The sequence below is a fragment of the Mesorhizobium sp. B3-1-9 genome, assembly GCF_006439595.1.
Classification (GTDB): domain Bacteria; phylum Pseudomonadota; class Alphaproteobacteria; order Rhizobiales; family Rhizobiaceae; genus Mesorhizobium.
Window position 1 is genome coordinate 1 of the sequence record NZ_VFTJ01000005.1, and the last position, 55,109, is coordinate 55,109.

52 protein-coding genes, 2 tRNA genes and 2 pseudogenes (1 of these 56 running past the window's edge) are annotated in these 55,109 nt (G+C 64.7%); 33 read left to right on the top strand and 23 right to left on the bottom strand.

The features are described from left to right. The 3 genes and pseudogenes from FJW07_RS10475 to FJW07_RS10485 all read left to right on the top strand — a co-directional run. Positions 1–674: pseudogene (locus FJW07_RS10475) on the top strand (EmrB/QacA family drug resistance transporter); the annotation flags it as partial. Between the two features lie 163 nt (positions 675–837). After that, the gene (locus FJW07_RS10480; RefSeq protein ID WP_140856249.1) at positions 838–1,116 is read left to right on the top strand and encodes a hypothetical protein; all 279 of its coding nucleotides are present in this window, start codon (positions 838–840) and stop codon (positions 1,114–1,116) included. A 225-nt stretch (positions 1,117–1,341) separates the two neighbouring features. Further along, positions 1,342–1,773, top strand: a complete 432-nt coding sequence (locus FJW07_RS10485; RefSeq protein WP_140647696.1) for a cupin domain-containing protein — start codon at positions 1,342–1,344, stop codon at positions 1,771–1,773. A gap of 42 nt (positions 1,774–1,815) precedes the next feature. Here the strand turns inward: FJW07_RS10485 and FJW07_RS10490 are convergent, their stop codons facing one another. Then, a complete protein-coding gene (locus FJW07_RS10490; RefSeq protein ID WP_140856251.1) occupies positions 1,816–2,271 on the bottom strand; it encodes a carboxymuconolactone decarboxylase family protein in 456 nt (151 codons plus the stop codon). A 181-nt stretch (positions 2,272–2,452) separates the two neighbouring features. On the opposite strand from FJW07_RS10490, the gene FJW07_RS10495 reads away from it, so the two are divergent. Both FJW07_RS10495 and FJW07_RS10500 read left to right on the top strand, forming a co-directional pair. Next, positions 2,453–3,208: a copper homeostasis protein CutC gene (locus tag FJW07_RS10495; protein ID WP_140856253.1), complete on the top strand. Its 756-nt coding sequence runs from the start codon at positions 2,453–2,455 to the stop codon at positions 3,206–3,208. Beyond that, positions 3,208–3,717 carry a GNAT family N-acetyltransferase gene (locus tag FJW07_RS10500; RefSeq protein WP_246680733.1) on the top strand — a complete coding sequence of 170 codons (510 nt, stop codon included), beginning with the start codon at positions 3,208–3,210 and terminating at the stop codon, positions 3,715–3,717. Before FJW07_RS10495 ends, FJW07_RS10500 begins: the two co-directional genes overlap by 1 nt. A 147-nt stretch (positions 3,718–3,864) precedes the next feature. Here FJW07_RS10500 and FJW07_RS10505 read toward each other — a convergent pair whose 3' ends face one another. The 4 genes from FJW07_RS10505 to FJW07_RS10520 all read right to left on the bottom strand — a co-directional run bounded on the left by FJW07_RS10505 (position 3,865) and on the right by FJW07_RS10520 (position 8,866). Next, positions 3,865–4,887, bottom strand: a complete 1,023-nt coding sequence (locus tag FJW07_RS10505; RefSeq protein WP_140856254.1) for an acyltransferase — start codon at positions 4,885–4,887, stop codon at positions 3,865–3,867. A 207-nt stretch (positions 4,888–5,094) separates the two neighbouring features. Next, positions 5,095–5,892 carry a xanthine dehydrogenase family protein subunit M gene (locus tag FJW07_RS10510; protein WP_140856256.1) on the bottom strand — a complete coding sequence of 266 codons (798 nt, stop codon included), beginning with the start codon at positions 5,890–5,892 and terminating at the stop codon, positions 5,095–5,097. A 12-nt stretch (positions 5,893–5,904) separates the two neighbouring features. After that, positions 5,905–8,253 carry a xanthine dehydrogenase family protein molybdopterin-binding subunit gene (locus FJW07_RS10515; protein ID WP_140856257.1) on the bottom strand — a complete coding sequence of 783 codons (2,349 nt, stop codon included), beginning with the start codon at positions 8,251–8,253 and terminating at the stop codon, positions 5,905–5,907. Positions 8,254–8,365: 112 nt separating this feature from the next. Further along, positions 8,366–8,866, bottom strand: a complete 501-nt coding sequence (locus FJW07_RS10520; RefSeq protein ID WP_140856259.1) for a (2Fe-2S)-binding protein — start codon at positions 8,864–8,866, stop codon at positions 8,366–8,368. Between the two features lie 260 nt (positions 8,867–9,126). On the opposite strand from FJW07_RS10520, the gene FJW07_RS10525 reads away from it, so the two are divergent. Together FJW07_RS10525 and FJW07_RS10530 are read left to right on the top strand one after the other, a co-directional pair. Continuing rightward, the gene (locus tag FJW07_RS10525; RefSeq protein ID WP_140710684.1) at positions 9,127–10,311 is read left to right on the top strand and encodes an FIST signal transduction protein; all 1,185 of its coding nucleotides are present in this window, start codon (positions 9,127–9,129) and stop codon (positions 10,309–10,311) included. A gap of 4 nt (positions 10,312–10,315) precedes the next feature. Continuing rightward, a complete protein-coding gene (locus FJW07_RS10530) occupies positions 10,316–11,653 on the top strand; it encodes a hybrid sensor histidine kinase/response regulator (protein WP_140856261.1) in 1,338 nt (445 codons plus the stop codon). A 10-nt stretch (positions 11,654–11,663) separates the two neighbouring features. On the opposite strand, the gene FJW07_RS10535 is transcribed toward FJW07_RS10530, so the two are convergent. After that, on the bottom strand, positions 11,664–12,347 hold the full coding sequence (locus FJW07_RS10535) for a response regulator transcription factor (RefSeq protein ID WP_040981753.1): 684 nt from the start codon (positions 12,345–12,347) through the stop codon (positions 11,664–11,666). Between the two features lie 204 nt (positions 12,348–12,551). Here FJW07_RS10535 and FJW07_RS10540 point away from each other — a divergent pair, with 204 nt between their 5' ends. From FJW07_RS10540 to FJW07_RS10550, 3 genes are read left to right on the top strand one after another with little or no spacing between them, the layout of a single operon-like run. Continuing rightward, positions 12,552–13,250, top strand: a complete 699-nt coding sequence (locus FJW07_RS10540; RefSeq protein ID WP_140856262.1) for a fumarylacetoacetate hydrolase family protein — start codon at positions 12,552–12,554, stop codon at positions 13,248–13,250. After that, on the top strand, positions 13,247–13,897 hold the full coding sequence (maiA, locus tag FJW07_RS10545) for a maleylacetoacetate isomerase (protein ID WP_140856264.1): 651 nt from the start codon (positions 13,247–13,249) through the stop codon (positions 13,895–13,897). Before FJW07_RS10540 ends, maiA begins: the two co-directional genes overlap by 4 nt. Next, a complete protein-coding gene (locus FJW07_RS10550; RefSeq protein ID WP_140856266.1) occupies positions 13,887–14,360 on the top strand; it encodes a DUF4262 domain-containing protein in 474 nt (157 codons plus the stop codon). Before maiA ends, FJW07_RS10550 begins: the two co-directional genes overlap by 11 nt. Here FJW07_RS10550 and FJW07_RS10555 read toward each other — a convergent pair. Then, positions 14,361–14,710, bottom strand: a pseudogene (locus FJW07_RS10555) (MFS transporter); the annotation flags it as partial. It abuts the gene before it with no gap. Here FJW07_RS10555 and FJW07_RS10560 point away from each other — a divergent pair. Together FJW07_RS10560 and FJW07_RS10565 are read left to right on the top strand one after the other, a co-directional pair. Further along, positions 14,705–14,896 carry a hypothetical protein gene (locus FJW07_RS10560; protein WP_226891741.1) on the top strand — a complete coding sequence of 64 codons (192 nt, stop codon included), beginning with the start codon at positions 14,705–14,707 and terminating at the stop codon, positions 14,894–14,896. The pseudogene FJW07_RS10555 and the gene FJW07_RS10560 overlap by 6 nt on opposite strands. A 103-nt stretch (positions 14,897–14,999) precedes the next feature. Then, a complete protein-coding gene (locus tag FJW07_RS10565) occupies positions 15,000–16,040 on the top strand; it encodes a zinc-dependent alcohol dehydrogenase family protein (protein WP_140856268.1) in 1,041 nt (346 codons plus the stop codon). 66 nt (positions 16,041–16,106) lie between these two features. On the opposite strand, the gene FJW07_RS10570 is transcribed toward FJW07_RS10565, so the two are convergent. Next, the gene (locus FJW07_RS10570) at positions 16,107–16,970 is read right to left on the bottom strand and encodes a DMT family transporter (protein WP_140647683.1); all 864 of its coding nucleotides are present in this window, start codon (positions 16,968–16,970) and stop codon (positions 16,107–16,109) included. Positions 16,971–17,070: 100 nt separating this feature from the next. On the opposite strand from FJW07_RS10570, the gene FJW07_RS10575 reads away from it, so the two are divergent. From FJW07_RS10575 to FJW07_RS10590, 4 genes are all read left to right on the top strand, one after another. Then, positions 17,071–18,492 (top strand): PLP-dependent aminotransferase family protein, encoded by a 1,422-nt coding sequence (locus FJW07_RS10575; RefSeq protein WP_140856270.1) that lies wholly within the window; start codon positions 17,071–17,073, stop codon positions 18,490–18,492. 302 nt (positions 18,493–18,794) lie between these two features. Continuing rightward, positions 18,795–19,994 (top strand): CmlA/FloR family chloramphenicol efflux MFS transporter, encoded by a 1,200-nt coding sequence (gene cml, locus FJW07_RS10580; RefSeq protein ID WP_140856272.1) that lies wholly within the window; start codon positions 18,795–18,797, stop codon positions 19,992–19,994. A 172-nt stretch (positions 19,995–20,166) separates the two neighbouring features. Further along, on the top strand, positions 20,167–20,748 hold the full coding sequence (locus FJW07_RS10585) for a TetR/AcrR family transcriptional regulator (RefSeq protein ID WP_140856273.1): 582 nt from the start codon (positions 20,167–20,169) through the stop codon (positions 20,746–20,748). Next, positions 20,745–21,581 (top strand): EamA family transporter, encoded by an 837-nt coding sequence (locus FJW07_RS10590; protein WP_140710669.1) that lies wholly within the window; start codon positions 20,745–20,747, stop codon positions 21,579–21,581. Before FJW07_RS10585 ends, FJW07_RS10590 begins: the two co-directional genes overlap by 4 nt. A 16-nt stretch (positions 21,582–21,597) precedes the next feature. Here the strand turns inward: FJW07_RS10590 and FJW07_RS10595 are convergent, their stop codons facing one another. The 3 genes from FJW07_RS10595 to FJW07_RS10605 all read right to left on the bottom strand — a co-directional run bounded on the left by FJW07_RS10595 (position 21,598) and on the right by FJW07_RS10605 (position 24,123). After that, the gene (locus FJW07_RS10595; protein ID WP_140856275.1) at positions 21,598–22,095 is read right to left on the bottom strand and encodes a MaoC family dehydratase; all 498 of its coding nucleotides are present in this window, start codon (positions 22,093–22,095) and stop codon (positions 21,598–21,600) included. Between the two features lie 180 nt (positions 22,096–22,275). Then, on the bottom strand, positions 22,276–22,704 hold the full coding sequence (gene phaP, locus FJW07_RS10600; protein WP_140710667.1) for a TIGR01841 family phasin: 429 nt from the start codon (positions 22,702–22,704) through the stop codon (positions 22,276–22,278). A gap of 123 nt (positions 22,705–22,827) precedes the next feature. Further along, complete coding sequence (locus tag FJW07_RS10605) at positions 22,828–24,123, bottom strand: DUF445 domain-containing protein (protein WP_140856277.1); 1,296 nt, start codon at positions 24,121–24,123, stop codon at positions 22,828–22,830. Positions 24,124–24,332: 209 nt separating this feature from the next. On the opposite strand from FJW07_RS10605, the gene rirA reads away from it, so the two are divergent. Beyond that, positions 24,333–24,794: an iron-responsive transcriptional regulator RirA gene (gene rirA, locus FJW07_RS10610; protein ID WP_140647676.1), complete on the top strand. Its 462-nt coding sequence runs from the start codon at positions 24,333–24,335 to the stop codon at positions 24,792–24,794. A 241-nt stretch (positions 24,795–25,035) separates the two neighbouring features. Here the strand turns inward: rirA and FJW07_RS10615 are convergent, their stop codons facing one another. Genes FJW07_RS10615 through hemP form a run of 5 tightly spaced genes read right to left on the bottom strand, consistent with a single transcriptional unit; the run spans position 25,036 to position 29,162 of the window. Continuing rightward, entirely contained in the window at positions 25,036–25,824 is a 789-nt protein-coding gene (locus FJW07_RS10615) for a heme ABC transporter ATP-binding protein (RefSeq protein WP_140856279.1), read from the bottom strand. 7 nt (positions 25,825–25,831) lie between these two features. Next, positions 25,832–26,929: an iron ABC transporter permease gene (locus tag FJW07_RS10620; RefSeq protein WP_140856281.1), complete on the bottom strand. Its 1,098-nt coding sequence runs from the start codon at positions 26,927–26,929 to the stop codon at positions 25,832–25,834. A 6-nt stretch (positions 26,930–26,935) separates the two neighbouring features. After that, positions 26,936–27,829, bottom strand: coding sequence for a hemin ABC transporter substrate-binding protein (locus FJW07_RS10625; protein ID WP_140856283.1), 894 nt, complete (start codon positions 27,827–27,829; stop codon positions 26,936–26,938). 11 nt (positions 27,830–27,840) lie between these two features. Further along, entirely contained in the window at positions 27,841–28,902 is a 1,062-nt protein-coding gene (locus FJW07_RS10630; RefSeq protein WP_140856285.1) for a hemin-degrading factor, read from the bottom strand. A 53-nt stretch (positions 28,903–28,955) separates the two neighbouring features. After that, positions 28,956–29,162, bottom strand: a complete 207-nt coding sequence (gene hemP, locus FJW07_RS10635; RefSeq protein ID WP_140856287.1) for a hemin uptake protein HemP — start codon at positions 29,160–29,162, stop codon at positions 28,956–28,958. Positions 29,163–29,450: 288 nt separating this feature from the next. Here hemP and FJW07_RS10640 point away from each other — a divergent pair, with 288 nt between their 5' ends. The 3 genes from FJW07_RS10640 to FJW07_RS10650 all read left to right on the top strand — a co-directional run bounded on the left by FJW07_RS10640 (position 29,451) and on the right by FJW07_RS10650 (position 33,134). After that, complete coding sequence (locus FJW07_RS10640; RefSeq protein ID WP_140856704.1) at positions 29,451–31,562, top strand: TonB-dependent hemoglobin/transferrin/lactoferrin family receptor; 2,112 nt, start codon at positions 29,451–29,453, stop codon at positions 31,560–31,562. Positions 31,563–31,813: 251 nt separating this feature from the next. Beyond that, positions 31,814–32,776: a TonB family protein gene (locus FJW07_RS10645; RefSeq protein WP_140856289.1), complete on the top strand. Its 963-nt coding sequence runs from the start codon at positions 31,814–31,816 to the stop codon at positions 32,774–32,776. A 43-nt stretch (positions 32,777–32,819) separates the two neighbouring features. Beyond that, positions 32,820–33,134, top strand: coding sequence for an antibiotic biosynthesis monooxygenase (locus FJW07_RS10650; protein ID WP_140653415.1), 315 nt, complete (start codon positions 32,820–32,822; stop codon positions 33,132–33,134). 36 nt (positions 33,135–33,170) lie between these two features. Here the strand turns inward: FJW07_RS10650 and putA are convergent, their stop codons facing one another. Then, positions 33,171–36,779 carry a bifunctional proline dehydrogenase/L-glutamate gamma-semialdehyde dehydrogenase PutA gene (putA, locus tag FJW07_RS10655; RefSeq protein ID WP_140856291.1) on the bottom strand — a complete coding sequence of 1,203 codons (3,609 nt, stop codon included), beginning with the start codon at positions 36,777–36,779 and terminating at the stop codon, positions 33,171–33,173. A gap of 164 nt (positions 36,780–36,943) precedes the next feature. Between putA and FJW07_RS10660 the strand changes: the two genes are divergently transcribed. Then, complete coding sequence (locus FJW07_RS10660) at positions 36,944–37,396, top strand: Lrp/AsnC ligand binding domain-containing protein (protein WP_140856293.1); 453 nt, start codon at positions 36,944–36,946, stop codon at positions 37,394–37,396. Here FJW07_RS10660 and FJW07_RS10665 read toward each other — a convergent pair. Beyond that, the gene (locus FJW07_RS10665) at positions 37,393–38,601 is read right to left on the bottom strand and encodes a cytochrome c peroxidase (RefSeq protein WP_140856295.1); all 1,209 of its coding nucleotides are present in this window, start codon (positions 38,599–38,601) and stop codon (positions 37,393–37,395) included. The two genes, FJW07_RS10660 and FJW07_RS10665, sit on opposite strands and share 4 nt — an antisense overlap. 7 nt (positions 38,602–38,608) lie before the next feature. After that, entirely contained in the window at positions 38,609–39,052 is a 444-nt protein-coding gene (locus FJW07_RS10670; protein ID WP_140647664.1) for a FixH family protein, read from the bottom strand. Between the two features lie 158 nt (positions 39,053–39,210). Here FJW07_RS10670 and FJW07_RS10675 point away from each other — a divergent pair, with 158 nt between their 5' ends. Further along, on the top strand, positions 39,211–40,128 hold the full coding sequence (locus FJW07_RS10675) for a sugar kinase (protein ID WP_140856297.1): 918 nt from the start codon (positions 39,211–39,213) through the stop codon (positions 40,126–40,128). Positions 40,129–40,173: 45 nt separating this feature from the next. Here the strand turns inward: FJW07_RS10675 and FJW07_RS10680 are convergent, their stop codons facing one another. The 3 genes from FJW07_RS10680 to FJW07_RS10690 form a co-directional block, all read right to left on the bottom strand. Further along, positions 40,174–41,199 (bottom strand): aldose epimerase family protein, encoded by a 1,026-nt coding sequence (locus FJW07_RS10680; protein WP_140856299.1) that lies wholly within the window; start codon positions 41,197–41,199, stop codon positions 40,174–40,176. A 95-nt stretch (positions 41,200–41,294) separates the two neighbouring features. Continuing rightward, positions 41,295–42,752 carry an NAD-dependent succinate-semialdehyde dehydrogenase gene (locus tag FJW07_RS10685; protein ID WP_140647661.1) on the bottom strand — a complete coding sequence of 486 codons (1,458 nt, stop codon included), beginning with the start codon at positions 42,750–42,752 and terminating at the stop codon, positions 41,295–41,297. A gap of 310 nt (positions 42,753–43,062) precedes the next feature. After that, positions 43,063–44,013 (bottom strand): AEC family transporter, encoded by a 951-nt coding sequence (locus FJW07_RS10690; protein ID WP_140856301.1) that lies wholly within the window; start codon positions 44,011–44,013, stop codon positions 43,063–43,065. 163 nt (positions 44,014–44,176) lie between these two features. Between FJW07_RS10690 and FJW07_RS10695 the strand changes: the two genes are divergently transcribed. The 9 genes from FJW07_RS10695 to FJW07_RS10735 all read left to right on the top strand — a co-directional run bounded on the left by FJW07_RS10695 (position 44,177) and on the right by FJW07_RS10735 (position 51,789). After that, positions 44,177–44,725 carry a histidine phosphatase family protein gene (locus FJW07_RS10695; protein ID WP_140856302.1) on the top strand — a complete coding sequence of 183 codons (549 nt, stop codon included), beginning with the start codon at positions 44,177–44,179 and terminating at the stop codon, positions 44,723–44,725. Positions 44,726–44,946: 221 nt separating this feature from the next. Next, positions 44,947–45,020 (top strand) — tRNA-OTHER (locus tag FJW07_RS10700). Continuing rightward, positions 45,021–45,088 (top strand) — tRNA-Ile (locus tag FJW07_RS10705). Between the two features lie 367 nt (positions 45,089–45,455). After that, the gene (locus FJW07_RS10710) at positions 45,456–46,598 is read left to right on the top strand and encodes a slipin family protein (protein WP_140856304.1); all 1,143 of its coding nucleotides are present in this window, start codon (positions 45,456–45,458) and stop codon (positions 46,596–46,598) included. A 235-nt stretch (positions 46,599–46,833) separates the two neighbouring features. Continuing rightward, complete coding sequence (locus FJW07_RS10715) at positions 46,834–47,115, top strand: acyl carrier protein (RefSeq protein WP_027167184.1); 282 nt, start codon at positions 46,834–46,836, stop codon at positions 47,113–47,115. Positions 47,116–47,170: 55 nt separating this feature from the next. After that, positions 47,171–48,358, top strand: a complete 1,188-nt coding sequence (locus tag FJW07_RS10720; RefSeq protein WP_140856306.1) for a beta-ketoacyl-ACP synthase — start codon at positions 47,171–47,173, stop codon at positions 48,356–48,358. A gap of 14 nt (positions 48,359–48,372) precedes the next feature. After that, a complete protein-coding gene (locus FJW07_RS10725; protein ID WP_140647948.1) occupies positions 48,373–49,644 on the top strand; it encodes a beta-ketoacyl-ACP synthase in 1,272 nt (423 codons plus the stop codon). A gap of 117 nt (positions 49,645–49,761) precedes the next feature. Then, a complete protein-coding gene (locus FJW07_RS10730) occupies positions 49,762–50,790 on the top strand; it encodes a zinc-binding dehydrogenase (protein WP_140785849.1) in 1,029 nt (342 codons plus the stop codon). A gap of 6 nt (positions 50,791–50,796) precedes the next feature. After that, the gene (locus FJW07_RS10735) at positions 50,797–51,789 is read left to right on the top strand and encodes a lipid A biosynthesis lauroyl acyltransferase (RefSeq protein WP_140785850.1); all 993 of its coding nucleotides are present in this window, start codon (positions 50,797–50,799) and stop codon (positions 51,787–51,789) included. Positions 51,790–51,812: 23 nt separating this feature from the next. Here FJW07_RS10735 and FJW07_RS10740 read toward each other — a convergent pair whose 3' ends face one another. After that, the gene (locus FJW07_RS10740) at positions 51,813–52,244 is read right to left on the bottom strand and encodes a L,D-transpeptidase (RefSeq protein ID WP_140647951.1); all 432 of its coding nucleotides are present in this window, start codon (positions 52,242–52,244) and stop codon (positions 51,813–51,815) included. Between the two features lie 261 nt (positions 52,245–52,505). Here FJW07_RS10740 and FJW07_RS10745 point away from each other — a divergent pair, with 261 nt between their 5' ends. Both FJW07_RS10745 and FJW07_RS10750 read left to right on the top strand, forming a co-directional pair. Continuing rightward, positions 52,506–53,783, top strand: a complete 1,278-nt coding sequence (locus tag FJW07_RS10745) for an acetylornithine deacetylase/succinyl-diaminopimelate desuccinylase family protein (RefSeq protein WP_140856308.1) — start codon at positions 52,506–52,508, stop codon at positions 53,781–53,783. 126 nt (positions 53,784–53,909) lie between these two features. Then, positions 53,910–55,109, top strand: partial view of an ABC transporter substrate-binding protein gene (locus FJW07_RS10750; protein WP_140785852.1) — the 5' portion only. It continues 282 nt past the right edge of the window; the window shows 1,200 of its 1,482 coding nt (coding positions 1–1,200); its start codon is at positions 53,910–53,912; its stop codon lies beyond the right edge, outside the window.

Here is a 55,109-nt window from a genome sequence, read left to right on the forward strand (position 1 = left end):
CCTTCGACTACACCGCCACCCTTTCCGGTCTGTCGATGATGCCGGGCGGCATCGCCATGCTGATGCTGATGCCGATTTCGGGCCTTGCGGCCGGTGTCGTTCAGCCGCGCTATCTCATCATGATGGGCATGTCGGTGATCGCGGTCGCGCTTTGGCACATGACCTCGCTGACGCCCGACGCCAGCTTCGGTTTCTTCGCCTATGCGCGCATCTACATGATGATCGGCCTGCCGTTCCTGTTCATCCCGATCTCCACCGCCGCCTATGTCGGCCTGCCACCGCAAAAGACCGATCAGGCATCCTCGCTGATCAATGTCGCCCGCAACATCGGCGGCAGCATCGGCGTGTCGCTGTCCAACACTGTCATCGCCCAGAACGCCCAGTTGCATCAGTCGGTGCTGGTCGGCCACACGGCGCAGTCGAGCGAGGCCTATCAGCAGACTCTCCGCCAGGTGATGGACCATTTCGTCGCCGAGGGCTCGCCGCTGATCGAGGCCAGGCAACAGGCCGTCGGCTGGATCGGACAGGAAATCGGTCGCCAGGCTTCACTGCTCGCCTATGTCGACGTCTTCTTCTATTGCGCGATAGCGACGGCGCTGCTCGTGCCGTTCACCTTGCTGCTCCGGGCGCCGAAGCCCGGGCCTGGCAAACAGCAGGACAGCCCCGCTGCGTGACAGAGCCGCTTGGAGTGTTTCACCGCAACGTGATGGCGTGCTCATCAAGCGCCACTCCCGGTAACGACAAAGTGTCCACCCCGCGCTGCGGCTCGGCACGGTGGAGCCTCAGTCCGATGCTAGCCCCCCCCGCTTGGGGGAACTCGAAACAATGGAGATCGCAATGAAAGCCGCAGCACGTCTTCTTGCCTCTTTCGCTCTCGCGGGATTTGTCACCACCGGAGCCATGGCGGCGATGTCGACAACGACAACCACGCCCGCCGCCACCACGACAACGACCACGGCGCCAACCACGAAGAAGCCGAAAACCGCCATGACGCCCGAAAAGACCGCGATCTCGAAGCAATGCTCGACGCTCGCGGATCAAAAAGGCCTCCACGGCAAGGATCGCGAGAAGTTCCGCTCGGACTGCAAGAAGAACGGCGGCAAGGCACCGAGCTGATCCGCCGGATCACCTTCCCGGCACGTCCCTGATTTCCATCGCACAGCGAATCAGCCGGCCGAGCGGCTGAGGCGATGATTACAGTGCTGAGGCCCCGGCATGTCCGGGGCCTTTCACGTCTTCCAGAGCAGCTTAGACCGCAGCGCCCGAAAATTCGGCGCATGCAAAAGGATGCTTGCGCGTCAATTTCCGTCGGGCGATGGTGCGGCAACTTTGGAGGGGACCATGCGCAACATCACGATATCGGCACTGCTGGCGATAGCCACCGTCCATGCGACCGCGGCCAACGCGTTGGACAGCAGCAATACGCCGGTCGTGGTAACGACGTTGGCTTCGAAGACCACGACCGCGTCGGGCCAGCCGATCACGCTGCCGCAGAAGAACGTCGAGGTTCAGGTCTCGTCCTACCAGATCGCTCCGGGGGCGACCTTGCCTGTGCACAAGCACCCCTTCCCGCGCTACGCCTATGTCGAGCAAGGCACGCTCAAGGTGACCAATGTCGAGACCGGCGCTGCCAACACCTACAAAACCGGCGACTTCATCGTCGAGATGATCGGCCAGTGGCACCAGGCCACCAATATCGGCGCCGATCCGGTGAAGCTTCTGGTGATCGACCAGGTCGAGCAAGGCGCCAAGAACACGATCCTGAAACAGTAGCCGGCGAAGGGCCGGCTCCGAAGCGGGCACCCGCCTCTCGCCTCACCCCCAGGCGCCCACCGGTTGCCGCGTGGTGGCGTTCAGCCGGTTGAACGCATTGATCAGCGCGATCTGGATCACCAGGGCGGCGAGCGCCTTGTCGTCATAATGGCGCGCGGCCTCGTCCCATACCTCGTCCGGCACCGCGTCGGAACGATCGGCCAGGCGCGTCGCGGCTTCCGTCAGCGCAAGCGCCGCGCGTTCGGCTTCGTTGAAGTACGGCGTCTCCCGCCATGCCGACACGGCGAAAATCCGCTCGTCCTTCTCGCCGGCCTTCTTCAGCTCACGCGCATGCATGTCGACGCAAACGGCGCAGGCGTTGATCTGGCTGGCGCGCAGATGAACGAGCTTGCGCGTCACATAAGGCACGTCGCCGGCTTCGGTCGATTTGTCGAGCGCCAGAAGCGCCTGCAGTGCGCCGGGAATGAGCATCACCGGGTTCTTCAATCTTGCTTTCATCGTCGGTCTCCTTGGCCAACAGGGCTCGCACCAATCAATAACTTTTCAGTTATGAGTTATCCATAACTTTGCAGTTATGTATTGTCAAGCACCTCCATGGCTGGACCGATCGTTGCGGCTTTCGCGGCGGCCCGCCCGATGCTAGGGCTGCGCATCTCGTCGAAAGCATGGATGGAAACCCGTGGCGGACACGCAAAAACCCCTGATCGAAATCTGCGTCGAAGGCATTGACGGGCTGCTTGCCGCCCAGGCCGCCGGCGCCGACCGGGTCGAGCTCTGCGCCAGCCTCATCGAAGGCGGCATCACGCCGAGCATGGGCACGGTGCGCGCCGCGCTCCAAAGCGCGACCATTCCCTTTCATGTCATCGTGCGTCCGCGCGGCGGCGATTTCCTCTACAGCGAGGCCGAATACCGCTCGATGCTCGCCGATGTCGAAGCGCTTCGCGAGCTCGGCGTGGCCGGCGTCGTCGTCGGCTGCCTCACCGCCGACGGCGCCATCGACGAGGCGCGCATGAGCGCGCTGGTTGAGGCCGCCGGCCCGCTCAACGTCACCTGCCATCGCGCCTTCGACATGACGCGCGATCCGGTCGAGGCGCTCGAAGCCTTGATCCGCTGCAAGGTCGGCCGCGTGCTGACCAGCGGCCAGCGCGATACGGCGGTCGAAGGCGTCGAGCTTCTGGCGGAGCTCGTTCGCCAGGCGGGCGGGCGCATCATCATCCTCGGCTGCGGCGCCCTCGCGCCCGACACGATCGGCGAGGTGCGCAGGCGGACCGGACTGACCGAGATGCATTTCGCAGCACTGGCGGACGTGCCGAGCGCCATGCGCTACCGCAACCCGAATGTCGGCATGGGCGGCGCCGACCTCGACCGCGAATACCGCAACACGGTGACCGACCAAGCCAAGGTGGCGGCGACGATCGCGGCCGCGAGAGCCTGATGGCGAAGACGATGAGCAAGGAATTGCTGCCGATCGAACAGGTCTCGCCCGCCGATGAGGCCGCCATCCTCGCCCTCAACAACGAGCATGCCGCGGAGTTGTCCTGGCTCGAGCCGGAACGGCTCTCATTCCTGCTCGGGCAAGCTTTCTACACCCGCCGCATCGGCGCGCTGGAAGCCTTCATCATGTGCTTCGACCAGGAAGCAAACTACGACAGTCCGAACTTCCTCTGGTTTCGCGAGCGCTATCCGCACTTCGTCTATGTCGATCGCGTCGTCGTGGCCGCGGACGCCCGCGGCCGCGGCCACGCCCGCCGGCTTTATGAGGACCTGTTCGAGCAGGCCCGCCTCGCCGGCCACACCATCGTCACCTGCGAGGTCAATGCCGATCCGCCCAACCCGGCCTCCGATGCCTTCCACGCAGCGCTCGGCTTCGCCGAGGTCGGCGACGCGGTGATCCACGGCGGCAAGAAATCGGTGCGCTATTGGGCGAAGCCCATCGCCGCCTGAACGGCGCTTCCGAACGCTGCTGGCCAGGAAAACAAGCCGCAGCTAATATAGCCGGTCCGCTGGCTGGGGGCGACATCATGGCGAGCAATGTCTTCCGCTTCGACGAAAGCTGGGACATCCCCGAAGGCACGCCGCAGGAACCTGATCTCACCAATTGCGGTTGAGCCAGCCGCGGGCCGGTTTCTCAATCACGTAATAACTGCAAAGCGCGCCGGCGAATACAGCCGCCAGCATCGGGATCGCTGCGCTCCCCTTCTCATCGACGAATTTGTAGAAAGGCTGCTGCCAGAGATAGAGCGAATAGGACCACAGGCCGAGCATCACCATCGGCCGGGACGACAGCGGCCCCGTCAGGTAGCCGCCCGCGAAGTCGAGCGTGTTGACGGCGAGCGCCAGCAGCGGCACGCCGACAAGATAGTGGATCGTGGTCGGCACCGGATCGAGGAACAGCAACAGGCCGCCAACCGCCGCCGCCAGCGCCACATGCTGGCTTTCCAGGAAAGCCGGCAGGCGCCCGTCGGCCTTGAGCAGGCAGATCGCGGCGGACAGCAGGATCGAGGCGATATGCACGTCGGTCCGCCAGTAGGTGGCCTCGTAGCCCATGCCGAGAACCCCGTACGAAATGGCGCCGTTGGCCATTGCCAGCAGCGCCAGCACGACCAGCAGCCGCACGACGTTCGTTCTTCCGGTTACCACCACGCTGATCAGCGCGAGCAGGATATAGGAATGCTCCTCGACGCAGAGCGACCAGATGTGGTCGAGCGCGCCGGCGCGGGTGATCAGGGTGCCGGCGTAATTGTAGGTGAAGGTCAGCGCCGTCAGCGCCGCCTTCCACTTGAAGGCGATGAAGGTTCCGGTCAGGCCGATCATGGCGGCAATCACGAACACCAGCAGCGCTGGATAGATGCGAGAGAAGCGGCGCTTGAAGAATTTCTTCAGCGGAAAGCGTTCGATGAACAGGATTTCGCCCATCAGCCGGCCGCTCAGCACGAAGAAGAACTCGACGCCGAGCACGCCGAGATTGAGTCCCGGGACCGGAAAGAAATGGCCGATCAGCACCATGGCGATCGACAGGCCTCGCCAGCCGTCGAGATAGGCCAGTCTTGTCCTGGCTTCCCTGTCGATTGCGGCCCGCGGCAGGACAACGGACGCTGCGGAGATGTCGGTCATACCGTGCCTTCGCAACTCGAGGTCCGGATGCGAAGCGTTGCCCGCGTCTCGGACCGTCTGGTATTCCCGCCGGGGTCATTTTGCAGTGCGGGATATTATTGTGCAAGTGCGAAACCGCGAATACTCAGGTATTCCCGCCAAGTCGTTGCGAATACGAAAGAAAAAGGGGCCGCGAGGGCCCCTTTCCTTCACCCAGGCTGAGAGCGTTCAGGCGTTGGCGGCGGCCACGGCACGCTTGGCCATCACCGCGATCAGATTGGCGCGATAGTCGGCGGAGGCATGGATATCGCTCATCAGCCCCTTTGCCGACACTTTGAGGCCGCCGAGTGCCGCGACGTCGAAATTCTTCGCCAGCGCCGCCTCGATTTCCTTGGAGCGGAAAACGCCGTCCTCGCCGGCGCCGGTCACCGCCGCCCTCACGCCGTCCTTGCCCTTGGTCACGAACACGCCGACGATGGCGTAGCGCGAAGCCGGGTTGCGGAACTTCTGGTAGGCCGCCTTGGCCGGAGCGGTAAAGCTTACCGCGGTGACGATCTCGCCTTCCTTCAGCGCCGTCTCGAACAGGCCCTTGAAGAATTTGTCCGCCGCGATCTCGCGCTTGTTGGTGACGATCGTCGCGTCCAGAGCCAGCAGCGCGGCCGGATAGTCGGCGGCCGGATCGTTGTTGGCGATCGAGCCGCCGATCGTGCCTTTATAGCGTACCGCCGGATCGCCGATCAGGGATGCCATATGCGCAAGCGCCGGGCAGGCCTTCTTCAGCTTGTCGTCGGTGGAGACGTCGTAATGCGTCGTCGCGGCGCCGATGGTGACCGTCTTGCCGGACACCTTGACGCCTTGCAGGTCCTTCAGCCGCGAGACGTCGACGAGGTCCGAGGGCGCCGCGAGCCGCGTCTTCATGGCGGGGATCAGTGTCATGCCGCCGGAGAGCAGCTTGGCGTCGCCGTTCTTGAGTTGCCTGGCGGCATCGGAGACCGAGGCGGCGCGATGGTAGTTGACGGAATACATGCTCGTTCCTCCTCAGTGCTTCGTCGCGCGGATGGTTGCCCACACCGTCGCGGGCGACGCCGGCATGGCGATGTCGACGACGCCGAGCGCATCGGTGATGGCGTTGATGACCGCCGGCGGCGAACCAATGGCGCCGGCCTCGCCGCAGCCCTTGATGCCGAGCGGATTGCCAGGGCATGGCGTGTTCGAGGTCGAGACCTTGAAGGACGGCAGGTCGCCCGCGCGCGGCATGGTGTAATCCATGTAGCTTGCCGTCAAAAGCTGGCCGCTTGAGTCGTAATGCGCGCCTTCCAGCAACGCCTGGCCCACGCCCTGGGCGATGCCGCCATGCACCTGCCCCTCGACGATCATCGGATTGATGATGTTGCCGAAATCGTCCGCCGCGACGAACTGGACGATCTCTGTCGTGCCGGTTTCGGGGTCGATCTCGACCTCACAGATGTAGCAGCCGGCCGGGAAGGTGAAGTTGGACGGATCGTAGAAGGCCGTCTCCTTCAGCCCGGGCTCCATGCCCGCCGGCAGGTTGTGGGCGGTGTAGGAGGCAAGCGCCACCTGGAACCAGGGCAGGCTCTTGTCGGTGCCGGCAACCTTGACCTCGCCGTTCTCGATGACGATGTCGCCCTCGTCGGCTTCCAGCAGGTGGGCCGCGATCTTCTTGGCCTTGGCCTCGACCTTGTCGAGCGCCTTGGCGATCGCCGACATGCCAACGGCGCCGGAACGCGAGCCGTAGGTGCCCATGCCCATTTGCACCTTGTCGGTGTCGCCATGCACGATCGAGACTGAGTCGATCGGCACGCCGAAGCGCTGGGTGACCAGTTGCGCGAAGGTCGTCTCATGGCCCTGGCCATGACTGTGCGATCCGGTCAGCACCTCGATCGTGCCAACGGCATTGACGCGCACCTCCGCCGATTCCCAGAGGCCGACACCGGCGCCGAGCGAGCCGACCGCCGACGACGGCGCCAGGCCGCAGGCCTCAATGTAGCAGCTCATGCCGATGCCGCGCAGCTTGCCCTGCTTAGTGGCGTCGGCGCGGCGCTTGGTGAAGCCGGCATAGTCGGCGGCTTTCATCGCCGCATCGAGCGAAGCGTTATAATCGCCCGCGTCATAGGCCATGATCACCGGAGTCTGGTGCGGGAAGGACGTGATGAAGTTGCGGCGTCTGAGTTCCGCCGGCAGCACGCCAAGCTCGCGCGCCGCGGTTTCCATCATCCGCTCGAGCACGTAGGTGGCCTCCGGACGCCCTGCCCCGCGATAGGCATCGACGGGAGCGGTGTTGGTATAGACGGTGCGCACATTGGCGTGGATCGCCGGGATGTTGTACTGGCCCGACAGCAGCGTGGCATAGAGATAGGTCGGCACGCAGGACGAGAACAGCGACATGTAGGCGCCGAGATTGGCTATTGTGTCGACCTTCAGACCGGTGATGCGGTTGTCCTTGTCGAAGGCCATCTCCACCGTCGAGACATGGTCGCGGCCATGCGCGTCGGAAAGGAAGCTTTCGGTGCGGTCGGCGACCCATTTGACGGGAACGCCGGTCTTCTTCGATGCCCACAGGCAGACGATCTCTTCCGGATAGATGTAGATCTTGGAGCCGAAGCCGCCGCCGACATCCGGCGCGATGACCCTGAGCTTGTTCTCCGGGGCGACGTTGTAGAAGGCGCTCATCACCAGCCGCGCGACATGCGGGTTCTGCGACGTCGTCCAGCAGGTATAGTGGTCCTCCGCCTTGTCGTAGTGCCCGAGAGCCGCGCGCGGCTCCATCGCATTCGGCACCAGCCGGTTGTTGACGATCTTCATGCGCGTGACATGGGCCGCCGACCTGATCGCCGCGTCGGTGGCCTTTGCGTCGCCGAGCTCCCAGTCGAAGATCAGGTTGTTCTCTGCCTCGGCATGGACCTGCGGCGCTCCGGGTTGGATGGCCTTGGTGGCGTCGACGACGGCCTTCAATTCCTTGTAGGTGATCTCGACCGCTTCCGCCGCGTCGCGCGCCTGGCCCTTGGTATCGGCGATCACGATGACGACCGCGTCGCCGACATAGCGCACCTTGTCGACGGCCAGAGGCGACCACGCGCCCATCTTCATCGGCGTTCCGTCCTTGGAGTGGATCATCCAACCGCAGATCAGGTTGCCGATGCCGTCGGCCTTGAGCTCCTTGCCGGTGAGCACGCCGACGACGCCGGGCATCGCTTGCGCCTTTTTCACATCGATCTTCTTGATCTGTGCATGCGCGTGCGGACTGCGCACGAACACGGCATGTTTCATGCCGGGGACCACCATGTCGTCGACATAGCGGCCGCCTCCGGTGATGAACCTCTTGTCTTCCTTGCGCGCCACGCGGGCGCCGACGCCTTCGATACCCATTTGCGGAAATTCCTCCGGAATTAAGGGAATAGGCAGTAGGGGTTAGGCAGTAGTGAGGGGCTCGCGGTCGTATCGCCGTTTGCCTTATTCCCTATTGCCTACTGCCTACTCCCTAAGCTGCCTGTCTCGCCCTGCCCTTGGCGCCCTTCGCCATCGTCTCCGATGCGGCGAGGATCGCCTTGACGATGTTGTGGTAGCCCGTGCAGCGGCAGATATTGCCTTCGAGCTCGGCGCGCACCGTCGCCTCGTCGAGGCCCTCGGGATGGCGCGCGATCATGTCGGTCGCCGCCATGATCATGCCCGGCGTGCAGAAGCCGCATTGTAGCCCGTGATGCTCCTTGAACGCGGCCTGCACCGGATGCAGCTCGGCCCCGTCGGCGAGCCCCTCGATGGTGACGATGGTCGAGCCCGAGGCCTGCGCGGCCAGCATGGTACAGGACTTCACCGCCCGGCCGTCGACATGCACGACGCAGGCGCCGCATTGCGATGTATCGCAACCGACATGCGTTCCGGTGAGTCCGAGATGTTCCCTAAGGAAATGCACCAGAAGCGTTCGGTCCTCGGCGTTCCCGCTGACCCGCCTCCCGTTCACAGTCAACGACACGTCCGACATGCAACCTCCCTGGGTATCAACCTTGGTCATTGCCGAATGCCGCGCTTGTGCTTCGGCAGTGCGTTATTCGGGTAGCGTACAACGGGCAAAACAGTGCTGCCAGCGCCGGTTCCATTGTACTTTCGATCATGGCGAAAGCTATGTGCAGCGCAGCAACCGGCCCCATTGCCAAAACCGGGATTGAAGGCAAAGATGCCTTCGACGCGAAGCGTGCCTGACACGCATAAGAAAAGACACGCACAAAACAGCGTTGGAGGAAATTGCGGAGACGGCAGCTGGCCAGTTCGAGCACACGCTATGCATCGGGCCTTTCGGCGCTCACCACGGATGAGCCCGACCCGAATGCCTTTGCGCGGGCCATCGCGGCCGAAGCGGCGGCTGTCGACGCCGGCTTTGCGCTTCTGTTCTTCTCCCAAAGCCTGGTCGACGCGGCGGGGCTCGCGCAAGCGCTGAAGGTCCATGCGCCGTCGCTCGCCTATGCCGGCTGCTCGACCGCCGGCGAAATCACGCCGCAGGGACTGGAGGAAGGGCATGCCCTTGCCCTGCTTTTGCCGTCGGCGTCGTTTTCGACCGTCAGCACCATGGTCGAGAACCTCTCCTCCTCCGGCATGGACGGGATCACCGGCGAGGTCGTGGAGCTGCGGCGCCTGCTGCGCTGCCGCGCCGGCCAGGAGCGGGCGAAGAGCGTCTTCGCCCTCTGCTTCATCGACGGGCTTTCCTATGCCGAGGAAGCGGTGACCTCGGCCATCCACTGGGGGTTGGACGACATTCCGCTGATCGGCGGCTCCGCGGGCGACGATCTGAAATTCGAGACGACCAGCCTGATTTCGAACGGCAAAGTCACGTCCGACAGCGCCATCATCGTGCTGGTCGCGACCGAGATCCCCTTCCACGTCTTCAAGACCGACAATTTCATTCCGACCGACGAGAAGCTGGTGGTGACGTCGTCCGACCCGGACCATCGCATCGTGCGCGAATTCAACGCCACCAACGCGGCGGAGGAATACGCGGCCTCGGTCGGCACTGTGGCGCAGGCGCTGACGCCGCTAAGCTTCGCCTCCCATCCCGTCGTGGTGAAAGTGGCCGGCGAATATTACTGCCGCTCCATCCAGCGCATGCATGTCGACGGCTCGCTGTCGTTCTTCTGCGCCATCGACGATGGCGTCGTTCTGTCCATCGCCCAGCCGAAGAACATGGTGGAAGCGACGCGCGCCGCGTTGCAGGACGCCGAACGCAAGCTCGGCGGCATCGACATGATTCTCGGCTTCGACTGCGTTCTGCGCCGGCTCGATGCGCGCAACCGCCAGGTTTACCGGGACATTTCGGAGCTCTACCGGACCAACAAGGTCATCGGCTTCGGCACCTATGGCGAGCAGTACCGCTCGATGCACCTCAACCAGACCTTTACCGGCATCGCCTTCGGCGAGCCCCAGGCAGCCGAGTAGCGAGATGCCGCTTCGCGACATCAACGACCTCGAAAGGCTGAAGAAGATCAACGCGGCCCTCGTCAGCCGCGTCGAGCGTTCGATGGACCAGCAGGGCAATGCCTTCTCGCTGTTCCAGACCGCCATCTCGCTGGAAAACCGGGTGCGCAACCGCACCGAGGAACTGCACGCGACGCTGCGCCGGCTCGAACAGTCGAACATCGACCTCAGCGAGGCGAAGGAGAACGCCGAACTGGCGAACCTCTCCAAGACCAGGTTCCTCGCCGCCGCCAGCCACGACGTGCTGCAGCCGCTCAACGCCGCGCACCTGTCGGTCTCGGCGCTGGCCGAGGTCCAGGCCAGCGAGGAAGGCAGGAAGCTTGTCCGGCAAGTCGAGCGCTCGCTGGAGACGATGGAAGACCTCTTGCGCACGCTGCTCGACATCTCGAAGCTCGACGCCGGGGTGGTGCAACCGGAAGTCGTTGACGTCAGCCTGGAGGCGCTGTTTTCCTCGCTGCGCTCGGATTTCCTGCCCGAAGCGGAAAAGAAAAGCCTGTCGCTGAAATTCAGGCCGGTGAACGTGGTGGTGCGCTCCGACCGCACGCTGCTCAGGCGCATCCTGCAGAACATTCTCTCCAATGCGCTGCGCTACACCCGCTCGGGCGGCGTGCTGGTCGGCACCAGGCATCGCGGCGACATCATCCGCATCGACGTCGCCGACACCGGCTGCGGCATTCCCGAGGACCAGCGTGAGGCGGTGTTCGAGGAATTCCACCGCGGCACCTCGACGCTTAACAATGCGGAACTCGCCGGCGGGCTTGGCCTCGGCCTCGCGATCGTGCGCCGCATGGCGGCGGCACTCGGCCACCCCATCACCTTTTCCTCGAAGGTCGGGCGCGGCACCATCTTCCATATCGACGTGCCGGTCGGCATGGCCACGGCCGAGCCGGCGATGGCCGCCGCCGACATGGAGCGGCCGCGCGGTTACGGCCTGTTCGGCACCAGGGTGCTGCTGGTCGAGAACGACATGGACGTGCTCGCGGCCATGACCTCGCTGCTCGAGCGCTGGCAATGCCTGGTGCGCGCCGCCACCTCGACCGACGATGCGCTCGACCTGCTCGGCGACACCGCCTGGGTGCCCGACATCATCATCGCCGACCAGCATCTCGACGGCGGCGACCTCGGCACCTCAACGATAGCCGAAGTGCGCGACTATCTAGGCCGCCCGGTGCCCGCGCTGATCGTCACCGCCGACGGCTCCGAGCTCGTTGCCAAGGCGGCGCGAGCAGCCGGCATCGAACTGATGCGCAAGCCGCTAAAGCCTGCGCAACTGCGCGCGCTGCTGGCGCATCTGCTGGCTTAGAAATGCCGCTTCAAAACCCGGCCTGGTCCCGAAACAGCTCCGCATTGTCGAGCTTCGACACCTCGATCACCGCTTGCGTGCGGCTGTAGACATTGAGCTTGCGCAGGATTTCCGAGACATGCGCCTTGACGGTGGTCTCGCCCACCTGCAGCTCGTAGGCGATCTGCTTGTTGAGCATGCCCTGGCGCAACATCTGCAGCACCCTCAGCTGCTGCGGCGTCAGCCTGGCCAGGCGCTGCACCATGTCGGCGCGGTCGGTGCTGTCGGGATCGGGCGGCTGGCCCTCGTAATTTTCCGGCACATAGACCGCTCCATCCATCACCGAGCGGATGGCGGCGGCGAGATCGCTCTTGCGGGCCGATTTCGGGATGAAGCCGGCGGCGCCATAGGACAGCGCCTCGGAGATGATCTTCGGCTCCTCGTAGCCCGACACGATCACCACAGGCAGCCGCGGATAACGGGTCCTCAGCTGCAACAGTCCCTCGAAGCCATGCACGTCGGGCATGCTCAAATCGAGCAGCGCGAGGTCGAACGGCTTGGCGTCGGCAAGAAGCTCGATCGCTTCCGCGATCGAGCGCGCCTCCACCGTATCGACATCCGGATAGGCCATCTGCACGGCGCTATGCAGCGCCTCGCGAAACAGCGGGTGGTCGTCGATGATCAGGAAGCGGGCGCGATCGCTGACGGAGGTCATTGCACGGGTTCAGGCTTCGGTTCGGTTTCAGCCGGCACAGGATAGTCCCGTGATCATGGCCAGATTATTGGCAAATAGTACACGCCCAATGGTACGGCGCATTGTCACTGAAACGACAGGCCGATGTGCAGGGACGTCGAGTCTTGCCCGCGGGTCGAAATCGGCCGAAGGTGCTAACGATTCATGCCAGCACAGAGAAAAATCATGCCAGAATTCGTCCTTCCGCCACCGGCGATTGCTTCGGTTGCCGTCGCGGGCGCGGCGGAGCGGTTTGCCGTGCGCCGCATCTTCTGCGTCGGCCGCAATTACGCCGCGCATGCGCGTGAGCTCGGCAATGACGAGCGCGATCCACCCTTCTTCTTCACCAAACCGGCCGACGCGGTGGTCGACAGCGGCGCCGAGATCCCCTACCCGCCGCTGACCTCGAACCTGCACCACGAGATCGAGCTGGTCGTCGCCATCGGCGAGGCCGGTTTCCGCATTCCGCGCGCCGAGGCGCTCGCTCATGTCTGGGGCTATGGCGTCGGCGTCGACCTCACCCGCCGCGACCTGCAGGATCAGGCAAAGAAAGCAGCCCGTCCCTGGGACTGGTCGAAAGCTTTCGACCAGTCGGCGCCTTGCGGCCCGCTGGTTCCAGCCGCGAAATCAGGACATCCGGAAAAAGGCCGTATCTGGCTTGCCGTCAACGGCGCGGTGAAACAGGACGGCGACCTTGCCGAGCTGATATGGCCGATTGCCGATATCGTCTCGATTTGCAGCGAAGCGGTCGAGCTTCGGCCCGGCGACCTGATCTTCACCGGTACGCCGGCCGGCGTCGGAGCGGTCCAGGCGGGCGACAGGATCACCGGCGGCGTCGACGGCATCGGCGAGATCACGGTGGCCATCGGGCAGCCGAGGCGATGAGCGACCTCGTCCTTCACAACTACTACCGCTCCTCCACCTCCTACCGGGTGCGGATTGCGCTGGAGATGAAAGGACTGGACTACACTTATGTGCCGCATCATCTGCGCCACGGCGAACATCTCGAGCCCGCCTATCTCGCGGTGAACCCGCAAGGCCTGGTGCCGGCGCTGGTTCTGGACGGCGGCACGCTTTTGACCCAGTCGCTGGCGATCATCGAATATCTCGACGAGATCCAGCCCGAACCGCAACTGCTGCCGAAGGATGCGCTGGGCCGGGCGCGAGTGCGGATGCTGGCGCAGATGATCGCCTGCGACATCCACCCCGTGAACAATCTGCGCGTGCTGACCTCGCTGCGCACCTTGTTCGGCGCCGGCGACGAGGACGTCGTCAACTGGTTCCGGCATTGGGTGAATGAAGGTTTCCAGCCGCTTGAGAAGATTCTGGCTTCGTCGCCCGAGACCGGCGCGTTCTGCCATGGCGACACGCCGGGCCTGGCCGACATCTGCCTCGCCGCCCAGGTGACCAACAATGCCCGCTTCGGCATCGATATGGCCCCCTATCCGGTGATCGCGCGCATCAACGCCGCCTGCATGGCGCTGCCGGCGTTCCAGAAGGCTGCGCCGCAGAACCAGATCGATGCCGAGTAGGGAAGCCAAAGACGCCGAGGAGGCCAAGGCATTCGCCGACATCGAAGAGTACGGCTGCCACATTCTCTATGTGCTGGAGGAGGACGAGCATCCGCCATTCGCATACTCGGTCGGGATAGAGCACAATTTTGGCGTCCCTGAATTGGTCGTTATCGGGCTCAAGCCGGACCTTTCGCTAACCATCATCAACGAGTACTGCAGACGCGTGCGCGGCGGCGAGAGGTTCAGCGTCGGTGCGCGGGCGTCGGGTTTCCTGGGAGGAGGCTTCGATTGTCAGTTCGGTGCGGTCCATCCCGATCACTACCCGGAATATTTCGGTTGGGACATATGGTTCTACGACGGGCCGGATTTCCGGATCGTGCAGCTTATCTTTCCGACAACTTCCGGGATTTGGCCGTGGGATGTCGAGGCTGATGAATGGTTTCGCGAACGGCAGCCACTGCTCGATACTCCGCCGCCATAACTAGCGCCCTACCCTCACCGTCGCGGCCCAGAACGCCAGCGCCGCCAGACCGATACCGGTCCCAAGCAGGCAGACGCCGGTCCAGCCCCAGGCGCCATAGGTGCTGGTCGAGGCAATCGAGCCCAGCGCGCTGCCCAGCGAGTAGAAGATCATATAGCCGCCGACCAGCGGCTGCGGGCATCCGGCCGTCGGGCGAAGATCAGGCTTTGATTGGTGACGTGCACCGCCTGGATGGCGAGGTCGAGCATGACGATGCCCAGCACCAGCAGCCAGAGCGAGGACCCCATGAGGGCGATCGGCAGCCAGGCAGCAGCCATCAGCGAGAGGCTGAGGCCGGTCACCAATTGGCCCTCTACGACCTGATGGCGCTGCGCCAATGGGGCGAGACCTATTTCTCCGGGCCGGGCGAGCCCTACACCTTCATGGTCGACACCCGGACCGGCAGGCCGATCCGGCGGCTGGAGCATGCGGAGGACGGACGCCAGCTTGCGCCCGGCGAAACGCGGCTGGCCGACTTCCGCCAGAAAGCGGAGTAATGATCCGTCTGCCAGTCCCGGCCCTGGCAGAATCGATTTCCGGTCGACCAGCGGTGGAATCGGCTATCGTCAACTCAAAACGCACCAATGGTGGGAGTTGCCGATGAAAGCCGTCGTCTTCGAGAAATTCGGCGAGGCGCCGACGATCCAGACCGTTCCCGACCCGAAGCCGGCCGCCGACGGGGTGGTCATCAAGGTCGAGGCAACCGGTCTTTGCCGCAGCGACTGGCATGGCTGGATGGGCCATGACGACGGCATCACGCTGCCGCACGTTCCCGGACACGAGTTGGCGGGCGTCGTCGTCGCCGCCGGCAAGCAGGTCAGCCGCTGGAAGGCCGGCGACCGCGTCACGGTGCCCTTCGCGGTCGGCTGCGGCCGTTGCTTCGAATGCACGTCGGGCAACCATCAGGTCTGCGAGCACCAGTCCCAGCCGGGTTTCAACGCCTGGGGCTCGTTCGCCGAATATGTCGGCATCGAGCATGCCGACACCAATCTGGTGCGCCTGCCCGAAGAGATGGAATTCGCCACCGCCGCCAGCCTCGGCTGCCGCTTCGTCACTTCGTTCCGGGCCATTGTCGACCAGGGCCGGGTGACGCCGGGCGAATGGGTGGCGGTGCATGGCTGCGGCGGCGTCGGCCTGTCGGCGATCATGATCGCCAGCGCCATGGGCGCCAATGTGATCGCCATCGACCTCACCGACGAGAAGCTGGAATTTGCGAAGGAGATCGGCGCGGTGGCGACGATCAACGCCGCGACGACGCCGAACGTGGTCAAGGCGGTCAAGCAGATCACCAATGGCGGCGCGCATATGTCGATGGACGCGCTGGGGCATCCGACCACATCCTTCAACTCGATCGCCAATCTGCGCCGGCGCGGCCGCCATGTTCAGGTCGGGCTGATGCTGGGTGAGCATGCCCGGCCGCAGGTGCCGATGGACAAGGTGATCGCCTTCGAGCTCGAAATCCTCGGCAGCCACGGCATGCAGGCCTACCGCTACTCCGCGATGATGGAGATGATCCGCACCGGCAAGCTGAGACCCGAACTGCTGGTCGGCAAGAAGATCAGCCTCGAGGAAGCGCCCGCGGCCCTGATGGCGATGGGCGGCTTCGAGGGCATCGGCATCGGCGTGGTGACGAAGTTCTGAGCAATTCCAGGAAAAGTGTGAAACGGTTTTCCGTCCGGAATTGCGTCAAAACAAATCAGTAGGCGCCTACCGCGCGAACTTCTTCGCCCCGAACACGCAGGCCACGACGCCGAGCGTGACGACCACCATCATCGGGCTGACCTTTTCGTGCAGCAGGCTCGCCGCCAGCGCCAAGCCGAAGAAGGGCTGCAGCAATTGCAACTGCCCGACGGCGGCGATGCCGCCTTGCGCGAGGCCGCGATACCAGAACACGAAGCCGATCAACATGCTGAACAGCGAGACATAGGCGAGGCCGATCCAGGCGCCGGAGCCGATGCCGGCGAAGGACGGCGGCAGCGTCAAAAAGCTCAGCGCCAGCATGATTGGCAGCGACAGCGCCAGCGCCCAGCATATCACCTGCCAGCCGCCGAGCTTGCGCGACAGCTTGGCCCCTTCGGCGTAGCCCAGCCCGCAGACGATGATCGCGCCGAGCATCAGGCCGTCGCCGACCGGCGAGGCAGTCAAGCCTTGCGACAGGGCAAAACCCGCGACCAAAGCGCTGCCCAGGCACGAGAACAGCCAGAAAGCCGGGCGCGGACGGTCGCCGCCGCGAAGCACGCCGAAGATCGCGGTCGCCAGCGGCAGCAGGCCGACAAAGATGATGGAATGCGCCGAGGTGACGTGTTTCAGCGCCAGCGCCGTCAGCAACGGGAAGCCGACCACGACACCCAGCGCGACGACGACGAGCGAGATCAGGTCGCTTCGCTCCGGACGCCTCTCGCGGAACAGCAGCAGCATCGCAATCCCGAGCAGACCAGCGATTGCCGCCCTGGCCGCCGTCAGGAAGGTCGGGTCGAAATCCATCACCGCCACCCGCGTCGCCGGCAGCGACCCGCTGAAGATCAGCACCCCGATGAAGCCGCTGAGCCAGCCGTCAAAACTCTTTTCCATCATCTGCTCCGTTGCGCTTCCGTACGAGGCAGGTCATGGCGTTACCAGAGACAATGGGGTACAATTCCACAAAACTGTAATGGTAATTCGGGCAGTACGGATGACGGACCTCGCTCTTGAAAATGACGGCTCGCGCACGCTCGTCGAAAGCGTGATGGCGACGATCCGTCATCGCATCGCGGCACGCACGCTGACGCCCGGCGCGCGCCTGCCGTCGATCCGGGCTCTCGCCAAATCCTTGCAGGTGTCGAAATCAACGGTGGTCGAAGCCTATGAACGGCTTGCGGCGGAAGGCGCGATCCGTTCGCGGCCGGGCTCGGGTTTCTACGCCGCCGGCCAGCTCGCGCCGCTGTCACTTGCCGAGATCGGTCCCAAGCTTGACCGGGCCGTCGATCCGCTCTGGGTGTCCAGGCAATCGCTCGAAGCGGGCGAGGAGATGCTGAAGCCCGGCTGCGGCTGGCTGCCCGCGTCCTGGATGCCGCAGGCCGCCTTGCGCCGGGCACTGAGGACCGCGGCCCGTGCGGACGACGTGGCGCTTGCGGACTATGGCACGCCGCTTGGCCTGCCGCCGCTTCGCCAGCTGCTGGCGCGGCGCATGGCCGAGCACGGCGTCGAAGCCTCGCCCGACCAGATCATGCTGACCGATTGCGGCACCCAGTCGATCGACCTTTTGTGCCGTTTCCTGCTCGAGCCCGGCGACGCGGTGCTGGTCGACGATCCCTGCTATTTCAACTTCCACGCCCTGTTGCGCGCCCACCAGGCCAAGGTGATCGGCGTGCCGTACACGCCTTCGGGTCCGGATATCGAACTCTTCGCGCAGGCGATCGCCGAGCACCGGCCGCGCCTCTACATCACCAATTCCGGCATCCACAATCCGACCGGCGCGATCCTGTCGCCGGTCACCGCGCATCGGCTCCTGAAACTCGCCGACCAGGCGGACCTCACCATTGTCGAGGACGATATCTTCGCCGACTTCGAGCACAGCCCTGCCCCAAGGCTCGCGGCCTTCGACGGGCTGCAGCGTGTCGTCCAGATCGGCTCCTTCTCCAAGACGCTGTCGGCCTCGGTGCGCTGTGGCTTCATCGCCGCGCCACCCGACTGGATGGAAGGCCTGACCGATCTCAAGATCGCCACGACATTCGGCGGTGCGCGGCTGTCCTCGGAACTGGTGCTGAGCCTGTTGAAGGACGGCAGCTACCGCAAACATGTCGAGCAATTGCGCACGCGCCTGTCGCGCGCCATGGCCGAGACCGCCGGCAGACTGAAAATGATGGGCATCACGCCCTGGATCGACCAGCCTGCCGGCATGTTCCTGTGGTGCCGCCTGCCCGACGGCATCGACGCCGCCGACGTTGCCCGCCATGCGCTCTCGGACAATGTCGTGCTGGCGCCAGGCAACGCCTTCAGCCTGTCGCACACCGCCGGCCGCTTCATGCGCTTCAACGTGGCCCAGTGCGCCGACGAGCGTATTTTCACCGCCCTGGAAAGAGCGGTCGCCGCATCCCGCCGCAAGGCGGCATAAGCGCGACCGTCGGTTGCCCGAGCGGCCTTCGTCTGGTAGTGAAACCGTGAGCACGCATGCCAGCCGGCATGCGCATCGTCACCGGGACCGACGGCCATGGGATCCAGCAAGTCAGCAGACAAATAAGCCGCAACAGCGCTTCGTTGTTGCGGCAGTCTGTCCCGTCATTCCCGTGAGCAATTCCAGGAAAAGTGTAAAGCGGTTAGGCTCGGCCCTTCGCCGTAGCCTTCCGTCCGGAATTGCGTCAGAAAAGACTCAGGCAGATCGCCGCCGAATGTCACCATTTGAGCGGAACTCTCCTCATGTCTTCTTCGAACCAGCCGACATGGACCTTGTCCATGCCAGCAGCCTTGCTGCTTTTGTCCCCCTTCGACGTCCTGGCCTCCCTCGCCATGGATATTTACTTGCCCGTAGTGCCGATCATGCCGGGCGCGCTCGGCACCTCGACGGCCGTGGTGCAGCTGACGCTCAGCCTCTACATGATCTGTCTGGGGCTCGGCCAACTTGCTTTCGGACCGATCTCCGACAGGATCGGTCGGCGCCCGGTGCTGATCGGCGGCGCCCTGTCGTTCGCGGCCGCCTCCTTCCTGCTCGCCGTTACGTCGCTTGCACCGGTCTTCCTTGCCCTTCGCATCGCGCAGGCCCTGAGCGCCTCGGCCATGCTGGTCGCTGTCTTCGCCACCGTCCGCGACATCTATGCGCAAAAGTCGGAAGGCGCCGTCATCTACGGCACGCTCGGCTCGCTGCTGTCCTTCGTGCCGGCGCTGGGACCGATCGCCGGGGCTTTGATCGCCAACAGTTTCGGCTGGCGGGCGATCTTCGTCGCGCTCGGCATTCTTGCCGTGGCCGCCACGCTCAACGCCTGGCCAAGATGGCGAGAAACGCGCCCGCTGACCCATGGCCCTGCCCGCGCGGGTTTCGGGCCGATCCTGCGCAGCTTCGGCTTCTGGACCTACACGCTGGCCTTCGCCGCCGCCATGGGCTCGTTCTTCGTGTTCTTTTCGACGGCGCCCAGGGTGCTCATCGGCAAGGCCGGCTTTTCCCAGATCGGCTTCAGCCTGGCCTTCGCCAGCGCGGCGCTGGTGATGATCGTCGCCACCCGCTTCGCCAAAAGCTTCGTCGCGCGCTGGGGCATCGAAGGCAGCGTCAGGCGCGGCATGGCGATGCTGCTCCTGGGTGCTGCCCTGCTGGCTGCAGGACAGTTGTTCGCCGAGCCATCCTTCGCGAGCTTCGTCATGCCGATGTGGGTCATCGCCATCGGCATCGTCCTCACCGCGTCGGTCACGGCCAACGGCGCGCTGGCGCCGTTCGGCGAGACCGCCGGCACGGCCGTCGCGCTCTATTTCTGCCTGCAGAGCTTGATCGTTTCCGCGGCGGGCACGCTGTTCATCATCTTCCTGGATGGCGACACGGCATGGCCGCTGGCCGGTTATTGCTCGCTGATGGCGGCGATCACGCTCGCCGCGCTCGGCGTATCGCTCAAACGAGCGGAAGCAGCCTGATCCAAGGCCACACAGGCGGAGAGGCCTCGCATGCCAAGGCGTCTCCGCTTACCGCCGCTGCGCGTATTTCCCGCCCTTGCTTGCCGGACCTTCCGACGAGTAGCCGGCAATTGACACGTATTTGTCTTCCGCATAGAAAGAGACAGACCTGTCTCATCACCAATCACTTGTCATGACCGAACCGACCAGGACCGACAAGCGCCGGCACATCGTTGAAACCGCCTACGGGCTGTTCAAGCGCGTCGGCTTTCACGCCACCGGCATCGACCGCATCATCGCCGAAGCCGGCGTGGCCAAGATGACCATGTATCGTCACTTCCCCAGCAAGGACGATTTGATGGTCGAGGTCCTGGCCTACCGTGCAGGGCGGTTCAATCGCCAGCTCGACCGCCTCGCCGAACAGGCGGCCACGCCCGAGCAGAAGATCGGCACAATCTTCGACTGTTACGGGCGCTGGTTCCGCAGCGCCGATTTCCACGGTTGCCTGTTCGCGCATGCCCTGGCCGAGTTCGGCGATCCGGCGCACCCGGTGTTCCAGGCCGCCGTCAGACAAAAGAACGGCCTGAAGCGGCGCATGCGCCTGATCCTCGAAGAAACGATGCCCGCCGATGCGGCGGAAAGCGTTTCGGCCGCCCTGCTGATGCTGCTTGAAGGCGCGACGCTGATGGCCCGGATGGGCCGGCCCGACGCCGCCATTCGCGATGCCCGCAGTGCGGCAATGGCCATTCTCGCCACGCGGGAGAGACCGCAATGAGCGCGACAGTCATCAGCCTGGCATTGTTCGCCGCGATCCTGCACGCCGGCTGGAACGCGTTTCTGCGAACCGGCAGCGACAGGCTTTGGACCGTCACGGTCATGAGCTTCTCGGCAACGATCGCCGCCATTCCGTTGGCGATCTTCAATCCCCTTCCGGCGGCGTCGGCCTGGCCCTATGTCATGCTCTCGGCCTGCCTTCAGGTCGGCTACAGTCTCTTTCTGGTGGCGGCCTACCGTTATGGCGAATTGGGACAGGTCTACCCGATCGTTCGCGGCTCGGTGCCGCTTCTGGTGACGCTAGGCGGTTTCGTTCTGGCGGGCGAGCGTCTGAGCTGGCATCAGTCGCTTGGCGTCGTTCTCGCCGCGCTCGGCATCATGAGCCTTTCGCTTGGCAAAGGGCGCGCGGCAACGACATCAATCCTATATGCCCTGGCGACCGGCACGATCATCGCCGCCTATGCGACGGTCGATGCTATCGGTGTCCGATCGGCGGGAAGTTCAGGCGCCTACACGGCTTGGGTGCTGTTGGTCTACGGCGTGCTGCTGCCGGTCACCTTCATCATCTGCCGCGGCAAGCTCACCGTTGACTTTCGTTCGCCCGATGCGCTGAAGGCGCTCGGCGGCGGGATTTTCGCCTTGGTAGCCTATGGCGCCGTGGTCGCAGCCTTCGCGCTCGGGCCGGCCGGTCCGATCACCGCCATACGCGAGACGAGCGTGGTTTTCGCGGCGCTGATCGGCCGGCTCTTCCTGGGAGAGACCCTGACGCCGAGGCGGATTGCGGCTTGCGGCGTTGTCGCTCTAGGCGCGATCTGCCTCGGCTATCAAGGGTAATGCCGTTCCCGCCGCACTAAGCCCCTGCCCGCTTGCGGCGCTCGTATATCATCACCAGCGTTTCGGCTGTCAGTGCCGGCTTCTGCTCGCCCTCGATCTCGACGGTGTTGGCCGCCTTCATAAGATACTGGCCGGGACCGCGGTCCTCCATGGAAAGCAGCGTGGTGCGCAGCCTGATGCGCGCGCCGGCTTTGACCGGCGCCAGGAAGCGCACCTTGTCGAAGCCGTAGTTGAAGGCGGCCTGGGTGTTCTCCGGCACGATGCCCATCTCCAGCGCCAGCGCGCCGATGATCGACAAAGTCAGGTAACCATGCGCGATCGTGGTGCGGAACGGGCTCTGCCGTTTCGCCCTTTCGGGGTCGACATGGATCCACTGATGGTCGCCCGTGCATTCGGCGAACTGGTCGATGCGCTGCTGGTCGACCGTCGTCCAGTCGGACACGCCGAGTTCCTGCCCGGACATCGTGCGCAACTGTTCGAAGGTCGGCGGCGTTCTCGGCCGTGCTTCGGTCATCCCGGGTTTCCCATCAGTCTTGCCTGTCTCCCGACCATGAAGCGGCGGCCTCTGTCAATTCGGCGCCCCGCGATTTTCGCCGGTAGAGTTGATGCTTTTGGGGCAAGCCGAGAACGCTCGGGCGACAGGGCCGGTTGCATCGCATATCGGTCGATGGTGGGTCCGAAACCGCCGGATAGGCTATTTCTTTTCGTAACCGGCGCGGATCTCCGCCATCGCATCCCTGATCCGCTCGCGCAGTATCTCGACCGATTCGGTGCTGGATTTCCGCACAAGGCCAGCCACTTCGCTGGCATTCTTCAGCGTCGTCTCGAACGACCTGCGGGCAAATTCAGCCTGCTTGGTCATGAGGTCCTGCGGATTGCCGGGCGTCTGGTAATTCTGCGCCATCCGCGTGATCTCGTGCATGGCATTCTGTACCATCTCATGCTGCCTCGCCAACACCGAGGATGCCCCTGCCGCACCCGCCCTTGCCGATTTTTCCAGGGCTTCGAGATTCTTGCGATGATGATCCAGGATCGCCTGGACATCGACATTCGGCAGCTTGAGGTCGCGACCGAACCTGCTGAACATGTCGAGGAACGAATAGGATTCCGGTTGTTTTGCCATGCTCTGCCTCCCGTTTTGCCACGTTCGCGGCGCCCTCAAAAGCAATTCCAGGAAAAGTGTGTAACGGTTTGCCGCCCGGAATTGCTTAAGACCCAAGGCAGAATAGTGCGTGCCGGGCCGGCGTCAATTGACGAGAAACAGCCGCTCCGCCGTATAGAGCGCCAGCCCGGCAAGCCCGCCGATGATCATGCCGTTGAAGCGGATATATTGCAGGTCTTTGCCGATGTTCGTCTCGATCAGCCGCGTCAGCTGCGCCAGGTCCCAGCGCTTGACCTGGTCGGCGATGAATTTCGACACGCCGCTCTTCTGGCTTTCCACGAACGAAGCCAGCGCCACGACAAAACCCTGGTTCATGTCGGCCCTGATCTGGGCGTCGTCGGCCAGATGCCTGCCGACCTCGACGAACATGTTGGCGAGATGCGCGCGGATCGTCGAATTCGGCGCATTGATGTCCTGCTCGATGAACAGGCGCAGGCTTGTCCACGCATCGCCGGCCAGCGCCCTCACCTCCGGACGGCCGAGAAAATCGCGCTTCAGCTTCTCCGCGCGCCTTGCATATTGCTTCGAGGTCCTGAGCCGCTCGATGAAGCCGAGCGCGAAGCGGTCGAATTCGGCGCGCATCGGGTGATCTGGATCGGCCCGCACCTCATCGAGCAGAGAGCCCGCCGAAGCGACGATCTTCTTCAAGAGATAGGCATCGGCGCGAAACAGGTTGAACAGCGACGGCAACTCCTCGCGGATCTTTTCGCGCATCGTCTCGAGCGCCTGCTCGTCGTTGAGGAAACGCCCGATCACCCTGGTGAACTCGTCGAACAGCTTCTGGTGCCGGCGATCGTCGGTCAGCGCCGACAAAAGATCGGCCGCGAGCGGTGCCAGCGGCACCTTTTCGATCTGCTCCAGCATGCGGCTGGTGACGAAGTCGCGCAGGCCGGATTGCTCCACCGCCGTCAATGTCTGCGGCACCAGCCGGGCGACGAATCGCGACAGGCCGGCTGCACGCTCGGCATCGGCCAGCCAGTCGGCGACCAGGGCGGCGAAGTCGACCTCGGCGAGCTTTTCGCGCACCGGCTCCGGCGCCAGGAAATTGGCCTCGATGAAGCGGCCGAGATTGTCGGCGATCCGGTGCTGGTTCTCCGGAATGATGGCCGTATGCGGGATCGGCAGCCCGAGCGGCCGTCTGAACAGCGCCACCACGGCATACCAGTCGGCGAGCCCGCCGATCGTCGCCGCCTCGGCGAAGGCCGCGACGAAGCCGAGCCACGGATGGCTGCCCTCGAAGGACTTGGCGAGCGCAAAGACGAGGATGCACAGCGCGAGCGCTGCGGCGGCGATGAACTTGGTCCGCCGCAACGCCGATAGCTTCGCCTTGGCATCGGCGTCGAATCGAACCGGCGCGAAAGCCGGAGCTGACTGTGACATGGAAAGGCCGTTTCCTGTTTGCACCCGCATCTATCTAGTGGCTGCGCTGCCAAAACGCTCGCTCGAAGCGCAGGAGCGATATCCGGCGACTGTCCGCGCCGGCACGCACAAAAAGTTGACACGATTATTCAGCTATGTACCGGTCCAGTCTGGAATTGTTCCAAACTATGGGCCATATTCGGCCCAAGCTAATATTTCGCGAGGATACCATGCGGCTCACGCGCCAGACCAACTATGCGATGCGCATCCTGATGTATTGCGCCGCAAACACCGACAGGCTGAGCCGCATCCCCGAGATCGCCGCCGCCTATTCGGTGTCGGAACTGTTCCTGTTCAAGATCCTGCAGCCGCTGGTCGAGGCCCGCTTGGTTGAAACCGTGCGCGGCCGCAACGGCGGCGTGCGGCTCGGCCGTCCGGCCGAACAGATCAACCTGTTCGATGTCGTACGCGTCACCGAAGAGAGCTTTGCCATGGCCGAGTGCTTCGAGAACGACGCCGCCGAATGCCCGCTGGTCGACAGCTGCGCCCTGAATTCGGCGCTGCGCGAGGCGCTCAACGCCTTCTTCGCCGTGCTTTCACGCTACACGATCGCAGATCTCGTCGCGGCGCGCCCGAATGTGCGCAGCCTGCTCGGCATCGACCTTCTGGAGCAGCGCGCGCCTGCTGCGTGATCAAGACCTGGCGACCTGTTTCTCGAAGGCGACCGCCCACGGCTTCCCAGGTGTGGCGCCACCCTCGACTTCGTCATTCTAGGGCGGAGCAAGGAGCGCAGCGACGCAGAACTGGCGGCGTCGGCGCCAGCGTTCCTTCTGGACCGCTGCTTTCTTCGGTTGATGTCACGGAATGGATCCTCGGTCTCCGCGTCCGCTTCGCTCCCGATCCGCCCGTGGATGACGAAGTTCGCCGCCAAGCCTACGCCGCCGATTGCGGCAACACGAACGGCATGTTCGCGGCCGGCAGCGCGCCGACCTTGAGCCGGCAGTCGAACACCTTCTCGATCAGCTCGTCATTGAGCACGCCCGTCGGTGCCCCGGCGGCGGCCAGCTGGCCGCGAGAGAGCACAAAAATGCGGTCGGCGTACATCGCGGTCAAATTGAGGTCGTGCAGAATCGCCACCACGCCGCCGCCGCGCCGGGCGAAATCGCGCGCGATGTTCATGATGATGAGCTGGTGCTTGACGTCGAGGCTGGAGACAGGCTCGTCGAGGAAGAGATAGCGCGGCCTGCCCTCGAGCACCGGCGCCCAGACCTGGCAGAGCACACGGGCAAGCTGCACGCGCTGTTGCTCGCCGCCGGAAAGCTCCTGGTAGAAGCGGCCGGCAAAACCATCGAGGTCGACACGCGCCAGCGCCCGCTCGGGCAAACGCGCATCCTCGCCAGGCAGCACGCCGGAGCGCCCGCCGATGAGGCCAAGGCGAACGATCTCGCGCACGGTGAACGGGAAGGACAGCGTCGTGGCCTGTGGCAGCACGGCGCGCAGCGTAGCTGCCTCGACCGGCTTCATGGCGGACAGGCCGCGGCCGTTGAGCGTGACGGTACCGGTATAGGCGAGCTCGCCGGTCAGCGCCTTGAGCAAGGTCGTCTTGCCCGACCCGTTCGGTCCGACGATGGCCGAGACCTCGCCGGGCCGTGCGGCGAAATCGACATGCGAGACGATGCGCTTGCCGCCGATCGCCACCGAGATGTCGCGCGCTTCGATCATGGCAAGCTCACAAATCGATGACGCTGCGCTTGCGCAGCAGAATCCACAGGAAGAACGGCGCGCCGGCAACCGCCGTGACGATGCCGATCGGCAACTCGGCCGGCGCGACGATGGTGCGCGCGACCGCATCGGCGATGAGAAGCAGCGAGGCGCCGAGCAGGGCGGAAGCCGGCAGCAAATAGCGGTTATCCGGACCGATCGCCAGCCGCAGGACATGCGGCACGACGATGCCGATGAAGCCGATGCCGCCGCTGACCGCGACCGAAGCGCCGACCGCCGCTGACACCGCGACAATGGCCGTGTATTTCAGCCGCTGCACCGGAATGCCGAGATGACCCGCGGTCGCTTCACCCAGCGCCAGCGCGTTGAGGCCGCGCGACAGGAACGGCATAGCGGCCATCGCCAGCACGATCACTGGCCCCACGGTGCCAATCTTCGGCCATGTCGAGCCGGCAAGCGAGCCGAGCTGCCAGAAGGTCAGGTCGCGCAGCTGCCGGTCGTCGGCCATGAAGATGAGGATGCCGGTGAGCGCCATGGCAAGGGCGCTGATGGCGATGCCGGCAAGCAGCATCGTGGCGACCGACGTCCGCCCCTGGCGCGTGGCGATGGCATAGAGCAGCAACGTCACCGCTAGCCCGCCGAAGAAGGCCGCGAGCGGCAGCGCGAGCGTGCCGAATGCAAGCGTGACGGGCGCAAGCCACGTGGTGCCGAGCACGATGATCGCCACCGCGCCGAGGCTGGAGCCGGCGGAAACCCCGATCAGGCCGGGATCGGCAAGCGGATTGCGGAACAGCCCCTGCATCACCGCGCCGCAGACGGCGAGCGCGGCGCCGATCAGGATGCCGAGCAGCACGCGCGGCATGCGGATGTCATAGACGATCAACTGGTCGCGCGCGGCCAGCGCCGCGTCGGCGGGCATGGCGCCCGTAAACCAGTCGTGGATGACGCGGACGGCGGAGGCGTCGGAGGCGCCTGACGTCAGCGACAGGAACACGCAGAGCGCGAGCGCCAGGCACAAGAGCAGGATGACAAGCCTTGCCCGGGCCGAGCGGTCGCCATCGGCCGCCATCACCCTGACCGCGCCGGCAATGGACTGTCCGGCCATCGCCGCTCAGTCCGTGACCTGGTTGCCATAGAGCGAGACGGCAAGATCATGGATGGCTTCGGCCGTGCGCGGGCCGAAGCCGAGCAGGTAGCCGCCCCACATGCTGATCATCTTGCGGCTCGTGCCCGCCGGTGTCGAAGCGACGGCCGGGTTGGCGAACAGCTCCTCTTCCGAGATCGGCGGTCCGCCGCCCTTCATCGTCAGGATGACATCCGGCCTGGCGCTGACGATCGCCTCGTCGGTCATCCCTTTGTAGCCGGAAAAGCCCTCGACCGCGTTGACCGCGCCGGCAAGCTTGATGATGCCGTCGGCCGCCGTGTCGCTGCCCGCGGCAAGGATCTTGCCGCCTTGCGTCGACAGCACGAACAGCACGCGCTTGCGATCCTTGATCGCAGCCGTCTGCTTTTCCGCCGCCCTCAGCTTCGCGTCCGTCTCCGCGGCGAGCTTCTCCGCCTTCGCCTCGACCCCCAGCGCCTTGCCGACGATGTGGATCTTTTCGAGAATGCCCTCATGATTGTAGTGGTCCGGCACCTCGATGAAGGGCACGCTCGACTTCTTCAGCACGTCGACCGCTTCTTTCGGACCGCTGCCGTGCAGCGCCAGGATTCCGGTCGGATTGACCGACAGGACACCCTCGGGCGAGAGCGCGCGCATGTAACCGACATCCGGCAGCTTCACCGCCGCCTCGGGATAGTTGCTGGTCGAATCGCGAGCCACGAGACGGCCTTCCTCGCCGAGCGCGTAGACGATCTCGGTGATCGAGCCGCCTATGGAGGCGATCCGCGAGGTGTCCGAAAAGACGGCCACCCCCTCGTTAGCGCCAGCCGGCGGCGCGGTGAACGCAAGCAGCACACCGAGCATCGGCGCAAGCGCCGCGCGGAAACTGAGAACAAAGCGCATTGGGTGCTACCTCATGCAGCGGTCGGATTGGGGATGCGGGGCAGGTTCTCGGCCAGGAGGCGCCAGTCTTCCCGCTCGCCTTCGCCTTCATGACGCTTGCCGAAGAACTGGATGATCATGTCGCCATTGGCGTCATAGGCCTCCACCGACGTGACATGACCGTCCTTGGTGGGCTTGCGCACCGCCCAGACCTCGTGGATGTGGTCGGTCCTCAGGTGCAGATGGAAGGTTTCGTCGAGCACGTTGATCCACGGCCCCATCGGCTTGACCGACTTGATCGGACCGGAATGAATCTGGATGCAGCCGCGGTTGCCCACGAAGCACATGATGGGCATCTCGCCTGCCGCCGCGTGATGGAACATGGCGCTCACCGCGTCGTTGTCGAGCAGCCAGGCATAGTCCTGGCCCACCATGCGCACCGCCTCGCGGCGGCTGAGCTTCAGCGTCTTCAGCATGCCGAAGAACTGATGCACGTCGGTGAGCCGGCTCCAGCGGTCGCGCAGATCGTCGATCGAGGCGACCGAACCCTGCCCCTCACCCTCTCCTTCCGCCGCGCTTGGGTGGATCGCGACGGTCGGCTCCTGGTTCGACGATTCGAGGCTCGCCACCAATTTCTGGTAGGCATCGAGATTGGATGCGGGCTTCAGATGCACCTTGTGCACCGCCTCGCCCGCCGCATCGAAGAACTGCAGGCTCCGGCGGATTTCGCCGCCGTCGCGTTTCTCCATGGCAAAACCATGCGCCCAGACCTTCGGGAAGATGCGCAGGTCGATGTTTTCGCCGAGCACCATGGCGTTGTGGTTGCCGGTAACGACCTTGTCGTAGACGCCGATCTTTTCATGCACGGCGCTTTCGTTGCGGGTCAGCGCCATCACCTCGCCGACCGCCTCGAGGCCGGTCAAAAGATCGTTGACGTGAGGCTCGACGCGGACTGCGCCAAAACCGCAATGCGCGGCGACCAGTTCCGCTTCCGAAATACCCAATTGCGCCGAGAGATCGCGCTCCCGCATCTTGATATTGTCCTGCCTCGCCCGCCGGATTTCTGCCGGCGACGGCTTCACGCGCTGGTCCATGTCTTCCACCTGTGTTGCCTGATGTCTGCTCGTCTGGCGCCCGCCGGCGCCGATCACTTGTTGAGGATCAGCTTGCCCTGGCGGGTGATCTTCAGGCGGTAAAGCGCGCCGTGATGCTCGATGCCGATTTCGTGCTCACCCTGGAACAGCGTGTTGCTGGACAGCGTCCTCACCGCCAACGGCACCCTTTCGTAACGCATCTGCGTGTCCTCCGAACGGCGGACGCGATAGCGGAAATCGTTGGGATTGTGCGTGTTCATCGGGTCGGTCCTTTCCTCTGACGGCCATCTTGGCCGCAGCCTCGTAAAATGCCGATTAAATTCTTGACTCGAATAATCATGTTTACTAGTCAGTGCATTACCGGACTAAATGAGTCAACATTTAAGACGCCGGACGTGATCAAAAATGCGAGCGAGCCACTGGCCAGCCAGCTGTGAGCCTGAATCTGGAGTTGGGGCATGGGGTTGGTGACTTGGGGACGGACGGGCCTGGCGGGCGACAGCGCGGGCCCGGGCTTCCGATCGTTGGCGCGGGCGGTGGCGATATTGATGGCCGGTTCGGCGGTGATCGCGCTTGGCGCGCCCGCCGCCAAAGCGCAGCAGGCCGCGCAGCCGGCGGCCGACCAGCAGCAGGCCGATCAGAAAAAGAAGGCTGATGAAACCCTGCTCGACAAGATCCTCGTCATCAGCCGCACGGGCGAAACGGCGATCCAGTCGCTGGCCTCGGCCAGCCATGTCGACCAGGAGCAGCTCGACCGCCGCATGGCGACCACGCCGAACGAAATGCTGCTCGGCGTGCCCGGCGTCGCCGTGCAGGCCGACGCGCGCCGCGTCAGCTCCAGCATCAACATCCGCGGCCTGCAGGATTTCGGCCGCGTCGCAGTCATCGTCGACGGCGCCCGGCAGGACTTCCAGCGCTCGGACCACGGCACGCAGTCGACCTTCTATGTCGATCCCGAGCTCATCAAGTCGGTCGACCTCATCCGCGGTCCGGTCGCCAATACCTACGGTTCCGGCGCCATCGGCGGCGTCGTCTTCTTCGACACCAAAGACGCCGAGGATTTCCTCAAGCCTGAGGAGACATGGGCCGGGTCGCTGACCGGGCGCTATGAAAGCAACGGCAAGGGCCGGACCACCAGCGCCACCGGCGCCTACCGGATCAACGAGAACTGGGACGTTCTGGGCAACATCGTCTACCGCGACTACGACGACTACAAGAATGGCGGCGGCGGTACCGTTGCCGGCACCGGTTTCGACGTGTTGAGCGGCCTGCTCAAGACCTCGATCCGCCCGACCGAGAACAGCGAACTGAAGCTCGGCTGGGTCGGCTCGAGCGACGGGTGGACGGAAACCAGCGGCGGCGTGCCGGCCAATGACGTCGATCTGAAGTCGAACACCTTCACGGCCCGCTACAACATCACCGACGATGCCAGGAGCTGGCTCGACCTCCACATCAACGCTTCCTACAACAAGACAGTTCTCGACCTGACCACGCTCACCGCGCAGAACCGCTTCGACCCGACCACCGGCCTGCCCGTGGTGCTGCCGGCCGGCTCGCTGTCCACTTTCGACGTCGGCACGACCGGCATCGACATCTGGAACACGTCGCGCTTCGAGACGGCGAGCGTCGCCCACGAATTGACCTATGGCGGCGACTGGGTCGGCGACGATGTCGAGACCGGCGGCACAGCCGGCGGCGACAGCTTCTACACGCCGTCGGGCAAGCGCAACGTCTCCGGCGCCTATGTCCAGGACAAGCTGACCTGGGAGTGGCTCGAGGTCATTGGCGGCCTGCGCTACGACAATTACAGCCTGAAGGACGACACGAATGAGACCTCCGGCGACCGGGTATCGCCGCGCATCACCATCGGCGTCTCGCCCTTTGAAAGCGCCGGCCTGGCCGGCCTGCAATTCTACGGCACCTACGCGGAAGGCTATCGCTCGCCCTCGCTGACCGAGACGCTGATCAGCGGCAACCATCCGGCCGGCGTCAGCTTCCCGTTCCTGCCCAACCCGAACCTGAAACCTGAGACCGGCAAAACCGTCGAGTTCGGCGTCAACTACAAGCAGAACGACATCATCGAGGGCGGCGACGCGCTGCGGCTCAAGGCTGCCTATTTCAACAACAATGTCGACGACTACATCGACGGCGTGACGCTCTCGCCCTTCGATCCGACCAGCGGCTGCCCGTTCGGCCCGGGCATTCCGATCTGCTTCCAGTACCAGAACTTCGCCAAGGCCAAGATCGACGGCTTCGAGCTGGAAAGCGTCTACGACGCCGGCTGGGGCTATGCCGGCCTGTCCGCCTCCATAATCAATGGCCACACCATCTCCTATGAAGGCGAGCGCGCCGACCTGGCCACCGTCCCCTCTTCCCAGGTGACGGCCCAGCTCGGCCTGCGCTTCCTCGAGGACAAGCTGACCGTCGGCGGCGAAGTGCAGTACAACGGCAAGCCCAAGGGCAATCCGGTGGCTAAGGATTATACGCTGGTCAACGCCTTCGCGAGCTACCAGGCGACCGACAATCTCAAGCTCGACTTCCGCGCCGACAATCTGTTCGACGTCAAATACACCAACCCGCTCAACGGAAGCACGACCGCCGTCCTCTATGAGCCCGGCGTCACGCTGAAGCTGGCGGCAACCATGCGCTTTGGCGGCTGAGGAATGGAAAGCTTGACGGCATCGCCTCGCCTGCTGACCTTGGCGCTGGCGATGTCGCTCGGCCTGGCGCCGGCGTGGGCCCAGTCCGCGCCGACTCCGGCCCGAGGCGCTTTCGGCGTATAGAGATCGGATTGCATCCGGCCATTCCGCATGGCGCCGTGGCGTGGCCTGCCTGCGGGCCACCGCCATGGGCGGCAACCGATCTTGATTTGACAATTCCTTGTCGCGTGCGGCAGGTCTCGGCGCGAGACATGCAGGATATCGATCACCCTTCCGATGCAGGCGGTGAACTGGCGATCAAGCCGGACGAGCCGCTCATTCGGACGCGGCAATCCGCCGGAGACCGCAGATGGACGGTGGCGATCATCGCCTCCGGCCTGCTCCATGGCGCCGCCGCGGCGGCGTTTCTGATCGCACCCGCGGGGACATTCGACTCTGCGGACGCGATCAGGGCCGAGGGCACCGACCAGTCCGGCGCCAACGTCATCGGCAGCGCCTTGGATGACCAGGCGTCCGGCGCGGTGGATGTTACCCTGGTGCCGGATCCGCAACCGGCAAAACGCCAGGCTGTCCAGCCCGCTCCGCCGGCCGACTCGCCGCAGCCGGTAAGTGAACAGGTGACGCCTCAGCCTCCGCCGGAAGCCGTCAAGGAGCCGGCCCCCACGCCGGATATCCTGGCGGCCGCCACGCCGCGCCAGGATGATCGGAGTGTCCCCACGGACAGCAAGCCGACGCCTGCGATCGAGCCGCAAAGCACACAAGCGCCCCCTGCCGAGCCTGAGCAATCACCGGTCCCGAGCACGACATCGAGCGCACCAGCCGGATCGGCGGGGCCAAGTGAAACCGTTGAACCGCGCGGCACGGCGGATGGCGATACGCGCGATGCGCCGGTCATCGCCAGCAAGGGGAAGAAACAGGCCGCCGGCAATGCGCTCGAATCCCGCTACAGCGGTGAAATCCAGAAGAAGCTTGCCCGCGCCAACCGTCGCGTTTCGAAATCGATCCAGGCCAAGGCTCGCAACAATGCCAGGGTGGTTTTCGTCGTCGCGGCCGACGGCAGCGTCAGCGACCTGCAGCTCGCTGAGAGTTCAGGGTCCGCCGAGCTCGATCAGTTCGCTTTGACGCTGGTGCGCAAGCAGGCACCATTCCCTCCCATTCCACCCGAGACCGGAAAATCAAGTTGGGTGTTCAAGGCGCGGATCGGCCCTTTTTAAACCTTCGCCACCCTAAGAATTCGTCCATTTCGAAAGGAACCAGATGTATATCGCCATGAACCGCTTCAAGGTCCAGAACGGCTCGGAAGAAGCTTTCGAGGACGTCTGGAAGAACCGCGATTCAAGCCTCTCCGAAATGCAGGGTTTCAGGGAGTTCCACCTGCTGCGCGGCCCGGTCAACGACACCGAGGGCTATACGCTGTTTGCCTCGCACACCGTCTGGGCAAGCCAGGAGGATTTCGTCGCCTGGACGAAATCGGAGAACTTCCGCGCCGCCCATCGCAATGCCGGCGGCTCGAAGGTGCACTATCTGGGCCACCCGCAGTTCGAAGGCTTTTCGGTGGTCGAAGGCGCCTGAAACGCGCCTCCGCCAAAAGGGCTGGTCTCAAGCTGACTATGCAGCCGCCAGCAGGCTGGCGTTACCGCCTGCGGCCGTCGTGTCGACGCAGACCGCGCGCTCATGCGCGTAAGCCGCCGGGTTGAGCACCTCGCTGACCAGCGGCACGATCGGCCCGGCGCGCTCGGCGATCACCTTGCGCACGATCCGCGCCGCCTCCGGCGTGCCGGAGAAGGCGACGACATCGACCCGCAGCGAGCGCGCCTCGACCGGATCGGGCCGGCCGTCGATAGCCGCCAGCGGCAGGCCCTTGCCGGTCAGCGCCGACAGCGCCGCCGGAGCGCCCGGCGCCACCGCCAGCACGGCATTGCCGGCCGCGAGCGCCTGGATCGTCTGCGAGAGCAGCGTCTCGGCATCCGGGCCGAGGCACAGCACCCTCCCGCGCGGCGACAGCGACAGCGTGTTGGCTTCGCCGGTCGGCCCCGGCAGGTCGACCTGGCCGAAATCGAGGCTTGCTGCGGCGGCGATCGCCGCCGCGCCCTTGCCACGCAGATGCTTCCTCAGGATCGCCACGCGATCCGGCCGCGTCGACCAGCCGCCGAGCGTCGGATCCGGCAGATTGTCGGCAAGCTCCGTCGCGGTCACCTTATGACCCTCGCCAACCTCGGTGCCCGCCTCCGGCCCCTTGCGGAAGCGGCGCAGGTAATGCGGTCCGCCGGCCTTCGGGCCGGTGCCCGAAAGCCCCTCGCCGCCAAAGGGCTGCGAGCCGACGACGGCGCCGATCTGGTTGCGGTTGACATAGATGTTGCCGGCATGGATGCCGTCGACGAAATGCTGCACGCGGCCCTCGATGCGGGTGTGCAGGCCGAAGGTCAGGCCGTAGCCCTTGCGGTTGATGGCGGCGATCACCGCGTCGATCTCGTCGGCATCGAAGGTCGCGACATGCAGCACCGGGCCGAACACCTCGCGCTCCATTTCCTCTATGCCTTTGACGCGGAAGACATGCGGCGCGACGAAACGGCCGGTTGCCGGCGCTTCCAATTTCGCGATCAGCCGGCCCTCCAGACCTTTCTTCTTGCAATAGTCGCTGATCGAAGCTTGCGCCTCGTCGTCGATGACCGGGCCGACATCGGTCGAGATGGCCCAGGGATTGCCGATAGTGAGCGCTTCCATCGCGCCTTTCAGCATCTCCAGCATCTTCTTCTCGACGTCCTTCTGAACGTAGAGCACGCGCAGCGCCGAGCAGCGTTGGCCGGCGCTCTGGAAGGCCGAGGCGAGAATGTCGCGCACCGCTTGCTCCGGCAGCGCGGTGGAATCGACGATCATCGCATTCAAGCCGCCGGTCTCGGCGATCAGCATGGCATCGGGCGCCGCGGTTTCGGCCAGCTGCTTTTCGATCAGCTTGGCAACCTCGGTCGAGCCGGTGAAGCAGACACCGGCGATGCGCGGATCGGCGGTGAGCGGCGCGCCGACCGACGGGCCATCGCCCGGCAGAAGCTGGATGACGTCCTCCGGCACACCGGCCTCGCGCAGCATCTCGACGGCGCGGAAGGCGATCAGCGGCGTCTGCTCGGCCGGCTTGGCGACGACCGAATTGCCGGTGACCAAAGCCGCGGCGATCTGGCCGGTGAAGATCGCCAGCGGGAAGTTCCACGGCGAGATACAGACGATCGCGCCCCGCGCTTGCGTGCCCGCTTCGGCATTCGCCGCCTCGGTCGCGTAGTAGAGCAGGAAGTCGACCGCCTCGCGCACCTCGGCGACCCCGTCGGCCAGCGACTTGCCGGCCTCGCGGGTGGCGAGAGCGAAGAATTCGGCGGCATTGGCTTCGTAGAGGTCGGCGGCGCGGTTGAGGATCGCGGCGCGCTCGGCAACCGGGCGCTTCCCCCAGGCGGGTTGCGCGTCGACGGCGATGCGCACGGCGGTCGCCACCTGTTTGGCCGCCGCCTCGTGCACCGTGCCGACGACCTCGTCGGGCTTTGCCGGATTGACGATCTGGCGCGGCTTGCCGTAGCCGGCGGCGCGCGTGACCGGCTTGGCGTGCCAGCGGTCCGTTCCGGCGAATTCCGCCCTCGCCTTGTCGATGGCCGCAAGCGTCACCGGATCGGTGATGTCGAAGCCCCTGGAATTGCGGCGTCCGGCGCCGAAAATCGCGGCGGGGCGCGCAATCGCCGGATTGGCGGCCGGCCCCTGCGTCTCGACGGCCTCGAGCGGATCGCGCGCGATCTCCTCGGGCTCGACTTCCTCGTCGGTCAACTGGTGGACGAAGGAGGAATTGGCGCCGTTTTCCAGCAGACGCCGCACCAGATAGGCGAGCAGGTCGGAATGCGCGCCGACCGGCGCGTAGATGCGGCAGCGCGTGCCTTCGGCCTGGCGCACCGTCTCGTGCAGCGCTTCGCCCATGCCGTGCAGACGCTGGAACTCGAAGCTGTCGCGGTCCTTCGCCATCGACAGGATGGCGGCAACCGTGTGCGCGTTGTGGGTGGCGAACTGCGGGTAGATGCGGTCGGTCATCGACAAAAGCTTCTTCGCGCAGGCCAGATACGAAACGTCGGTGTTGGCCTTGCGGGTGAAGACCGGATAGCCGGACAGGCCGAGCGTCTGCGCCCGCTTGATCTCGGTGTCCCAATAGGCGCCCTTCACCAGCCGCACCATGATCCGGCGGTCGTATTTTTTCGCGAGCGCATAGAGCCAGTCGATGGCGAAGGCCGCGCGCGGCCCATAGGCCTGGACGACGACGCCGAACCCGTCCCATCCGGCGAGTTCCGGCTCGGCCAGCACGCGTTCGATGACGTCGAGCGACAGGTCGAGCCGGTCTGCTTCCTCGGCGTCGATGTTGAGGCCCATGCGCGAATGCCGCGCCGCTAGCGCCAGCGACAGAAGCCGCTCGGCCATCACCGGCAGCATCTTTTCCTTCTGCGCCTCTTCGTAGCGCGGGTGCAGGGCCGAGAGCTTCACCGATATGCCGTGGTTGTAGCGGATGTCGGGCCCGTTGGAGCCGGAATCGAGCGAGGAGATCGCGTCGGCATAGGCGCGGTGGTAGCGCAGCGCATCGGCTTCCGTGCGGGCCGCCTCGCCCAGCATGTCGAAGGAATAGAGATAGCCCTTCTGCGTCATCGGCCGGCCACGCTTGATCGCCTCGGCGATGGTGCGTCCGAGCACGAACTGCTCGCCCATCTCGCGCATGGCGGCGGCCACCGCCTTGCGGATCACCGGCTCGCCCAGCCTGCGCACCATGGCGCGCAGCGTGCCTTCGATGCCGCCCTCGCCTTCGTCGAGCACGCGGCCGGTCAGCATCAGCGCCCAGGTCGAGGCGTTGACGAAGATCGAGCTCGAGCCGCCCGAATGCGCCGACCAGTCATGCGGCGCGATCTTATCGGCGATGAGGTCGTCCATCGTCTCGGTGTCGGGCACGCGCAGCAACGCTTCGGCCAGGCACATCAGCGCCACGCCTTCCTTGGTCGATAGGCCGTAGGCCGAGAGGAAGACCTCCATCAGCCTGGGGTCGGTCGAGCCGCGCACCGCCCGCACCAGATCGGCCGCGCGGGCCGAGATCGCCTTGCGCTCCGGCGCCGAAAGCCCCGCCGTCGCCGACAGGCGCTTCACCGCCTCGTCTTCGTCGGGCAAATAATTGGCGCGGATCTGCTGGCGGATGGCGTCGAGCGGCATGTCGGGTCCATGAAAGCGAGCGTGAGCGAGCGGTCTGGCGGTCGCCGGACCGAATGGCGCAAGCTAGCACAGCTGCGAATTTCAGTCGGTCCAAAGAAATCGACAAAGCAGTCCGTTCGATCTATCATATAGGTATCCTTTCAATCGTATTGACTGCAATATCGATGATTGAAGACCAATTGGACCGCATCGATCGCAACATCCTGGCCGCGCTCGGGCGCGACGGCCGGCTTTCCATGTCGGAACTCGCAAGCAAGGTCGGCCTGTCGAAGACACCGGTGCAGGCGCGCGTTAAGCGGCTGGAGAAGGACGGCTACATCAGAGGCTACCGCGCAGTCATCGACCGCGAGCGCTTGGGCGAAGGCCATGTCGCCTTCGTCCAGGTGAAGCTGTCGGACACACGCTCGGCGGCATTGGACGCGTTCAATCGCGCGGTGCAGGGCGTGGCGGAGATCGAGCAATGCCACATGATGGCGTCGAGCTTCGATTATCTCTTGAAGGTCCGCACCACCGACATCGCCGCCTATCGGCGGGTGCTCGGCGAGCGCATCTCGGCCCTGCCGCATGTCGCCCAGACGTCGACCTTCGTGGCGATGGAGACGGTGAAGGATCGCTAATCCGACAGCGTTTTCAGGAAAGCCACCAGCGCCGCCCGCTCGCGCTCGGAAAGGTCGAGCGAGTGCACTTCGGAAACGCCTTCGACGGCAAGCGGCGCCTTCGAATAATGCGCCACCACCTCGTCGAGTGTCGCGAACTGTCCGGCATGCATGTAGGGCGGCCGGCTTGCGGCGCCCCTGAGCGACGGCGTCTTGTAGGCGCGCATGATCTGCGGACCGTCCTTGACCATGAAGCGCAGCTCGCGGCAGGCGCTTTCGTCGCCGTCGCGGAATTTGCCGAGGCAGTTGAACGGGTCGGCCTCGACCTGCGCCACCGCATCGACGCGCCCGCGGTCCGGCGGCAGCCCTTCGACCGGCGGCACGCCGGTGTTGTGGAAGGAATTGTCGGTGAAGCGCGGGCCATTGTGGCAGGTCACGCAGTTGGCCTTGCCGATGAACAGCTTCAGCCCGAGAATCTCCTCCGGCGAGAACGCGGCGTCGCCTTGCGGCGCTGCCCCGGTGGCCAGATCGATGGCGAAGCGGTCGAAGCGCGTTTGCCGAGGCTCGATCGAGCGTTCGAAGGCGGCGATCGCCTTGCCGATATTGGCATAGACGCGGTTGACGTCGTCTTGCTGGCCGGCGGGCATGGCGTTCCACGCCGCCTTCTCGGCATCCGTGCCGAGCGGGCTGGCGTTGGCCGGCACGGTGGAAAGGTCCGGCAGCGGCCCGAAGATGCGTTCATAGCGCTCGCCGAACCGCTTCTTGATGTAATGCGCGAAGGCGGCGCGGTTGCCTGCCTGCTCCAGCGGATTTTCCAGCGGCGTCAGCGCCTGCGCCCACAGGCTGTCGCGCCTTCCGTCCCAGAAGAACCAGGGATCGCGCGCCACGCCTGCCAGCGGCATGGTGCGGCGGTTGGTGCGGCTGACGCCGACCGCCTGCGGCAGGTCGTCCTGGAACTGGCGGTCGATCTTGTGGCAGGTCGAGCAGGACACCGTCCCGTCGCGGCTCATGTCGACATCGAAGAACAGCGTCGAGCCAAGCGCGGCGGCCGCCGGCACATCCGCATACTGGTTCGTGGTGTCGGGTTTGAGCGAGGGCAAGGTGTTCAACGCCAGTGAGGCGATGGTCTTCTTCTCCGCATCGCTGAACTGCGGCTTGCCGCAACCGCCGAGGAGCAAAAGCGTCGCCAATGCGAGCAGACCTGCAACGCTGGCCAGCCGTCTCATCGCCCCCTCACAACACGACGTTGAAGACGACGGAATCGGACCCGGCCGCCGCCGAAATACCAAAATGCAGCTGCCACCAGCCGCTCATCGTGAACTTCACGCCGTCGATGCGGTAGCGTCCGTCGCCGAGGTAATCGGTCGCCTGCGGACTGGTCGGCAGGCCGTGGTCGTGCTGCGGCATCCCGCCGGAGACGGTGATGGCTGCCCCCTCCACCGGCGCGCCGGCGGCGGTCTTCAGCGTCAGCAGCCAGGACTGCAGCTCGCCCTGCCGGATCACGCCGCGCTCCGGCTCGAAGCTCGCGACGAACAGGCCGTTCGCCGTCTTCTTGGAGCGTGAAATGTCCGGGCCGGACGCCGATTGCGGCAGCATCAGATAGACCGCGGCCACGATGCCGACCAGCAGAGCGGCCAGGCCGAGACCCGCAAGAATGTAACGCCATATCGATGCCAAGCCCGTTCCTCTTCGGCTGTTAACGTCGCGGTTCGCTTGTCGCGTCCCGCCCTGCCTGTGGGAAATCGCTTCTGGCGCAAAATTCGCCGCTAGCCAAGCATGGCGCTGCCGACCGCAAAAAGCTACAGCAACAATATCTTAGGAAGGGACAAGCCCGCATGGCCAAGGGTATCGCGTCGATCGGCGAATGCATGCTGGAACTGTCGGGCCAGACCGGCCCGAACTGGCGCATGGGTTTTGCCGGCGATACCTTCAACACGCTCTGGGCGTTGCACGCCTTGAGCCCGGATCGGCCCGCGACCTACGTGTCGGCCTTCGGCGACGACCCCTTCTCGCGCGACCAGATTGCCTTCCTTGCCGAGAACGGCATAGGCGTGGGCAACAGTCCGGTCATTGCTGGCGCGCGCCCCGGCCTTTACGCCATAACGCTCACCGGGGCCGAGCGCGCCTTCACCTACTGGCGAAGCGACGCGGCCGCGCGCCAGCTTGCCTCCGATCCGGCAGCACTTGCGAAAAGCCTTGAAAACCAGGCGCTTGTCTATCTTTCCGGAATCACCCTGGCAATTCTGGACGAGGCCGCGCGGAAAACTTTGCTGACGGCCATAGTTGCGGCCCGGGCCGCCGGTTCGCTCGTCGCCTTCGACCCGAACTACCGGCCGCGTCTGTGGCCAAGCCGTGAGATAGCCCAAGCCGCGATCATCAATGCGCTTGCGGTCTGCGACATCGCGTTGCCAACCTTCCCGGACGAGCAGATGCTGTTCGGGGATCCGACGCCACAGGCAACGGCGGAGCGCCTTGGCAAGCTGACCGGCGAGGTCGTGGTCAAGAATGGCGAGCAGCCGGCCCTGATTGCGCTGAACGGCGTTTTACAAACTGTCGACGCGGTGCATGTGGCCGCCCCCGTCGACACCACCGGCGCTGGTGATTCCTTCAACGGCGGCTATCTCGCTGCGCGGCTTGCCGGCCATGCGCCCGCCGACGCGGTCCGCCGCGCCCATAAAGTCGCCGCCGCGGTCGTGCAGGTTCGCGGCGCGCTTGCCCCGTTCGATACGTTGAGGGCAGCCTTCGACAGTTAAGCTCCGTCGAAGCTTAAGCAGGCATCACTTCAATATCGTAGAACTTTAAGGCAGCCGGAACCGGTATTCCGTCACCTGATGATAGATCTGCCCCGGCCACAGCGTCGCCTGCGGGAAATAGGGCCGGTTCGGCGCGTCAGGCCAGGTCTGCGCTTCGAGGCAGAGGCCCGAAAACGCCCTGTAGCGGCGGCCGTCAAGCCCCGGCGATGTCGGCGCGACGAACTGACCGCTATAGAGCTGCAGTCCCGGTTCGGTGGTCCACACTTCCATCTCGACGCCGGAATTGGCGCCTTGCACCCAGGCAGCCTGGTGTAGCGGCCCGCGGCTGGAGGCCAGGCAGTAATTCAGGTCATAGCGAAGCTGCTCGCCTTCCATTTCCATGCGCAGCGCCCGCGCCTGCCGGAAATCGAAAGGCGTGCCGTCGACCGGCTTCACCACGCCGGTCGGGATCATCTCGTCATCGACGGGCGTGTAGGCGCCGGCGTTGAGCATCAACCGATGGTCGAGGATGTCGCCCGCTCCGCCATCGTCGAGATTGAAATAGGAGTGCTGCGCGAGGTTGCAGATCGTCGGCTCCTCGCAGGTCGCGGTCAGTTCCATGCTGAGCGTGCCGGGGATCTTCAACCGGTAGGTGCAGGTGACGTCGAGCGCGCCCGGGAATCCCATGGCGCCGTCCGGATCGTGCAATGTCAGCGTCACGAAATCGCGGCCGTGCAGCGAGACGGTCCATGGCCGGTGGAAAAAGCCTTCCGAGCCGCCATGCAGCGTGTGCTTGCCGAGAAAATTCTGCTCGGTCTGGTAGCGGTTGCCGGCGATGGTGAAGCGGCCGCCGCCGATGCGGTTGGCGAAGCGTCCGACCACCGCCCCGAAGAAGGCGCGGTCGGTCTCGTAGGGTTCGAAACGGTCGTAGCCGAGCACCAGCGGCGCATCGTGCCCGCTCAGCCTGAGGTCCTGGACGATGGCGCCAAGCCCGATGATGTTGGCGGTGATGCCGCCGCCGCGAATGGTGAAGCGGCGCACAGCCTCGCCCGCCTGCGTCGTGCCGAAGACCTCGCCGTCTTTCATCGCCATGCCCGAAATGTCATTTCCTGATCCGTGGATTTAGGCCGATGGCGCATCATCCGGCAAGGGCAGGCCAAACGCCTGCCCTGTCCCAAGGATCGATATCAGAGTCCGAGGCCCCCGAAACAGGCATATTTGGTATCGAGATAGTCCTCGATGCCCTGATGCCCGCCTTCGCGGCCCAGACCGGATTCCTTGACGCCGCCGAACGGCGCCTCGGGCGTGGTGATCAGGCCCTCATTGACGCCGACCATGCCGTATTTCAGGCCTTCCATCACCCGGAAAGCGCGGCCGAGATCGCCGGTGTAGAAATAGGCGGCGAGGCCGAACTCGGTGTCGTTGGCCAAGGCGACCGCCTCTTCCTCGGTCTCGAACTTGAACACGGGCGCGATCGGCCCGAAGATCTCTTCCTTCATGAAGCGCATCTTCGGCGTGGCGTCGGCAATGACAGTCGGCTGGAAGAACGAGCCGCCCAGCGCATGGCGCTTGCCGCCGGCGACGACCTTGCCGCCCTTCGAGGTTGCGTCGGCGATGAACTCCTCGACCTTCTCGACCGCCTTCTCGTCGATCAGCGGCCCCTGCTGCACGCCTTCCTCGAGGCCCGAGCCGACCTTGAGGTTGTTGCTGGCGGCGGCGAGCTTCTCGACGAACTTGTCGTAGATGCCGGCCTGCACCAGGAAGCGGTTGGTGCACACGCAGGTCTGGCCGGAGTTGCGGTACTTGGCAGTGATGGCGCCGGCCACCGCGCGGTCGACATCGGCGTCGTCGAAGACCAGGAACGGCGCATTGCCGCCGAGCTCCATCGACACTTTCTTGACCGTCGTTGCCGACTTCTGGATGAGGATCTTGCCGACCTCGGTCGAGCCGGTGAAGGTGATCTTCTTGACCAGCGGATTGGCGCAGATTTCGTCGCCGATCTCGCCGGCCGAACCTGTCACGACATTGACGACGCCTTTCGGGAAGCCGACTTCCTCGACCAGCGCGCCCCAGGCGAGGCCCGAATAAGGCGTCTGCGAGGCCGGCTTGACCACCGCCGTGCAGCCGGCGGCCAAAGCCGGGCCGATCTTGCGGGCGAGCATCGAGGACGGGAAGTTCCACGGCGTGATGGCGGCGATGACGCCGACCGGCTCCTTGGTCACCAGGATGCGGCGGTCGCCCCATGGCGACGGCACGATGTCGCCATAGACCCGGCGGCCTTCCTCGGCGAACCACAGGATGTAGGCCGCGGCCGAGCCGATCTCGCCCTTGGATTCGGCGAGCGACTTGCCCTGCTCGATCGTCAGCAGTTCGGCCAGCACGTCCTGATTGTCCATCATCGCGTCATGCAGCTTGCGCAGGAGCTTCGAGCGCTCGAGCGCAGTGGTCTTGCGCCAGCTCTTGAAGGCTTCCTCGGCGGCCTCGATGGCGCGGCGGGTCTCGGCCTTGCCGGCCTTCGGCACGGTGCCGATCTTGAGGCCCGTCGCCGGATTGTTGACGTCGATGGTCTGGCCGCTGTCGGCCTGCACCCATTCACCATTGATGAGATTGGCCTGGCGCATGAAATGACTGGTTTTCTGAAGCATGGTCTGGCCTCCGTTCGGCGCGCTGATCGGCCGTTTTTCTGGATATCCGTTGAAGCGTGCTCAAGAGCCGCACGCCGGCGCATTGCTCTTACCTAGGGAAAGGCGGGCAAGCAATCACAAGATGGCATATAGGGGTTGGGCCAGCAAAAGCGAGCGCCTCAATTGCTGGCAGGGATCTTGAGATTCAGGTCAGGCCGAGCCGAAAATAGCGATTTCCGAGAACCGGAGCGGAGTGCACCTGAAGTACGTGAGCACCGGAAGCGCGGGAAATCGGTGTTTGCAGGCCGGCATCACCTGAATATCGACGTCCCTAACCGAAGACGTGGATGACCACCGTCAACCAGAACGACGTGGTCACCACCGCGCTTGCGGTGGCAAGCGTCATCTGGTTCGAGGCCAGCGCCTGGCCGGTGTTGAACTGGACGGCGATCAGGTAGGAATTGATGCCCGAAGGGAGTGCTGCAACCACCACCGCGACCTTGGCAGTCAGCGGCGGCAGGCCGAGCAGCCACACGAACGCCAGCACCAGCGCCGGCATCAGGAACAGTTTCAGTCCAGACAATGCCAGCGCCGGCCGGATATTGCCGGAGATGCCGAAGCGGCGCAGGCTGAGCCCCATGGCGAACAGCGCCACCGGACCGGCCGTGTCGGCGAGCGTGTCGACTAGCCGTTCGATAAGGTCCGGCAGCGCCGCGCCGGTGAGGCGCCAGGCGAGCCCCGCCAGGATGCCGATGATCAGCGGATTGATGAACAGCCGCCTGAGGAAGCTTTTGACGACGCGCAGCGGATGGATCGTCTCGCCGCTGCCGCGCCCGAACATCTCGAACAGCACGATCGAGGCCATCATCATGATCGGCAGGTGGACCGAGACCAGCAGCGACAGCACCTCGAAGCCGCTCGCGCCGAAGATGCCGAGGATGAAGGGCGCGCCGAGCAGCACGACATTGGAATAGGCCGACGACACGCCGCCGACGATGCCCGCGCGCGCATCTCGCCTGAACAGCCGCGTCATCACCAGATGGCCCGCGGCCCAGGTGATGGCCACGGCCGCGAAATAGGCGCCCCACAGCGACCAAGGCGTGACGCCGTGGAAATCCGATTTGACCATGGTCTGGAACAGCAGCAACGGCATCGCCACGTTGACGGCGAATTCGGAAATGCCCTCCCCGCTCGCCGGCTTCAGATAGAAAGTGAGCCCGGCCAGATAGCCGAGCGCCACAAGGCTGAAGACGAAGAGGACGGTTTCCGTGAGCGGAGTCATTTTCTGGGCGGAGACATTTTTCCCGTGATAGGCGAGCCCTGTTCGCCATGCAATTGGCGCCGCGCGCCGTTCCCCGGCGCCGCTGCTTGTTTTCCGGCCGGCTTTGCGATCCCTATATGCCGATCACGGTCTTGGCCCCCGCCGGGCCGCCAAAGGACTTCCGATGCTGCGAATTGTTCTGGCGCTTTTTCTCCTGGCCGCTCCGAGCCTTGCCCACGCGACGGACGCCGGCTGGGCGTTGCTGCGCGACGGCGGCCATGTCGTGCTGCTTCGCCATGCCTTCGTCACAGGAGCTGCCGACCCGGCCAATTTCGACATCGGCAATTGCGCCACGCAGCTCAACCTGTCGGAGCGCGGCAAGCAGCAGGCAAGCCGCATCGGCGCGCTGTTCGCGGCGCGCTCGGCGCCGATCGATCACGTGCTCTCCAGCCGCTACTGCCGCTGCCTCGACACTGCCCGCATCGCTTTCGAATCGGAGCCGCAGCCTTTCGCGCCACTCGACCTGCTCAAAACCGACCCGGCCGAAAAGGCCGCGCAAATGGCCGCGATCATGAAGGAAATAAGCGGCTATTCCGGCTCCGACAATCTGGTCCTGGTCACGCATGTGGAAAACATCGAGGCGCTCACCGGCGTAGCGCCGCGCGAGGGCGAGGCCGTGGTGGTGGAGCCGGAGGGTGATGGTCTCAAGGTGCTCGGACGGGTCACCTTCTGAGGGCGTCGGCCCGCGCGGCTCGCTACCGTGGCCGAAATGCCACATCCGGAAGAAGCCGCAAATCCGCCGCGACAATGCCGCTTGCGACAACCCGTCGCAGGGTCTATAGGCGCGCTCCCGGTCACGAAAACCGAAGCGAGCACAACGGTTGGAGCTTTCGCCTCCGCCCGCGCAGCCGGCTTTGCCGCGCTGTGTACGGCGCCGTTTCGGGTGTTGGGATCGCCGATGTAGCTCAGAGGGAGAGCGCCGGATTTGGGTCCGGAGGTCGGGGGTTCGAGTCCCTTCATCAGCACCACGGATAGCTCAATTGGTTAGAGCATCAGACTCATAATCTGACTGTCGAAGGTTCGAATCCTTCTCCAACGGCCTGATAAGCCGACACCATCAGGTGGTGTTATCCAAAACGGTCCGGGGACCGGAATGCGAGGACTTCACGGACGGCAGGGGCTTCGGCCTCGCCGGTCGGCGAAGTTCTGCGCCATCGGCTCGCGGCCAGGCCCGCGGTGACGGTCAAGGCGCGGTGCGGCCGGCAAGGGAAGCTTCGGCTTCCGGCGCCCGCTTCGCCGCCCCGCGATCCGCTCCCGAGGGCCCGCCGCGGATCGATGCCACCGGTCCCTGGATCATTCGTGCCCGGGACATGAAGTACGACGACGTGAAACGAGAAAACGAAGGGATGATCGACGCATGACGTGACGCCTCGCATGGGGCCATGCCCGACAGGAGTAAGACAATGAAGACCATTCTCGAAAAGCTTCTTGGACGCCAGCGCGTCCTCGTGAAGGAAAATGAACGTGCCGTCGCCCTCTACAAGGGCGAGATCCAGGCGATCCTGATGCCGGGCGAACATTGGCTCGCCAACCGGCGCGGAAACCTGGAAATCTCCAGGCACGACCTGAAGAACCCGGAATTCGTTTCGGCATACGAGAAGGCGTTGTTCGACAAGCTCCCGGACGTGGCCGCGCGTCATTTCACCGTCGCCCGCACCGGGCGCACGGACGTCGCCGTCATCGAGCGCGACGGCGCCCTCCATGCCGTGCTGTCGCCGGACCGCAAGCTCGTGCTGTGGACGGATGCCGGACCGTGGAAGGTGACGTCTGTCGATACGGCAGCCGATCTCGCCGTCGATCCGGACTTGATGCGCCGGATCGGCCAGGCCCGCAAGACGGAGCACATCTTCGTCAATCCGGTCGTGGACGGTCAGGTCGGGCTGCTCTTCGTGGACGGCGTCTTTTCCCGCACGCTTGAAGCGGGCGTGCACGCCTTCTGGAATGTCGGGCGCATGGTCCAGGTGAAGGTCGTCGACATCAAGCGTCAGTCGCTCGATGTCGCCGGGCAGGAAATGCTGACCAGGGATCGCGTAACGATCCGCGTCAACATCGCCGCCGAATACCGAGTCGTCGATCCGGTCAAGGCGGTGAGCACGGTGAAGGACTTCTCGGAAGCCCTCTACCGCGCTCTGCAGTATGCCTTCCGCAAGACGCTTGGCGCGCTCACGCTCGACCAGATCCTCGACAAGAGGGTGACGGTCGACGAGGACGCGGCGGCCAAGGTGCGCGACGACATGGCCGCGATCGGCGTCGAGGTCAGCGATATCGCCCTCAAGGATGTGATCCTGCCGGGCGATATGCGCGAGATCCTCAACCAGGTGGTCGCGGCCGAGAAGCAGGCCGAGGCCAACGTCATCCGCCGCCGCGAGGAGACGAACGCCACGCGTTCGCTGCTCAACACGGCCAAGGTGATGGCCGAGAACCCGGTGATGCTGCGGCTGAAGGAGCTCGAGGCTCTCGAAACCATCGCCGGCAAGGTCGAGCGACTCACCGTCCACAACGGGACGGGCGGGCTGCTCAACGACCTGGTCAAGCTCCGCGACTGACGCATGTCGCCCAAAAGTGGTTCCGGTTTTGGAACAACGACATGCATCGGAATGGAAAGCTGACGCCGCGTAAAATGGGAAGGGCCGCCGGATAGACCGGCGGCCCTTCTTGCGTTCCCAAAGCCGGCATCCCATCTGCCCCGGCGCATCAGGCCTTTTCCTGCCGGGAAAAACCGATTAGACAGCGCCCAAACAAGATGCGGACAGATTCCGCCCGCAACCGAAGGAAGAGCCCTTGTCCACCACGTTCGAGAAAGTCGCCAAGATCATTGCCGACACCAGCGAGATCGATATCGACACCATCACGCCCGAGAGCCACACCATCGACGATCTCGGCATCGACAGCCTCGATTTCCTCGACATCGTCTTTGCCATCGACAAGGAATTCGGCATCAAGGTGCCGCTCGAGAAGTGGACGCAGGAGGTCAATGACGGCAAGGCTTCGACCGACGACTACTTCGTCATGAAGAACCTGTGCGCCAAGATCGACGCGCTGGTCGCGGCCAAGGCCGCCTGAGCCGGCTCGGGCGCGGTCTTGACGCGCCCTGCCAGCTGACCCACAACGGCCGCCCATGAGTTCTCACGACGTCGTCATCACCGGCATCGGCCTTGTCTCTTCGCTTGGAGAGGGTCCGGATGCGCATTGGCAGAAGCTCACCCGACCGGGCCGTGAGCCGGTGCTCGAGGCAGAGCGCTTTGCGCCTTACACCATCCATCCCCTGCCCGAAATCGACTGGAACCTGCAGATCGCCAAGCGCGGCGACCAGCGCCAGATGGAAACCTGGCAGCGCCTTGGCACCTATGTCGCCGGCCTGGCGCTGGATGACGCCGGCATCAAGGGCGACGACGAGCTTTGCGCGACCATGGACATGGTGGTGGCGGCCGGTGGCGGCGAGCGCGACGAAGCCGTCGATGCCGCGATCCTTGCGGCCTCCGAAAGCCGCAACGACCGCGACGTGCTGCTCAACGAGAAGCTGACCACCGAACTGCGGCCGACCCTGTTCCTGGCCCAGCTCTCTAACCTGCTCGCCGGCAACATCTCGATCGTCCACAAGGTCACCGGTTCGTCGCGCACCTTCATGGGCGAGGAAGGCGCCGGCGTCTCGGCCGTCGAGACGGCGGCGGCGCGCATCCGCTCGGGACAGTCGACCCATGTTCTGGTCGGCGGCGCCTTCCAGACCGAGCATTCCGACATGCTGCTCGGCTATGAGCTCGCCGGTTACCTGCATCGCGGACCATGGAAGCCGGTCTGGCAACGCAAGGGCGCCGAAGGCGGCGGTGTGGTGACGGGCTCCGGCGGCGCCTTCCTGGTGCTGGAACAGCGCGAGCATGCAAAAAACCGCGGCCGCAAGATCTACGCCGAGCTTGGCCCCGTCATCTCCGGCCGCGCCAGGCGCCGGCGCGGCGAACTGAATGCCGAAATCGCCGCATTGCTGAAGCAGGCAGCCCTTCCCGACGGCGATCTGCTGACGATTTCCGCCGCCTCCGGCGCCCACGCTGCCACGGCGGCCGAAAAGGCGGTGCTCGACGCCAACCCGGCCTTGGCCGTGCGCGCCTTCTCGACATTGACCGGCCATATGAAGGAGGCTCAATTCCCCTTTGCGGTTGCGCTCGCGGCAATGGCCGTCGACCGCAAGGCCGCCTACCCTGTCTTCGATGCCACAGTGGAACGGCAATTCGAGGGCGCGCCCAATAGCGTCCTTGCAACGGCGATCGGCTATCACCAATTCGAGGGCCTGGGGCTGATCAAGGCCGCCTAGAAAGAGACGCAAACATGGCCAATCTCCGAGACCATATGGGCAGGCCTATCGTCGCCGTGACCGGCATCGGCGTGGTGACCTCGCTCGGCGTCGGCAAGAAGGACAACTGGGCGGCGCTGACCTCGGGCAAATCCGGCATCCATCCGATCACCCGCTTTCCGGTCGATCAGCTCAACACCCGCATTTCCGGCATGGTCGACTTCCTGCCGTCGAGCTCCAAGGGCGCCAGCCATCTCACCTACGAGCTGGCCGAGACCGCGGCCCAGGAGGCCGTCTCGGAAGCTGGGTTGGAGTCCGGCGATTTCGGTGGCCCGCTGTTCCTGGCCTCGCCGCCGGTCGAGCTCGACTGGACCGACCGCTTCTCGCTCTATAATTCCGACAAGCAGGACGCTGGCGCCGAAAGGTTGCTGCGCGTGGCGCGCGGGTTGAAGGAATTGGATGTCTTCGAGACCACGCAGTTCGGCTCGATCGCCGATCGCCTGGCCGACCGCTTCGGCACGCGCGGCCTGCCGATCACGCTGTCGACCGCCTGCGCCTCGGGCGCCACCGCCATCCAGCTCGGGGTCGAGGCGATCCGTCGCGGCGAATGCGACAAGGCGCTGTCGATCGGCGCCGACGGCTCGGCAACCGCCGAAGCGCTGATCCGCTTCTCGCTGCTCTCGGCGCTTTCCACCCACAACGATATCCCCGAGAAAGCCTCAAAGCCCTTCTCCAAGGACCGCGACGGCTTCGTGCTGGCGGAAGGCTCCGGCGCGCTCGTGCTGGAATCGCTGGAAGCCGCCCTTGCGCGCGGCGCGACGATCCTCGGCATCATGCGCGGCTGCGGCGAAAAGGCCGACGATTTCCACCGCACCCGCTCCAAGCCCGATGGCTCGCCGGCTATCGCCGCCGTGCGCGCCGCCCTGGCCGATGCGGGCCTCGGCGAAGACGAGATCGACTACGTCAACGCGCACGGCACCTCGACGCCTGAAAACGACAAGATGGAGCACCTGTCGCTGTCCACCGTCTTCGGCGAACGCATCGGCTCGATGCCGATCTCGTCCAACAAGTCGATGATCGGCCACACGCTGTCGGCCGCCGGCGCGGTTGAGGCCGCCTTTTCGCTGCTGACCATGCGCGAAAGCGTCATCCCGCCGACCATCAACTACGACAATCCCGATCCGGCGATCGTGCTCGATGTCGTGCCGAACAAGAAGCGCAACGCCGAGGTCGGCACGGTTTTGTCGAATTCCTTCGGCTTCGGCGGCCAGAACACCTGCCTTGTCATGGCGCGGGAACCGGTCTAATCGGACTTTTTCCGCTAATGCATGTCGCGCAAAAGTGAAATCGGTTTTGCTACAACGACATGCATAAACAAAGAAACTAAAGCGCATCGCGCTTTAGAGCAGAACCTGACAGGCCACATGCGCGCATTGCAACTTATCGAGGACCGCCGCCTTGAAACGGTGGACCTGCCGCCTCCCCCGCCGCCTTCGCTGGGCGAAGTGACGCTCCGCATCAAGGCGGTGGCGCTCAACCATATCGACGTCTGGGGCTGGCGCGGCATGGCGTTTGCCAAGCGCAAGCTGCCGCTGGTCGTCGGCGCCGAGGCCGCCGGCGAGGTCGAGGCGGTCGGACCGGGCGTCTCCAACCTCCTGCCGGGACAGTTGGTGTCGATCTACGGCGCGCGCACCTGCGGGCTCTGCCGTGCCTGCCGCGAAGGCCGCGACAATCTCTGCGAGCATGTTTCCGGCGTCCATGGCTTCCATCTCGACGGCTTTGCCCAGGAGAAGATCAACCTGCCGGCGCGCCTTCTGGTGCCCGCGCCTCCCGGCGTCACCGAAATCGGCGCGGCGGTCGCGCCGGTCACCTTCGGCACGGTCGAGCACATGCTGTTCGACAACGCGAAGCTGGAACCGGGCGAAACCATTCTCGTCCATGCCGGCGGCTCCGGCATCGGCTCCGCTGCCATCCAACTCGCCAAGAAGATGGGTTGCACGGTGATCACCACGGTCGGCTCGAACGACAAGATCGACAAGGCCAAGGCACTTGGCGCCGACCATGTTATCAACTACCGCGAGGATCGTTTCGAAGGCGTGGTGCGCAAGCTGACAAGGAAGAAGGGCGTCGACGTCGTGTTCGAGCATGTCGGCGCCGACACCTTCGCCGGCTCCATGCTGTCCTTGAAGCGCGGCGGCCGTCTCGTCACCTGCGGTTCGACCTCCGGCGTGTCGACGCAGGTCAACCTGATGCAGCTCTTCCAGCAGCAGCTGAAACTGCTCGGCTCCTTCGGCTGCCGCATGGAGAACATGGCCAACGCCATGCAGAAGATGGCGGCGGGGTTCGTTGCCCCCGTCATCGATACCGAAGTCGGCTTCGACGACATCGACGCCGCGCTGAAGCGCATGGAAGGCCGCGACGTCTTCGGCAAGATCATCCTGCGCGTTTCCTAAGACAAGATGGTCGGCAAGGTGCTCAGGAAAGCCCGCCGGGACTTCATGTTCCGCTACGGCCGGCGACTGCGCCAGCTGGAGCATTGGCTGGTCGCGAAGCTTGCTATCGTTCTGCTCTCGCTGCTGCGCCTTCTGCCGCCGGACAGCGCGCTCAATTTCGCCGACCGCATCGCCCGCCGCATCGGTCCGATGGTCGGACGCCATCGCGTTGCGGTCAACAATCTGCGCCTTGCCTATCCGCAAAAGAGCGACGCCGAGGTCGAAGCCATCGCGCGCGACATGTGGGGCAACATGGCCCGCCTCGCGGCCGAGTACATCTTCCTCGACGCGCTGTTCGACTTCGATCCGAACGCTTCGAAGCCGGGCCGGGTCGAGGTGCGCGGCGTCGAGCATTTCCTCGAGATCGCCGATGAGAAGAAGTCGCATATCCTGTTCACCGGCCATCTCGGCAATTTCGAGTTGCTGCCGGTGGCCGCAGCCACGTTCGGCATGAACATCACGGCGCTTTTTCGCCCGCCGAACAACCCGTATCTCGCCGACTACATTCACTCGACGCGCCGCTCCTCGATGGGTGCCCTGCTGCCCTCCGCCGCCGGCGCGTCGTTCGCCCTTGCCGCCATCCTGGAGAAGGGCGGCAATATCGGCGTGCTGGTCGATCAGAAATTCTCGGGCGGCGTGGACACGACTTTCTTCGACCGCCGGTGCCAGAGCAACCCGATGCTCGGCATGCTGGCCCGTCACTATGACTGCGATGTCTACCCCGCCCGCTGCGTCAGGCTGCCGGGCAACCGCTTCCGTCTGGAAATAGAGGACAGGCTGACCTTGCCGCGCAGCGAAAGCGGCAGTGTCGATGTCGCTGCCACCACCCAGCTGCTCACCGATGTGGTCGAGCGCTGGGTGCGTGAGGACCCTGGGCAGTGGATGTGGTTCCACAAGCGCTGGGAAATCAGCGGGCGTCGCCGCAAGCGCGGACAGGCGAGGACGACAGCCGGCCAGTAACCCGGTCGCTCCGCCGTCCCGGATCAGTTGGCGACGACGATCCGCGTGTTGCCGAAGCCGACTTCCTTGACCATCGCATAGAAGGTCGCTGCGTTGGCCGGATGCAGGCGCACGCAGCCATGCGAGGCCGGGCGCCCGAGATTTCTTACCGACCCCGTGCCGTGAATGGCGTAGCCGCCGTGGAAGAACACCGAATAGGGCATCGGCGAGTTGTCATACTTGCGCGAATACCACATCCGGGCGGTCCATTGCGGCCGATAGCTGCCGCGCGGAGTGAAGTAGCCCTTGCGCGCGGTCGACACGCTCCAGCGATAGACCACCTGGCCGTATTTGCTGACGGTCATGGTCTGCGACGAGACGTCGATATTGGCGACCAGCGTGGCCGCCCGGCTTGCGACGGACATGCCGAACAACGCGGTTGCCAGCACGGTTGCCATGAGAACGAACTTTTTCATGCGATCAAACCCCTTTGATTGCCCCCTGCCATTCGCGCGGTTTTTCCATCTTTTTGCGGGCAGATGCGTTAAGTACCACACACTCCTTGACGATTCCGCCAATCCAATGCGACGAATTTGAACGATTTTCGCGGTATAGTTGCCACGTCGCCACGCACCCTCTGAAGTTTAGGCGAGGTGTTGGTCCATGCCCGGACCGTCGTGTGGCAATGAGCGACTGGTTGCTTGCAAAAGTGCTGCGTTCCTTCTTCAATCCGCCGGATGAATGAACGACTTCTCAAGGCGGTCGAGGACCGGGTCGACGACCTCGTTGCGCTGACCGCGGACCTGATCCGCTTTCCGACCGTCAACCCGCCAGGCGAGGCCTACCGGCCATGCGCCGAGTTTCTTGGCGCGCGTCTCAGGAAACGCGGCTTCGAAACCGAGTTCATCCGTGCCGAAGGCGCGCCCGGCGACAGCGACCGCTACCCGCGGGTCAATGTCGTCGCCCGCTTCGACGGCCGCTCGCCCGGCGCCTGCGTGCACTTCAACTCGCATATCGACGTGGTCGAGGCCGGCGACGGCTGGACCGTCGATCCCTTTGCCGGCGTGGTGAAGGACGGCAGGGTCTATGGCCGCGGCGCCTGCGACATGAAAGGCGGCCTGGCCGCCTCCGTCATCGCCATCGAAGCCTTCATGGAGGTTTATCCAGATTTTCCGGGCGCCATCGAGATATCGGGCACGGCGGACGAGGAATCCGGCGGTTTCGGCGGCGTCGCCCATCTGGCGCGGCTCGGCTATTTCTCGAAGCCGAAAGTCGACCACGTCATCATCCCCGAACCGCTGAACAAGGACCGCATCTGCCTTGGCCACCGCGGTGTCTGGTGGGCCGAGATCGAGACCAAGGGCGAGATCGCGCACGGCTCTATGCCGTTCCTCGGCGACAACGCGGTGCGCCATATGGGCGCCGTGCTGCAAGCCTTCGAGGACGAGCTGTTCCCGGCCCTCGACCGCAAGATGACGCGCATGCCGGTGGTGCCGGAGGGCGCCCGGCGCTCGACCATGAACATCAATTCCATCCATGGCGGCCAGACCGAGGATTTCCGGCCGGGCCTCCCCTCGCCCAATGTGCCGGATTCCTGCCGGCTCACCATCGACCGGCGTTTCCTGCTCGAAGAGGACATCGCCGCCGTCAAAGGCGAAGTCACGGGCATCCTCGAGCGGCTGAAGCGCGAGCGCAAGAAATTCGACTACGAGATCCGCGACCTGATGGAGGTTCTGCCGCTGATGACCGAGCGCGACGCGCCGGTGGTGCAGGCTGTCGCGAATGGCATCATGGCGGTGTTCGAGCGCGAGCCCGACTATGTGATCTCGCCCGGCACCTACGACCAGAAGCATGTCGCGCGCATCGGCCACCTCTATGACTGCATCGCCTATGGCCCGGGCATTCTCGACCTTGCGCATAGGCCGGACGAATGGGTGGGCATCGCCGACATGGTGGAATCGGCCAAGGTGATGGCGATCGGTCTCAATGTGCTTTTGAGAGGAACGACGGACTGATCGGACGACAGTGGGAAAAACATTCCGCCGGGCGAGGCAAGGCAGCATGAAACGCGATTTACTCGCGCGCGAAATCACGCTTCTATCCGCCAGCTTGAGCACGTTTGAGCAAATGGGAGTTCAGCGATGAAACTGTGGAAGACCATCTTGGCCGCGGCTGCGCTGTCGCTTGCCGCCGCCACGTCGGCCTTTGCCGCGCGCACCGATCTCACGCTCGGGATCGTGCTCGAGCCGCCGCATCTCGATCCGACCGCCGGCGCGGCCGCTGCCATCGGCGAAGTCACCTATGCCAATGTCTTCGAAGGGCTGGCGCGCATCGACGACAACGGCCAGGTCGAGCCCGCTCTCGCCGAGAGCTGGGCCGTCTCCGACGACGGCAAGGTCTACACGTTCAAGCTGCATTCCGGCGTGAAGTTCCACGATGGCTCGGCCTTCAGCGCCGACGACGTGAAATTCTCGCTGGACCGAGCGCGCGCCAAGGATTCGCTCAATCCGCAAAAGCAGCTCTTTGCGCACATCACCGATGTCACGGCGGTCGATCCGTCGACCGTCAAGGTCACTCTCGACGGGCCGCAGGGCAGTTTCCTCTACGACATGGGCCAGGTTGCGGCGGTGATCGTGGCGAAGGGGTCGGCCGACGGCAATAAGGACAAGCCGATCGGCACCGGTCCATTCAAGCTCGATCACTGGGCCAAAGGCTCCGAGATCACGCTCGTCAAGAACTCGGACTACTGGGGTACGCCCGCCGCGCTCGACAAGGCGACATTCCGTATCGTGCCCGACGCCGCCGCGGCTGTCCCCGCATTGCTCTCGGGCGACATCCAGGCTTTCGCCAACATGCCCGCGCAAGACGCGCTTGCACAGCTCCAGTCCGATCCGCGCTTCAGCGTCGTGATCGGCTCGACCGAGGGCGAGACAATCCTGTCGATCAACAACAAGAAGCCACCTTTCGACAAGCTTGCGGTGCGGCAGGCGCTCGCCTCGGCGATCGATCGCAGTGCCATCATCGACGCAGCCTCGAACGGTCTTGGAAAGCCGATCGGCTCTCATTTTTCGCCAGGCGATGCGGGCTATGTCGATCTCACCGGCGTCTACCCGCACGACATCGCCAAGGCCAAGGAGTATCTGAAGGAAGCGGGGTTGGAGAACGGCTTTTCGGCCACGATCAAGCTGCCGCCCGTACCTTACGCACGCGATGGCGGCCAGGTGATTCAGTCCCAACTGAAGGAGATCGGGGTCAATCTGCAGATCATTCCGGTCGAATGGGCGGAGTGGCTGAGCCAGGTCTTCACCAACAAGGACTACGACCTGACGATCGTTTCCCAT

Excerpts from the sequence above, each read along its gene's own strand:
- rirA (WP_140647676.1), top strand. The coding sequence starts at position 24,333 with ATGCGGCTCACGCGCCAGACCAACTATGCGATGCGCATCCTGATGTAT.
- FJW07_RS10730 (WP_140785849.1), top strand. The coding sequence starts at position 49,762 with ATGCGCGCATTGCAACTTATCGAGGACCGCCGCCTTGAAACGGTGGAC.
- FJW07_RS10480 (WP_140856249.1), top strand. The coding sequence starts at position 838 with ATGAAAGCCGCAGCACGTCTTCTTGCCTCTTTCGCTCTCGCGGGATTT.
- FJW07_RS10735 (WP_140785850.1), top strand. The coding sequence starts at position 50,797 with ATGGTCGGCAAGGTGCTCAGGAAAGCCCGCCGGGACTTCATGTTCCGC.
- FJW07_RS10500 (WP_246680733.1), top strand. The coding sequence starts at position 3,208 with ATGGCGAAGACGATGAGCAAGGAATTGCTGCCGATCGAACAGGTCTCG.
- FJW07_RS10650 (WP_140653415.1), top strand. The coding sequence starts at position 32,820 with ATGTATATCGCCATGAACCGCTTCAAGGTCCAGAACGGCTCGGAAGAA.
- FJW07_RS10535 (WP_040981753.1), bottom strand. The coding sequence starts at position 12,347 with ATGACCTCCGTCAGCGATCGCGCCCGCTTCCTGATCATCGACGACCAC.
- FJW07_RS10585 (WP_140856273.1), top strand. The coding sequence starts at position 20,167 with ATGACCGAACCGACCAGGACCGACAAGCGCCGGCACATCGTTGAAACC.
- maiA (WP_140856264.1), top strand. The coding sequence starts at position 13,247 with ATGAGCGACCTCGTCCTTCACAACTACTACCGCTCCTCCACCTCCTAC.
- FJW07_RS10595 (WP_140856275.1), bottom strand. The coding sequence starts at position 22,095 with ATGACCGAAGCACGGCCGAGAACGCCGCCGACCTTCGAACAGTTGCGC.
- FJW07_RS10540 (WP_140856262.1), top strand. The coding sequence starts at position 12,552 with ATGCCAGAATTCGTCCTTCCGCCACCGGCGATTGCTTCGGTTGCCGTC.
- FJW07_RS10575 (WP_140856270.1), top strand. The coding sequence starts at position 17,071 with ATGACGGACCTCGCTCTTGAAAATGACGGCTCGCGCACGCTCGTCGAA.
- FJW07_RS10485 (WP_140647696.1), top strand. The coding sequence starts at position 1,342 with ATGCGCAACATCACGATATCGGCACTGCTGGCGATAGCCACCGTCCAT.
- FJW07_RS10625 (WP_140856283.1), bottom strand. The coding sequence starts at position 27,829 with ATGCGCTTTGTTCTCAGTTTCCGCGCGGCGCTTGCGCCGATGCTCGGT.
- FJW07_RS10530 (WP_140856261.1), top strand. The coding sequence starts at position 10,316 with ATGCCGCTTCGCGACATCAACGACCTCGAAAGGCTGAAGAAGATCAAC.
- FJW07_RS10640 (WP_140856704.1), top strand. The coding sequence starts at position 29,451 with ATGGCCGGTTCGGCGGTGATCGCGCTTGGCGCGCCCGCCGCCAAAGCG.
- FJW07_RS10745 (WP_140856308.1), top strand. The coding sequence starts at position 52,506 with ATGAATGAACGACTTCTCAAGGCGGTCGAGGACCGGGTCGACGACCTC.
- FJW07_RS10570 (WP_140647683.1), bottom strand. The coding sequence starts at position 16,970 with ATGGAAAAGAGTTTTGACGGCTGGCTCAGCGGCTTCATCGGGGTGCTG.
- FJW07_RS10685 (WP_140647661.1), bottom strand. The coding sequence starts at position 42,752 with ATGCTTCAGAAAACCAGTCATTTCATGCGCCAGGCCAATCTCATCAAT.
- FJW07_RS10740 (WP_140647951.1), bottom strand. The coding sequence starts at position 52,244 with ATGAAAAAGTTCGTTCTCATGGCAACCGTGCTGGCAACCGCGTTGTTC.
- FJW07_RS10615 (WP_140856279.1), bottom strand. The coding sequence starts at position 25,824 with ATGATCGAAGCGCGCGACATCTCGGTGGCGATCGGCGGCAAGCGCATC.
- FJW07_RS10695 (WP_140856302.1), top strand. The coding sequence starts at position 44,177 with ATGCTGCGAATTGTTCTGGCGCTTTTTCTCCTGGCCGCTCCGAGCCTT.
- FJW07_RS10590 (WP_140710669.1), top strand. The coding sequence starts at position 20,745 with ATGAGCGCGACAGTCATCAGCCTGGCATTGTTCGCCGCGATCCTGCAC.
- hemP (WP_140856287.1), bottom strand. The coding sequence starts at position 29,162 with ATGAACACGCACAATCCCAACGATTTCCGCTATCGCGTCCGCCGTTCG.
- FJW07_RS10505 (WP_140856254.1), bottom strand. The coding sequence starts at position 4,887 with ATGACCGACATCTCCGCAGCGTCCGTTGTCCTGCCGCGGGCCGCAATC.
- FJW07_RS10605 (WP_140856277.1), bottom strand. The coding sequence starts at position 24,123 with ATGTCACAGTCAGCTCCGGCTTTCGCGCCGGTTCGATTCGACGCCGAT.
- FJW07_RS10515 (WP_140856257.1), bottom strand. The coding sequence starts at position 8,253 with ATGGGTATCGAAGGCGTCGGCGCCCGCGTGGCGCGCAAGGAAGACAAG.
- FJW07_RS10675 (WP_140856297.1), top strand. The coding sequence starts at position 39,211 with ATGGCCAAGGGTATCGCGTCGATCGGCGAATGCATGCTGGAACTGTCG.
- FJW07_RS10725 (WP_140647948.1), top strand. The coding sequence starts at position 48,373 with ATGGCCAATCTCCGAGACCATATGGGCAGGCCTATCGTCGCCGTGACC.
- FJW07_RS10710 (WP_140856304.1), top strand. The coding sequence starts at position 45,456 with ATGAAGACCATTCTCGAAAAGCTTCTTGGACGCCAGCGCGTCCTCGTG.
- FJW07_RS10550 (WP_140856266.1), top strand. The coding sequence starts at position 13,887 with ATGCCGAGTAGGGAAGCCAAAGACGCCGAGGAGGCCAAGGCATTCGCC.
- FJW07_RS10630 (WP_140856285.1), bottom strand. The coding sequence starts at position 28,902 with ATGGACCAGCGCGTGAAGCCGTCGCCGGCAGAAATCCGGCGGGCGAGG.
- FJW07_RS10520 (WP_140856259.1), bottom strand. The coding sequence starts at position 8,866 with ATGTCGGACGTGTCGTTGACTGTGAACGGGAGGCGGGTCAGCGGGAAC.
- FJW07_RS10720 (WP_140856306.1), top strand. The coding sequence starts at position 47,171 with ATGAGTTCTCACGACGTCGTCATCACCGGCATCGGCCTTGTCTCTTCG.
- phaP (WP_140710667.1), bottom strand. The coding sequence starts at position 22,704 with ATGGCAAAACAACCGGAATCCTATTCGTTCCTCGACATGTTCAGCAGG.
- FJW07_RS10645 (WP_140856289.1), top strand. The coding sequence starts at position 31,814 with ATGCAGGATATCGATCACCCTTCCGATGCAGGCGGTGAACTGGCGATC.
- putA (WP_140856291.1), bottom strand. The coding sequence starts at position 36,779 with ATGCCGCTCGACGCCATCCGCCAGCAGATCCGCGCCAATTATTTGCCC.
- FJW07_RS10510 (WP_140856256.1), bottom strand. The coding sequence starts at position 5,892 with ATGTATTCCGTCAACTACCATCGCGCCGCCTCGGTCTCCGATGCCGCC.
- FJW07_RS10660 (WP_140856293.1), top strand. The coding sequence starts at position 36,944 with ATGATTGAAGACCAATTGGACCGCATCGATCGCAACATCCTGGCCGCG.
- FJW07_RS10665 (WP_140856295.1), bottom strand. The coding sequence starts at position 38,601 with ATGAGACGGCTGGCCAGCGTTGCAGGTCTGCTCGCATTGGCGACGCTT.
- FJW07_RS10565 (WP_140856268.1), top strand. The coding sequence starts at position 15,000 with ATGAAAGCCGTCGTCTTCGAGAAATTCGGCGAGGCGCCGACGATCCAG.
- FJW07_RS10680 (WP_140856299.1), bottom strand. The coding sequence starts at position 41,199 with ATGGCGATGAAAGACGGCGAGGTCTTCGGCACGACGCAGGCGGGCGAG.
- cml (WP_140856272.1), top strand. The coding sequence starts at position 18,795 with ATGTCTTCTTCGAACCAGCCGACATGGACCTTGTCCATGCCAGCAGCC.
- FJW07_RS10690 (WP_140856301.1), bottom strand. The coding sequence starts at position 44,013 with ATGACTCCGCTCACGGAAACCGTCCTCTTCGTCTTCAGCCTTGTGGCG.
- FJW07_RS10490 (WP_140856251.1), bottom strand. The coding sequence starts at position 2,271 with ATGAAAGCAAGATTGAAGAACCCGGTGATGCTCATTCCCGGCGCACTG.
- FJW07_RS10620 (WP_140856281.1), bottom strand. The coding sequence starts at position 26,929 with ATGGCCGGACAGTCCATTGCCGGCGCGGTCAGGGTGATGGCGGCCGAT.